This is a genomic window from Bacillus sp. AF23 (genome assembly GCF_020861455.1).
In the GTDB taxonomy this organism is placed as follows: domain Bacteria; phylum Bacillota; class Bacilli; order Bacillales; family Bacillaceae; genus Bacillus; species Bacillus halotolerans.
In genome coordinates this window covers 288358-346028 of sequence record NZ_JAJHVY010000015.1, presented here as the reverse complement: position 1 = coordinate 346028, position 57671 = coordinate 288358, and the positions used below count along the sequence as shown (strand labels likewise).

Below are 57671 nucleotides of genomic sequence, written 5' to 3'. Positions count from 1 at the left end.
AACTGCGATGGGAGGGCGGCTGCTGAAACAGTGGATTGACCGTCCGCTTATCAGAGTGAATCAAATTGAAGAGCGTCAAGAAATGGTGGAAACATTAATGTCCCATTTCTTTGAACGGGAAGATCTGCGTGAGCGTTTAAAGGAAGTCTATGATTTAGAACGCCTTGCAGGCCGTGTCGCATTCGGAAATGTCAATGCACGGGATCTCATTCAGCTGAAGGAATCATTAAAGCAAGTGCCCGGCATTAAACAGCTTGTTGCTTCACTGGCTCATAAGAAAGCGAAGGAGCGTGCGGAGCGGATTGACCCGTGCGGCGATGTTCTAGAATTACTGGAAGGAGCCCTGTACGAAAACCCTCCGATATCAGTAAAAGAAGGGAGCCTGATCAAAGACGGGTACAATCAAAAACTCGATGAATACCGCGATGCTAGCAGAAACGGCAAAGACTGGATTGCCCGCCTTGAACAGCAGGAACGTGAATATACAGGCATTCGGTCATTAAAAGTCGGCTTCAATAAAGTATTTGGCTATTATATTGAAGTGACAAAGGCGAATTTGCACCTTCTTGAAGAAGGGCGCTATGAGCGGAAACAGACGCTAACGAATGCAGAACGCTACATTACACCTGAATTAAAAGAAAAAGAAGCGCTCATTTTGGAAGCGGAAAATAACATCTGCGAGCTGGAATACGAGCTGTTCACCGAGCTGCGTGAGAAAGTGAAATTGTATATTCCGCGTTTGCAGCAGCTCGCCAAACAGATGAGTGAGCTCGATGCGCTGCAATGCTTTGCGACAATTAGTGAAAATCGTCATTACACGAAACCTGAGTTTTCTAAAGATGAAGTTGAGGTCATAGAGGGCAGACACCCGGTTGTTGAAAAAGTAATGGACAGCCAGGAATACGTGCCTAACAACTGTGTGATGGGCGATAACAGACAGATGCTGCTCATTACCGGACCGAACATGTCGGGGAAAAGCACATACATGAGACAAATCGCGCTCATCTCCATTATGGCGCAAATTGGCTGCTTTGTGCCCGCGAAAAAAGCTATGCTTCCGATTTTCGATCAAATTTTCACCCGAATCGGCGCGGCGGATGATTTGATTTCCGGACAAAGTACATTTATGGTGGAAATGCTTGAAGCCAAAAATGCGATTGTAAATGCAACCAAAAACAGCCTCATTTTGTTTGATGAAATCGGGCGGGGAACGTCCACATATGACGGCATGGCCCTTGCGCAAGCGATTATTGAATATGTTCATGACCATATTGGCGCCAAGACGCTGTTTAGTACGCACTATCATGAGCTGACGGTTCTTGAAGAAAAGCTTCCGCAGCTGAAAAATGTCCATGTTCGTGCTGAGGAATATAATGGAACGGTTGTCTTTCTTCATCAAATTAAAGAAGGGGCCGCTGACAAAAGCTACGGTATCCATGTCGCCCAGCTGGCTGAGCTGCCGGAAGATCTGATTTCGCGCGCTCAAGACATTCTAAAAGAACTTGAGCATTCAGGGAACAAACCGGAAGTGCCAGTGCAGAAACCTGAGGTACCAGTACAGAAACATGAGGTCAAAGAAGAGCCGGCACAGCTGTCCTTCTTTGACGAATCGGATAAACCGGCTGTATCACCAAAGCTTTCTAAAAAAGAAAAGCAAGTACTTGATATCTTTAAATCTCTGAATATACTTGATATGACACCGCTGGAAGCGATGAATGAAATGTACAAGCTGCAAAAGAAATTACATTAAAACGGGGTGATGAATGTGGCAAAAGTCATCCAGCTGTCAGATGAACTTTCAAATAAAATTGCGGCGGGCGAAGTTGTGGAACGGCCGGCCTCAGTCGTAAAGGAATTGGTGGAAAATGCCATCGACGCTGACAGCACAGTCATTGAAATCGACATTGAGGAAGCGGGTCTTGCATCCATTCGTGTTCTGGATAATGGAGAAGGAATGGAAAATGAAGATTGCAAGCGTGCCTTCCGTCGCCACGCAACAAGTAAAATAAAAGATGAGAATGATTTATTCAGAGTGAGAACACTTGGTTTCAGGGGAGAGGCACTGCCAAGTATTGCGTCAGTCTCCCATCTGGAGATTACGACAAGCACGGGAGAAGGAGCGGGAACGAAGCTCATGCTCCAAGGCGGAAACATTATTTCTGAATCGCGTTCCTCAAGCAGGAAGGGAACCGAAATTGTCGTTTCCAATCTGTTTTTTAATACACCGGCCCGCTTGAAATATATGAAAACCGTTCATACAGAGCTTGGGAATATTACGGATGTGGTCAACCGCATTGCGCTGGCACATCCGGAGGTATCGATCCGCCTTCGCCATCATGGAAAAAATCTTCTCCAAACGAATGGAAATGGAGATGTGCGCCATGTCCTTGCCGCGATTTACGGTACGGCTGTCGCTAAAAAAATGCTGCCGCTTCATGTCAGCTCACTGGATTTTGAAGTGAAGGGATATATCGCTCTGCCAGAGATTACACGGGCATCGAGAAATTACATGTCGTCTGTCATCAATGGCCGTTATATTAAAAATTTCCCGCTCGTCAAGGCGGTGCACGAAGGATATCACACACTTTTGCCAATCGGACGCCATCCGATCACATTTATAGAAATCACCATGGACCCGATTTTAGTCGATGTCAACGTGCACCCTTCGAAGCTTGAGGTACGGCTCAGCAAGGAAACAGAGCTGCACGACTTAATTCGTGACGGCATAAAAGATGTATTTAAACAGCAGCAGCTGATACCGAGCGCGCAGCTTCCGAAAAAGTCAGCACCTGTGATCAAAAATGAGCAGCAGATCATGACCTTTGATGATAAACCTTCTGAAAGAAAAGTGCCGGAAAAAGCGCCTATGCCTTCGTATTCACCAATGAAGCTCAGTTCAGTTGTCAAAGAACCAGTTGAGATAGAAGACGAATTGCCTTCAGAGCAGCTTGAAACTCATTCTGTGGCTGAAACAAAACAAGATATTGCAGAGCCTGCAGTTTCAGAGGAATTGCCTGAAGCATTCGAACAGGAGCCCGCTCAGGAACTTCAGCAGACATCATCTGAACGTGTGCCGATCATGTACCCGATTGGCCAGATGCATGGGACCTATATATTGGCGCAAAACGAAAACGGCTTATATATTATCGACCAGCATGCCGCCCAAGAGCGTATTAAATACGAATATTTTCGTGAAAAGGTCGGGGAGGTTGAGCCTGAGGTGCAGGATATGATTGTGCCGCTCACGTTCCATTATTCCACGAACGAGGCACTCATTATTGAACAGCATCAACAAGAGCTCGAAAGCGTAGGTGTCTTTTTAGAGTCTTTCGGCTCGAACAGTTACATCGTCCGCTGCCACCCGGCTTGGTTTCCAAAAGGAGAAGAAGCCGAGCTGATAGAAGAAATCATTCAGCAGGTGCTCGATTCGAAAAACATTGATATCAAAAAACTGCGCGAAGAAGCGGCGATTATGATGAGCTGCAAAGGTTCAATCAAAGCAAACCGCCACCTCAGAAACGACGAGATCAAAGCGCTACTGGACGATCTCCGAAGCACATCAGACCCATTTACATGCCCGCACGGCCGTCCGATTATGATTCATCATTCTACGTATGAGATGGAAAAGATGTTCAAACGGGTGATGTAGTGGATTTTGGCGAAGGGGAATATATCCTTTTCTAAATTTTAGTCATGCATTTCAAGCATTGAGATATTCTTCGGAATCGCTCAATGCTTTTTTTATTGTGTTTTTTCAGTAATATGAATTTAAACATTTGAAGTCATCTTGACTTTAGAAAATAAAAACTTACGTCAGCATAAGGAAGTCATTACATGGATTATAACGAAAGAGGAGCGTTTGGAGTATATAAAAAAAACATCCAATCATCCCAACGGAAGAACCACAGACAAAGCTGCAAGTTTTCCCGATGAACGATTGGATGTGATGACAGTCATTAGTAGACGTCACCCGTATGGAAAATAAAAACTCGACACTTCTATTATACCATACGGGGGCGTTTACGGTGAACTGTCCAAAACATATAGAAAATCTGGAACAGGTACTTAATCAAATTGAAAATGACAAAAATTACGTCATTGTGATTGACGGAAACAATAAATCATTCAAGTTAACGGAAATGCCAGAGCACGGGAAAACCATCGTGCAAACGTCAAAAGGCAATCTTTCCAGAATTGATTTTGAGATCGGATATAAAATGTGACGCAGAGGGGCCGGTCCTCTCTGCGATATGGGAGGAACAGGAATGGATAAATTGCAGGAAATTATAGTGACTTGTCATTGTGGCAATTAGCTTCTGAGGAGGAGCTGCAGCCATGTGATATAAACGCAGGGCCTTGCTACATCATCGAAAAGAGATATGTCAAAGAAATTATGATCGGCTTCATGAAAAAGTAGCAGGCAATCATCTAGGAAAACAAGCGCCAGCAGGAAATAATGGTCCATCAATTCCGGCAGGCTCAGGCTGACGATCTGAAAATGGTTGGTAAGGACGCAATTATTGCAAAAAGAGACAAGACAAATGGCTGGCTGATTGGGGCGATTGCAGTGGTTTTATTCCTTACGATTGCCGTTCTACCGGGAGTGATTGGGAGTAACTAGGCTAGGGGAAGAGGAGGCTCATAGCCTCCTCATAGTTAACTTGAATAGTAGGCGGTATAAGATCCATCAGGATAAAAAGTAACATTGTCTAAATAATATGTTGTTCCGTTTATAGTGATTGTTGGACCTGGCTCTGGATCAGAAGGTAATCCACGAACAACTAGGGTTCCTAATGCAGATACTTCCTTTGTTGTACTTTCTTCAGAATGAGTATTAGTAGGGCTTGCAGCAAAGGCAGGAGCAGCGGAAACGAGTAAAGCAAGGGACAATGCAGAACCAGTTAAAACTTTTTTCAATTTCATTTTAAACACTCCTTTTGTTTTTAGTACAACTGTATTATTACATGAAATAAAAAAATATCCAAGGGAATTTTTGTTAGTTATTTGTGAACTTAGTTTAAATATATAAATCCGCCCAGATGCCAGCTGCCCGAAATGCGGCTGCAGCATGGGCGTTGAGGAGGAATTTGTGTGATGGATTACAGGCAAGTTCATAAGCTGAAAATCTTGCCGGAATACTTCAAGTAATATCCCTTGTGGCTCTAGCGCCATCCCACTTTTTGGTTGTGCGAATAAAGTCGTACTTTTGGCGATTTTGTACGAATAAGATCGTATTCATTATCAATTATATATTTGTAATCGAGAATAGAAAACAAATAATCTAGTAGAAAATAAAATAAAGCCCATAAATATAATTGCCATTAATTTACTAATATGTTAATATTTTTATTGTGCGAAACAACAATATGGGGGGAATAAAATGGTGAAAAAGATTCTTACTTTGTTTAGCGTACTTATTTGCTTGGCGATCAGTCCGTTTGCAACGGCGAATGCATCATCATTGAACTCTGAAAAACCGACTGCGAATTCTGTAACCCCGGCTGCTTCGTGTTATGACTCTTACGATTTTGACTTTGAATTTTTCACTAAACTCACGGGAATAACCAGAGCCCTTTGTGCAGGAACCTTGAATGTTTCAGGAGAAATTTATGCTACTGGATATGAATCGGAAGACAAAACGACAGTATTAGTTGAGATTAAAAAAGATGTATTGGGCACTGACCCAGTGATCGACAGTTTTACAGTAGATGTTGCAGATGGTGAAACCACCTATTTTGATGAGGATTTAGTAGATATACCAGCAGGAAATTATTATATAGTCATGAAAAAAAAATCAGGTTCATATTGGTATTTTGAAGGGTCTGGAACAATTTCAACTTATTAAATACAAAAATATGCCCACACCTCTTCTGGTGTGGCATATTTTTGTAGAAAAGTGTTTACATCGTAAACAGTCTAGCATGTTAAAGTTGGCGGCACTGATCGAGTAAGAGCGCAGAAATTAACAGATGTACTTAACCAAGCCGGATTTTCTGCGTAGTTATTGGCGGAAGACAGCCGACCTGCAGGAACTGACCCGGAAAATATCGCAAATAGAAATAGAACTGGTAAGAGTATTCAGCTTGTACTTAGTACCGGTTTAAGAAAGGCTATGTTCAATAAATTTAATCTCTTTGACCGTTATGTATCACAAAATGAACAGTTTTATTAATTTACAGAATTAATTTCTAAATTCGCGGATGAAAATTATTAGAATAATAGATAAAATAGAAGTATGAATATAAACCTAATTAAAATTAAATAAGTCCATGACGGAAAGCCTGCGGACACTGAACTTACAGCATTAAAGCTGTTTGTTTGGTGTCCGTTTTTTATTTGAAAGGAGGGATGGCATGAAGAAGAGGAAGAAAAAGCCCAATAAAAACGCACAGGAGCGTTCTGAACGGTTTTGGCGGCAAATGATGGGTGGCAAGATAGGGCAAGATAGGCAAACATTGAAAAGAGGCAAAGGCGGGGCTTTAAGACGCAAATAAACGGGAGGGTAAAAATATGAATCAATTAACATTAAACATTCCTCAGATTGACGAAGAAGCGACTAAATTAAAAGCAGAGAAGCTGCTTGATCAATACCGGTTATATCTCTTACAGGTGCCAGATGATTTTTTGCCAAAGGTTACACCAACTTACAGCATTGTTCCGCCAAGCATTACGAATGAATTTCATTCATCGACGGAAGATGCAGCGTTAAAGCGTCTTGATTGGGAGATTCAGCGTGACAAATTCTTAAAAAGGATTCAAAAGGCTGTTAACCGGCTTTCTCAAAGAGAACGGCAGATCATCTTCATGCTCTATATGCAACTGGAAGAAATGTATGATTATGAGGTATATGCAGAAATGGGAATGAGCCAGCGCAGCTATTATCGTGTAAAGGCAAAAGCTCTCTATAGGCTGGCGTTTGCTCTAAGAGAAGAAGTCTACAAGAAAGGGGCAGCTTCTTAATGAATTTTGTTCAGCCTATACGTGATCCGGAATGCATCTTTTACATCAAGAGGTTTTTAAAAGAGCAAAACATGAGGAATTACATGCTATTCGTGACCGGTATCAATTCAGGGCTCCGCATATCAGATATTCTGCAGCTGAGAGTGAGAGACGCTAAACGGCCATACTTCAATCTCATAGAGAAGAAAACGAAAAAGAAAAAGAGAATCGATATGACGCCAGCTCTTCAAAGAGAGTTTAAGGCCTATGTCGAAGGGAAAGAGGACCATGAGTTTCTCTTTAAAAGCCGTGAAGGGATTAACAAGCCAATATTCCGGTCGATGGCATACAAGATACTCCGGGCTGCAGCTGAGTATGTTGGTTTAGATGACATTGGCACTCATACATTGAGGATGTGTAAAGCCTTACGTATATTAATTAAAGATTGAATGCGTCTAACGCAAGGCTTTAACTAAGCGCAAATAAAGTGTTGAAGGTGTTACGCTCAGATAAAATTATTATCTTAAATTCTTTTTTATATTCGTTAAGGCGCTTTCCCGTCGTGGGGAAGGCGGAAGGCGCTTTTTATATTCTCTGTAAACTGCTTCCGGTAAATCTCAGGATAGACAATTGGCGGTACGGTGGCAGTTTAGAAAGAATAAATATGTGATTAAAAGGGAATCGTTCGACAAATTTTGCGAACTGTTTCATTTCTAGTCCTCTTGTCTGATAATAAATCTAGAGGTGAAAGTTTATGAAATTTGAAGTTGTTTTTTGGTTTGATAATGAAAATTTAAGAACAGCTAAAGTAATTGCAGAATCTGAGAAAGCACTTATAAAAGAATTGCAAGAATGTGAACATTGGTATGAGTTTGAAGATGGTAAGCGTATAGCAAATGTTAATATGCGACTTGTCACGCAATTTGATGTGAAAAGAAAATAAAATAAAAAAGCATCCCTCGGGGTGCTTTTTTATTTGGGTAGCTGCGCGATGCAGGTGCACATGTGAACAGAGGAAAGGAACGTATGGGGGGATTAACTTTTGTCTATTAAAAAGTAGTTTGAAACAATCATGTAAGGTATACTCTTCTCATAATGGAGGGAGTTACATGAAATACATAATAATTACTTTGATATCTATTGGATTACTTGCTGGCTGTTCAACCAGCAATGAAACGAAAAACAATGACACTGCGAAACAGAATGAAATAAACAAGGAATCAAACACAGATGGGTTGTCTATAGATGATGCTGGTGTTACTCAAGAAGACGAGTCTACAGACACAGCACGTACAGAAGTTAACGAAACAGTAAAGGAAATTGCTGCTCCAGCGTCATACGAAGAATTAAATGTAAACGATCCACCAGTTGATAAAGTTGTGAAGATAACTGGCACAGTCGAGAGTGTAACGGATAAAGATTCGTTTATAATTTCTCAGGAAGAAGACGGTGAAAAGTGTTTGTATCTAGTGATGAATATGAGTTACTTAACATTAACTAAAGGTGATAAGGTTTCAGCTTACGGCCCTGTGCAAGAAGGTGAAGAGACACCGGTGATTACAGGCGTTCTAGTAGAAAGAGAGTAAGACATCCGATTGGGTGTCTTTTTATATTGGCAAAGGAGAGATTATGAATTGGCTACAAAATATTCGAAGGAGAATTAAAAATGACTAAACAATTCATCAAAAAGATATCATATGTATCTTCACTCGCGAATGAGGACAGAGAGTGAGGGGGCTATGAGAATATGAACCGCCTTTGGTTGCCCGATCCTGCCTCACCCGTAGCCGGGGCTGTGATGCACACTAGACACAGCAACAAGAAGAAACGAAACAATAACAAGTTTTTAGACATATTTTGATTTTTGTTTTGCATTCCAGGTTTCATTCCTCTAATTGTTTTACACTTTCTCGTTGACCATATAGGAAAGTGAGGCGACGAAAATGTCATTACAGCATAAAACCGCTTGAATCAATCACAAGCAGCTTTTTATCGGTTCATGTTTTAGGCTGATCATCAAATGCTAGTTCAGTGAACGCCATAAATGCTGATATGACAAAGAGTAATGCGTCCGGAATATAAATAGAATCCATAAAGTAATCAACTAAACAAATTGTGATGAAATTAGCGATGAAATAAAAAACAAATGTGAAAAGTGCTGTTTTTCTGATAGAAAGTGAATGAATCATGATCAAAGAAACGGCTTTTGTTAGTGGGTCTATAACCAGTCCGGCAGCAAAGCATCCCAATATAAAAAACAATAAGGTTTGATTGGAATCGTATGTGATGCCGAGAATGGCAAATAGCCCTTTCATGCCGAAGAAATAACCGCCGAAGATCACAGCAGCTGCAATTGTGATAAGGAGGGCAATGGATACAATCACTATTATTTTTGAGCTTGGTTTTAAGTCTTTAAATGGCGTGTCGTGTTCTTTCTGGCTCACGTATTACACTCCTTACATGTTAGTGATTCACAATACAGCAGAATTCATCCCGAATATACTAAAATAATAATAAAAACTGGATATGTTTCCTAGGCAAGTGCCTAATGAAAAAAGCGAAAATCCGGCAGGTATACTGAGAAAGCAGAGGCTTTTTTCATATAAGCTCCTTATCTAGATGACTTGCATAAAGTGTAACATATATTTACAAAAGTGAAAAAATCCTTTTTCTATTGAAAAAGGATTTTTTAGCGGGACTAATTTTAACTTCTGAGATTTTTTGAAGCTTTCGCTTTTTTCGGCCAGATAAAATAACTGGCGGTGATCAGGCAATCAATGCCCAGAATGACTGTCCATAGCTTTAAAACACTGCCCAGAGCTTCGGTACGGGCAGCATCATTAATAAAATAAATCATCCCGGCCAGCAGCCCGGCACCAATAAGGTAAGCGAGCACATGTCTGATCAAGCTTTTCGCATAATGTTTCGCATGATCCATTCCATAGCGCACAAGCGGTTTTGAGCCTTGCTTTGTTACATAATAACGGAATTTTTCATCCGCCCATTGGATCATTTGCTTGCCGAAAGCAATCGATACGCCGATGTACACTGCAGCAATCGCGTGTGCAGTAGTCGCAACGGCTCCGCGGTATAAGTCCGCAGACGTCATTATTAACAAAATCAGGTCAATGACAGGGGTTAAGGCAAAAAGAAACAGCCCTAATTTATCTTGTTTAAATAGATAGCGTACGACAAGGCCTAACACTATTACAACCCAAAATCCTATTTCGCAGAAGACAATCATCCAAGCGACACTGTTCAATCTGTTCCCCTCTTTCTAATACAGTTGTATTATTTAATATGATTTTACCATCTGCGTTTTTATAAAACAACTGTATTATAAAAATTGCTCTCTGATTTTTTTCTTGGTAAAATAAAGATATGCCAAAACAAATTGACCATGAAAAAAGAAGAAAACACATTGCAGAAGCGACATGGCGGGTGATTTTAGAACGAGGGATGGAGGGGGCCTCAGTCAGAAACATTGCCAAAGAAGCAGGACTGTCGTTAGGTGCGCTTCGCCATTATTTTTCAACTCAGGATGAATTGCTTGTTTTTGCAATGAAACTTGTCAAAGAAAAGGTGACAGCCCGCATTAATAAAATTGCTGCCCTTGATTTGCCGCCTAAAGAAAAAGTGTTACACATACTGCTTGAAATTGTCCCGACAAATGCTGAAACAATTAGAGAGATGGAGGTATGGATTGCTTTTACTGTTTATGCGAGACATAAAGACAATATGTTTGATGCGGGACATGATGAGATTTACAAAGCAATTCGAAATCTGATCGACTACTTGGACCAGCTTCATTTATTGCAAAAACATGCTGATAAAGAAATAGAAGGAGAGAGGCTGTACGCTTTAATCGATGGTTTGGCTTTACATGCGATGTTTGACCCTCGCCGTGTGAATAAAGAACGGATCAAACGTGTTATGATGCAGCATTTACAATCTATATGCGTTGATGAATCAGCCCAAGAGTGAATAGGTCACTGCAAAAAGTTATTCTTAATGGACAAGTCTCCAAAAAGAATAACTTTTTTTATGTGAATCAAGCCGTAACTGCAAGAATGAATTGAAGAATGGAAAAGCCGCATGCCGTTTGGTAAAGTGGGAATGGAAGAGAGAATGAAAGAACTTCATATTGATAGGAATGGTGAAAATGGTTACTTATGCGGTACATACGATCAAAACATTTCATCAAGGGTGGACTAACTATTGTTACATCATTGAAGATATTGTAAGCCGATCTGCGATAGTTGTTGATCCATCATGGGAATTGAGTAAACTAACTAATAAACTTTCTGAGCTGGAGGTTGATTTATCAGCAATTCTTTTAACGCACTCTCATTATGATCATGTAAATCTTGTTGAGCCGCTCTCGGCATTATTTCATCCTCAAGTGTATATGTCGAAAACAGAAATCGACTTTTACCAATTCAGATGCAAAAACTTAATTGCTCTTGAAGACCGTGAAACCATCAGCATAGGAATGACGAAAGCGCAATGTCTGCTTACACCTGGGCATACAGCCGGCGGGATGTGTTATTTGTTTTCAGAAAGTATATTCACAGGAGATACGATTTTTACGGAAGGATGCGGGATATGTGAAGATCATGGCAGTTCCGCAGATGATATGTTCGATAGTGTTCAGAGGATAAAATCCATCGTTTCCCCAGAAGTGCGGGTTTATCCGGGGCATTCATTTGGTCAAACACCAGGGCAAACAATAGGTGAGCTTTTAAAACATAATATTTATTTTCAGATTGATAAAAGAGAATACTTTGTGAAATTCCGCAATAGAAAAAACCAAAGAGGCATTTTTGATTTTAAATAAGTTTTTCCCGAAATCATTCTATTAGACTATTTTCTTTCTGCATCCGAAAGATTTGCCTTTTGAAAAATGATGACAAAGCACGGGTTGATTTTATTAAGTGATGAAATGAAGCTTATGTATCATCATCTTTTGGCACAAATGATATGAAGGTCTATTTTCTCATGTTTTACAGCGTGTCCTGATTCTTTATACCTTTATTGAAAAATGCAGAGAAAAAACGATGGAAAGTGTAGGAAAAATTAACTTGACGGATAATATTTACAGAGGTTACCATCAACATGAACATGCTACTATTTATCCGGGGCAATACTTATATTTTTTATAACGTAAGTCAGCAGGTAATTATATATGCGGGGAAGGGTGGCTTTAATAGAATGATCACATATGTTTTTCCGGGACAGGGTTCACAGAAACAGGGAATGGGCAGTGAGTTATTTGATGAGTTTAAAGAACTGACGGCACAAGCAGATGAGATCTTAGGGTATTCTATCAAACGCCTATGCATAGAAAATCCTTATTCAAACTTAAACAAAACGCAATTTACTCAGCCGGCCTTATATGTAGTGAACGCATTAAGCTACCTGAAAAAAATACAGGAAACAGACATAAAACCCGATTTTGTTGCCGGGCACAGCCTTGGAGAATACAATGCGCTATTTGCGGCTGAAGCCTTTGATTTTGAGACGGGGTTAAAGCTTGTCAGAAAAAGAGGCGAGCTGATGAGCATGGTAAGCAACGGCGGTATGGCGGCCGTTATGGGACTAAATGAAGAACAGGTTTCAGAGGTTTTGATAGATCATCATTTACATGCGATTGACATTGCGAATGTAAATGCTCCTTATCAAATTGTGATTTCAGGTCAAAAAGAAGATATTGACAAAGCCGCATCCATCTTTGAAGCCAAAACAGACGTTACGATGTTTCTCCCCTTAAACGTCAGCGGTGCGTTTCATTCCAGATACATGAATCATGCAAAGCAGGAGTTTGAACAGTTTCTTGACACTTTTCATTTTGCTCCTTTATCTATTCCGGTTATTTCTAATGTATATGCCAGACCGTACTCTTCTGAAGGAATTAAGCCGACACTGGCGGATCAAATCAACCATTCGGTAAAATGGACTGAAAGTATACGCTTTTTAATGGAAAAAGGTCAAATGGAGTTTGAGGAAATAGGACCGGGAAATGTGTTAACAGGATTGATCCGCCGCATTCAAACAGATGCGGAACCTATGACACGCTAACCCGATTTCTATACCAAAAGGCCTCAAATTCGGGTCTAAAGTATACGTGATGCATGATTCGATAGACACTGTTAAAACGGAAAGAATTTATATACTGTTACATAATGAGGCTGATAAAAAAAGTTCGCTCTCTAGCGGACATTTGCACTATCGCAGTCAGTTTTTATATGACGATAAACCATCGCTCTCCTTTCAAGAGAACCGCCCTTTATTTCAAAAACATCTAAGTCATAATAGAGTCGATGTTTTTGGCGATGCCAAAATGATTCACATCAAATTCAGATGCTTCCAAGATCACTTCATTAACGAGCTTCCACATCCAGAACAACAAAACGAAAGCATTTTTCCATTCATGTTATAAACCATATAACGAGGCTTTTCTCACAGGCAGGCCAGCATCATCATATTTCCGTAACTCACCTATAAATACATAAAAAAAGAAGGTTATACAAATGAATGAACCACTCGTTTTTATGTTTTCCGGACAAGGCTCTCAGTACTATCATATGGGAAAAGAATTATTCAGCGGAAACACCGTTTTTCGCCAATGTATGCTTGAAATGGATGCCATTGTCTCTCGGCGAATCGGCATATCTATAGTCAATGAAATGTATCATCCCGCTAAGCGTGTATCGGATCCGTTTGACCGTGTCCTTTATACGCACCCCGCTATTTTTATGGTTGAGTATTCTTTATATCGGGTTTTCGCAGAAAAGGGAATCCAGCCTGATTACGTGCTGGGGGCAAGTCTGGGAGAATTCGCGTCAGCTGCTGCTTCCGGTGTTTTAGACGCAAAAGAGATACTGGAATGCATACTTGAACAGGCTACCGTCATCGAAAAATACTGCGATAAAGGAAAAATGCTGGCTATACTCGACAAACCGCAACTATTACTTGATCATCCGCAGCTATTTGAAAATAGTGAATTAACCTCCATTCATTATGATTCGCACTTTGTCATTTCGGGAGAAAGTGAAAACATACAGCAGATCACTGATGTCCTGAGAGAGAACGAGATTCTCTGCCAGCCGCTGCCTGTATCCTACGGATTTCATTCTTCCCTTATTGATCCTGCAGAAGATATATATAAAGAATTTTTAAGATCAAAATCTTTTAAACACCCTAAAATTCCGTTGGTATCCTGTTTAACGGGAAGCAGCATTCGCGAGATTCATAACGATTTCTTTTGGGATACTGTAAGAAGACCAATGAGATTTCGAGAAGCTATTCAATTTTTGGAAAGTCAGCATACGTGCCATTTCATTGATTTGGGGCCTTCAGGAACCTTAGCTGCGTTTGTTAAACAATTAATCTCGGGAGATTCAGCGAATCGCTGTTATTCAATCATCACACCATTTCATCAGGAGCTGAAAAATCTGGAGATGGTTGAGCGTTTACAGAAACTAGAAAGGAAGTAAACAAGATGATTACATATGTTTTTCCGGGACAAGGCTCCCAGCAAAAAGGAATGGGACAAGGACATTTTGAGCAATATCAGCATTTGACGGACCAAGCAGATCAAATACTTGGATATTCAATCAAAAAACTCTGTACTGAAAAAGGCTATTTCGATGTCAATCATACTCAATATACTCAGCCGGCTTTATACGTGGTCAATGCACTCAGTTATTTGAAAAAGCTGGAGGAGACCGGAGAAAAACCTGATTTTGCGGCGGGGCATAGCTTAGGAGAATACAACGCGCTGTTTGCAGCAGGCGCATTTGACTTTGGGACAGGCTTAAAGCTGGTGAAAAAAAGAGGCGAGCTGATGGGACGGATTACTGGAGGCGGTATGGCTGCGGTGATCGGTTTAGATAAGGAACAAGTTGCATCCGTATTAGAAGAACATCATTTACATACGATTGATGTGGCAAATGAGAATACACCTCGGCAAATTGTGATTTCCGGGCAAAAAAAAGATATTGAAAAAGCGAGAGCTGTTTTTGAAACCATCCAGGATGTAAAGCTGTTTCACCCATTAAACGTAAGCGGAGCTTTTCATTCCAGGTATATGAATGAAGCAAAACAAGAATTTAAGCAATTTATAGAAACTTTCCATTTTTCGCCTTTGTCTTTTCCAGTTATCTCGAATGTATATGCAGAGCCTTATCAACAGGAAAGGCTGAAAGAGACCTTGTCTCAACAAATGAACAGCACGGTTAGATGGACAGACAGCATTCGTTTTCTTATGGGAAGAGGAGCAATGGAGTTTGAAGAAGTCGGTCCTGGAAAGGTGTTAACCGGCTTAATTACCCGCATAAAAAATGAAGCGGAGCCGTTAACACATCATGCTGATTCAACAGAGAAAAATGCCTCTAATGGCCAGCAAAATGAACAAGCAGAGAGTGACGCCCATTCTGCTCGAATGTCTGCTGAAATTACAGCTCATTCATTAGGAAGTGCCGAGTTTAAAAAAGACTATCAACTTACATATGCTTATCTTGCAGGAGGAATGTACCGCGGAATTGCTTCGAAAGAAATGGTTGTAAAGATGTCAAAAGCGGGGATGATGGGATTCTTTGGCACGGGCGGTTTGGATCTGAATGACGTTGAGGATGCGATTCTGTCTATTCAAGGCGAATTGGGGCAGGGACAAGCCTATGGCATTAACCTGGTGCACAATATGAAGCATATTGAATCAGAAGAAAAAATGATTGATCTTTTATTGAAACATAATGTGAGACATTTGGAAGCCTCCGCATTTCTAAGTGTCACTCCTGCTTTAGTAAGATATCGCGCCAAAGGATTGAAACGGCGTCCAAACGGTGAAGTGACATGTGCAAATCGAATGATAGCGAAAATCTCAAGGCCGGAGGTTGCTGAATCCTTTATGAGTCCTGCGCCGGAGAATATGGTAGAAAAGCTTTTAAGAGAAAACAAAATCACAACGAGTGAAGCTGAGTTATTGCGGGAGATCCCTGTGGCAGAGGATATTTGTGTGGAAGCCGACTCAGGCGGTCATACGGACGGCGGTGTCGCATACAGTTTGATGCCGGCGATGACATTATTAAGAGACGAAATGATGAAAAAGTATCGATATAACAAAAAAATACGCGTCGGTGCGGCAGGCGGGATAGGGACTCCTGAGGCGGCGATGGCTGCCTTTATGCTCGGTGCTGATTTTATCTTAACCGGCTCAATCAATCAGTGTACGGTTGAAGCGGCCACAAGTGACAGAGTGAAAGATTTATTGCAGCAAATGAATGTTCAAGATACGGCGTATGCGCCAGCGGGTGATATGTTCGAATCGGGCAGCAAAGTGCAAGTGCTGAAAAAAGGTGTGTTTTTTCCGGCGCGAGCCAGCAAGCTGCATGAACTTTACCAGCGATTTGGATCATTGAGTGAGATCGATCAAAAGACCTTAACTCAGCTAGAGGAGAAATATTTTAAACGCAGTATCGAAAAAATATATGAAGATATTAAATTACACTATCCATCGGCAGAGATTGAGAAGGCCGAACGGAATCCGAAACATAAGATGGCATTGATTTTCAGATGGTACTTTAGGTACAGCTCGCAATTGGCGATCAGCGGAAGCGAAGAGTCTAAAGTCGATTATCAAGTTCACTGCGGCCCGGCGTTAGGGGCTTTTAATCAATGGGTGAAAGGGTCGGAATTAGAGAGTTGGCGGAACCGTCATGTGGATGACATCGGGAAAATATTAATGACAGAAACCGCAAAGTTATTTAACGACAGAATTGCATTATTTTCTCAAAAGGCGCTTTAAAGTCTATTGTGCAATAATAAAAGATTGAATATTGCGAAAGAAATGGTTGAAGCTTGCATGTTTAACATTCCATTTAAAGGAGAGACAAACGTTATGAATAAACAGAAAGTCTTCGAAGTATTGATTACTAATATTTGTGAGGTTCTTCCGGAATTGGACGGACACCGTTTTGAGCCTGAAGATCGATTAGCTGATTTAGGGGCTGATTCTGTAGACAGGGCTGAAATTATAACCATGGTGCTTGAGGATTTATCATTAAAAATCCCTCGTGTCGAGCTGTCTGGTGTGAACAACATCGGCGAATTAGCTGAGGTGCTTTATGACAAAGTACAATCCGCCTGAGATTTTGGTGACCGGTGTCGGAGTAACGGCAGCGATCGGCCAAGGGAAAGAGGCTTTTGTTTCTTCGTTATTGTCTGGGAGGCATGCCTTTGAAGTGATGCAGCGCCCTGGCAGACAAAAAGACAGCCGGTTTATTGGAGCTGAAATTCCCTCGTTATCTTATCCGGACCGTCTTTCTAAGAAACTGCTAAGAAAAGCGTCATTTTCCAGCCGAACTGCTTTGGTTACTCTCTCAGAAGCCTGGGAGGAGGCGAAGTTAGACGATGCTGGTTCCGCACGTATCGGGCTGGTAGCAGGAGGATCGAACTTTCAGCAAAGAGAGACACTCCAGCTTTATGAGAATTATAGGGACCGCTCTGGTTTCATGTCGCCAGCATATGCACTGTCTTTTATGGATAGCGATCTTTGCGGTCTTTGTACAGAACAGTTTGGAATTACCGGTTTAGCTTATACGGCGGGAGGTGCTTCCGCAAGCGGCCAGCTGGCGGTGATTCAAGCAATTGAGCAAGTCCTGTCAGGAGAGGTTGATATTTGCATCGCACTGGGGGCGTTAATGGATATTTCCTATATGGAATGTGAGGCGTTCAGGGCTTTAGGCGCTATGGGAACGGATAAATATGCTGATGAGCCGGAAAACGCGTGCCGTCCCTTTGACCAGAACAGAGATGGATTTATTTATGGAGAATGCTGCGGCGCATTGGTGATAGAACGAAAAGATACAGCTGTCCGCCGGGGCGTAAAACCCTATGCAGCATTGTCTGGATGGTCAATCAAAGTAGACGGGAACCGAAACCCTGATCCTTCTTTAGAAGGGGAGATCTATGTCATACAAAAGGTATTGGAGCGAGCCGGTCTCACACCTGAAGAAATTGATTACATAAACCCTCATGGCACGGGTTCTTTCATTGGAGATGAAATTGAATTGAAGGCGCTGCATGCTTGCGGTCTTTCTCATGCTTATATAAACGCAACAAAGTCAATAACCGGGCATGGGCTCAGTGCAGCAGGCATTGTTGAGATTATTTCTGTACTGCTTCAAATGAAAGAATCACGCCTGCATCCGAGCCGGAATTTACATGATCCAATTGATCCTTCCTTGCATTGGGTGAAGGATCAATCAATTTCACACGACATAAAAAACGCGTTGAGTTTAAGCATGGGTTTTGGCGGAATGAATACCGCTGTTTGTATACAAAACATTGAAAAATGCGGAGGCGAATCATAAATGGTTTCTGCTGGAATAGAAGCGATGAATGTCTTTGGCGGAACGGCATACCTTGATGTCATGCAATTAGCCAAGTACAGACATTTAGATACTGCTAGATTTGAAAATTTATTAATGAAGGAAAAAGCGGTAGCACTGCCTTACGAAGATCCTGTGACCTTTGGAGTGAATGCGGCTAAACCGATTATTGATTCACTAAGTGACGCAGAGAAGGACAGGATTGAATTGCTGATCACCTGTTCCGAATCTGGGATCGATTTTGGAAAATCATTAAGCACCTATATCCATGAGTATTTAGGGCTCAATCGCAACTGTCGTTTGTTCGAAATAAAACAAGCCTGTTATTCAGGAACTGCCGGATTTCAAATGGCAGTGAATTTTATATTATCCCAGACGTCTCCGGGTGCCAAAGCACTGGTCATCGCCAGTGATATTTCCCGTTTTTTAATCGCTGAAGGCGGAGACGCTTTAAGTGAGGATTGGTCCTATGCCGAACCGAGTGCCGGAGCGGGAGCAGTGGCTGTTTTGATAGGCGAAAATCCCGAGGTGTTTCAAGTTGATCCCGGGGCAAACGGCTATTACGGCTACGAAGTGATGGATACGTGCCGTCCCATTCCCGACAGTGAGGCGGGAGATGCTGACCTGTCTTTAATGTCATATTTGGATTGCTGTGAACAAACGTTCTTGGAATATCAAAAACGTGTACCCGGGGCTCATTATCAAGATACGTTTCAATATCTAGCCTACCATACGCCTTTTGGCGGAATGGTGAAAGGGGCGCACCGGACGATGATGCGTAAGATGGCAAAGGCGAAAACGGCCGAGATAGAAACTGATTTTTTGAAACGGGTACAGCCGGGATTGCTCTACTGCCAAAGGGTCGGAAACATTATGGGAGCCGCATTGCTTCTGGCGTTGGCTAGCACTATTGACAAAGCGCAGCTTGACTCGCCTAAACGAATCGGCTGTTTCTCCTATGGTTCAGGCTGCTGTTCTGAATTTTACAGCGGAATTGCAACGCCTCAAGGCCAACAACGCCAGCGCTTATTTGAAATCGAGAAGCACTTGGACAATCGATATCATCTTTCAATGGATGAATATGAAACGCTGTTCAAGGGAAGCGGGATGGTCCGGTTCGGAACTCGTAATGTCAAGCTGGATCTTGAGATGATTCCGGGGATATTGCAGTTTCATCAAGAAAAGCCGAGGCTGTTTTTAGAAGAAATTTCTGAGTTTCATCGCAAGTACAGGTGGATGTCGTGACATACCAAACGATTAAGGTCCGGTTTCAAGAGTCAATTTGCTATCTAACCTTTCATCGTCCTGACGCTAATAATACGATCAATGACCAATTAATCGATGAATGTTTACAAGTGATGAATCAATGTGAGACATCTTCCGTTACGGTCATTGTTTTAGAGGGGCTCCCGGAGGTATTTTGTTTCGGAGCGGATTTTCAAGAAATATATCAGGAGATGAAAAGCGGCAGAAAACAAGCGAGTTCTCAAGAACCCCTTTATGATTTGTGGCTGAAATTGCAGACTGGTCCTTTTGTCACCATTTCACATGTGCGGGGAAAAGTAAATGCCGGAGGTCTTGGATTTGTGGCTGCCAGTGATATTGTCATTGCGGATCAAACTGCATCATTCAGTCTGTCCGAGTTGTTATTTGGTCTTTATCCAGCTTGTGTGCTGCCATTTCTGATTCGCAGGATCGGCTATCAAAAAGCACATTATATGACATTAATGACAAAACCGATTTTTGTTCAGGAAGCCATGGAATGGGGGTTGGTAGATGCCTGTGACGCTCAAAGCGAGGTCCTGCTGAGAAAGCATTTATTGCGCTTGCGGCGGTTAAATAAAAAGGCAATTGCGCGGTATAAACAGTTTATCAATTCATTGGATGACCGCCCGCGCCGTACGAAATCCATGGCTTTAACTGAAAATCAAGACATGTTTTCCGACCCTCAAAATCAAATGGGCATCATAAGGTACGTTGAAACGGGGCAGTTCCCTTGGGAGAAGAGCCCGTAAACTGTGTGAAATACATACAATCAGAAACCGTTAGGAGGACATCATGACGCATTCTGTTGTAGAGATTTTTGAAATCGAGCCCGCTATTATTCAGGTCAAGATGCATGACCGTGCTCATAAAAACGCGTTTTCGCAAGAACTCACAGACGGATTAATTCAAGCGTTCGAATTCATTCGCAATCACCAAAGCTATAAAGCAGTGATTTTAACGGGATACGACAATTATTTTGCTTCAGGCGGAACACAAGAAGGATTGCTGAGAATCCAGCAAGGAATCACCAAGTTTACTGATGATAATCTCTATTCACTGGCACTTGATTGCAGAATTCCCGTCATTGCTGCCATGCAGGGTCACGGAATTGGGGGCGGCTTTGTCATGGGGCTCTTTGCTGATTTTGTTATTCTGAGCAGGGAGAGCGTGTATACCACTAATTTTATGAAATACGGGTTTACGCCGGGTATGGGAGCTACTTTTATCGTTCCCCAAAAACTCGGGTTCAGCTTGGCGCAGGAGTTATTAATGAATGCAGGCAATTACCGGGGAGCCGATCTCGAAAAAAGAGGAATCCCCTTTAAAGTCCTCCCTCGATCTGAAGTTTTGGAGTATGCTGTGGAGCTGGCGCGTGAGCTGGCGGAAAAACCGAGAAACTCCTTAATTACACTAAAGGACCACTTGGTTGCGCCGCTTCGCGAGCAGCTTCCCAGCGTGATAGAACAGGAGCTCGTTATGCATGAGAAAACATTTCATCAAGACGAAGTCAAAACGAGAATCACAGGTTTGTATGGGAATTAATTGAAAATAAAAATGATCGTCGTGTGATACATAAAAATGTGCAGGTGAAATGGAGGCAGCTCTATGAGAAATGATGTGAATACCCGCGGATTAGCTAATCCCTCTGTCAGCTATGGGGAGCCATTACATATATCCGAAGATCAACCGGCTACAATACCCGAGGTTTTATACAAAACTGCAGCGGAGCTTGGAGAAACAAAGGGGATCATTTATCTGCAGCCGGATGGAACTGAGATTCAGCAATCTTACGGCCGTTTATGGAAGGATGCGCTGCGTATTATGAAGGGGCTCCGTCAATCTGGCCTGAGAGCAAAGGACAATGTGATCTTGCAGCTTGGTGACAATTCACAATTTATCCCTGCTTTCTGGGGCTGTGTTTCAACTGGAATTGTTCCGGCTCCTTTAGCTGTTGCCCCGACGTACACAGAGTCGAACAGCGGGACTCAAAAGCTGAAAGACGCATGGACACTTCTTGACAGGCCGCCGGTGATTACGAGTCGGGAATTGCTTCAGGAAATGATTGATTGGGCAAAAGAGCAAGAACTTGAAGGTTTTCGCGCCTTGGCTGTCGAGGATCTTTACCGTGATGAGATGGAAACCGACTGGCATCAAGCTCATCCTGAAGATTTGGCGCTTCTGCTGCTGACTTCAGGGAGTACGGGCACTCCCAAAGCAGTCATGCTCAATCACAAAAATATTTTAAGCATGGTGAAAGGCATTATTCAAATGCAAGGTTTTACAAGAGAGGATATCACGTTTAACTGGATGCCGTTTGATCATGTCGGAGGCATTGGGATGCTTCATTTGCGGGATGTCTATCTTGGCTGCCAAGAAATCAACGTCGCAAGTGAAACGATTTTGATGGAACCTCTAAAATGGCTTGATTGGATTGATCATTACCGTGCTTCTGTTACGTGGGCGCCGAATTTTGCTTTCGGACTTGTCACTGATTTTTCTGATGAAATGAAAAATCGAAACTGGGACCTGTCATCCATGCGCTATATGCTCAATGGCGGTGAAGCGATGGTCGCTAAAGTCGGGCGCAGAATGCTAGAGCTTTTAGAACCTCACGGATTGCCTGGTGACGCGATTCGCCCTGCATGGGGCATGTCTGAAACTTCATCCGGCGTGATTTTCTCTCGTGAGTTTACCCGTGCCGCAACAAGCGATGATGATGGTTTTGTGGAAATAGGCTCCCCGATTCCTGGATTCTCCATGAGGATTGTGGATGACCATAATGAATTGGTTGAGGAAGGCGAGATCGGCCGTTTTCAAGTCTCTGGCCTCTCTGTTACCAGCGGATATTATCGGCGCCCGGATTTGAATGAGAGTGTGTTTACGGAGGATGGCTGGTTTGAAACTGGCGATCTCGGTTTTTTGCGCAATGGGCGTCTAACCATTACGGGCCGTACGAAAGATGCGATTATTATTAATGGTGTCAATTACTACAGCCATGCGATTGAATCCGCAGTTGAAGAATTAGCGGAAATCGAAACTTCTTATACTGCCGCTTGTGCTGTCCGTGTGAATAACAATACAACGGATCAGCTGGCTATCTTCTTTGTTACTTCCACCCAGATGAATGATGATGAAATCGTTCAGCTTCTTAGAAACATACAGTACCATGTCATGCAGACAATCGGTGTGACTCCCGAATTTTTGCTGCCGGTGCATAAAGAAGAGATTCCGAAAACAGCTATAGGAAAGATTCAGCGCACACAGCTGAAAACGGCATTTGAAAATGGAGAGTTCGACCACTTGCTTCACAAACCGAACCGTATAAACGGTGAGGGAGAGACACAGGGAGCAGATGATGCCAAAAGAATAAGAGAAGATATACAGGAATATCTGCTCAGCTGTTTTACTGATGAGCTTCATGTTTCCCGCAATTGGATTGAGCCCAACACCAATATCCAAAGCCTCGGTATTGACTCTATTAAGATGATGAAGCTTATTCGGGCGGTCGAGAAAAAATACCGCATCAGACTCACAGCCAGAGAGTTATATAAGTATCCTGCAATCGAATCACTGGCCAACTATCTGTCAGAAAAAGAAGATTTGCGGAGCAGCCTGTCTGGTGACAAAGACAGCATTGACGCACCCCAATCAGAAGAGGCGGAAAAAAAGCAAGCAGCCTTTCAACCTCTTTCTGAAGTTCAAAAAGGTTTGTGGACATTGCAAAAAATGTCACCTGAAAATAGCGCGTATCACGTACCTCTCTGTTTTCGATTTACGTCAGCGCTTCACCTTGAAACTTTAAAGCAAGCTTTTCACCATGTGCTGAAACAGCATCCGATATTAAAGCATGTGATTCAAGAACAAGACGGAGTGCCTTGCCTCAAAAATGAGCTGGCGCTATCTCTTGATATCAAAACAGAAGACATTTCGGGTATGAAAGAGTCTGACACAACTGCTTATCTAAGAAAACAAGTAAAAGAACCGTTTGTAAAGGAAAACAGCCCGTTAATGCGCGTCCGTGTTTTTTCCAGATCAGAAGAAGAGCACTTTTTGCTTGTGGTTATTCACCATATTATTTTTGACGGGATTTCTTCTCTGACGTTTATTCGCAGTCTTTTTGACAGCTATAAGCTCCTATTAGAAGGACAGGAGCCGAAAGAGTCTGTTTCACCGGCCGTTTATCATGATTTTGCCGCTTGGGAACACAACATGCTTGCCGGTGAAGACGGCGAGAAACATCGTTCGTACTGGCGGAAACAGCTATCGGGCACATTGCCGAATCTTCAGCTGCCGGCTGTAAGCACCAGTACGTCCGTTTCAGAGTTTAAGGAAGACACATACGCTCGGCGGCTGCCCAGCAGTTTAATGAAGCGTGTCAGATCGTTTGCCAAAGAGCATTCTACAAATGTTTCAACGGTATTGCTGAGCTGCTATATGATGCTGTTAGGCCGTTATTATGATCAGAAAGAACTGATCGTCGGCATGCCTGCGATGGTGAGACCTGAAGAGCGATTTGATTCCTCTATTGGGCATTTTCTCAATATGCTGCCTATTCGAGGTGAACTGAAAGCGGGAGAAACTTTTTCTGAGTTCGTTTCGAGATTGCAATTCACAATCCTCGACGGACTGGATCATGCGGCTTATCCTTTTCCAAAAATGGTGCGGGATTTGAATATTTCTCGCCAGCAAGCAGGTTCACCTGTTTTTCAGACAGCTTTTTTCTATCAGAATTTTCTTCAAACTGGAAGTTATCAAAGTCTGTTGAGTAAATATAAGGATTCCTTTTCTGTTGATTTCGTTGAGAGTATTCATCAAGAGGGTGAATACGAATTGGTGTTTGAGCTATGGGAAGAAGAAGAGAAAATGGAGCTGAACATCAAATACAATACTGGGCTGTTTGATACCGCTTCTATTTCCGCTATGTTCGATCATTTTGTTTATTTAACAGAACAGGCTGTTGGGAGTCCTTCTCAGTCTTTAAAAGAGTATTCTTTATTAACTGACGAAGAGGAACAAATGATTCTCAGAACGTGGAACGCTACTGACAAGAATTATCCACATGCGTGTTTTCATGAGTTATTTGAGCAGCAGGCGAAAAAGACGCCTAATCGGGCGGCTGTCAGCTATAAAGGTGAAACATTGACGTATCGGGAGCTTGATGAAAAAAGCACACAGCTGGCCATATATTTGCAGGCGCATGGAGCGGGGCCGGATCGCTTGGCAGGTATCTATGTGAATCGATCGCTGGAAATGATTGTGGGTTTATTAGCGATTCTCAAGGCAGGAGGAGCATATGTACCGTTAGACCCGTCTTATCCGGCTGAGCGATTGGAATACATGCTGAAGGACAGTGAAGTCTCCATTACACTGACTACTTCCGAATTGGCCAATACTTTAAGCTGGAATGGGATTCAGACAGTTTTGTTAGATCAGGACTGGGATGAGATCACTCAAGCCGCTTTTGATCGTCGTGTTCTTTCGCGCACCGTCAAGCCGGAAAACTTGGCTTATGTCATTTATACGTCCGGCAGCACAGGGAAGCCAAAAGGTGTCATGATTCCGCATAAAGCGTTGACAAACTTTCTCGTTTCCATGGGTGAGACGCCTGGTCTTTCATCAGCGGATAGCCTGCTTGCTGTAACAACCTACTGTTTTGATATAGCTGCTTTAGAGCTATATCTCCCTTTGATAAAGGGGGCGCAGTGCCATATTTGCCAAACTGAACATACAAAAGACGTTGAAAAACTGAAGCGCGACATACAAGATATGAGACCGACAATCATGCAAGCAACCCCTGCGACATGGAAAATGCTCTTTTATTCAGGCTGGAAAAATGAAGAGGGAGTCAAGATTCTATGCGGAGGCGAAGCTTTACCTGAAAAACTAAAGCGGTATTTTCTCAATACGGGCAGTGAAGCCTGGAATATGTTCGGACCTACGGAAACAACAGTCTGGTCTGCGGTCCAGCGTGTGAATGAAGAAAGCTCTCATATCACGATAGGCCGGCCTATCGCAAATACCCGGATTTATATTACCGATTCGCAGCTTACGCCTGTTCCGGTTGGTGTCCCGGGAGAGCTTTGCATTGCGGGGGACGGAGTGGCAAAGGGCTATTACAAACAGGGTGAATTGACGAATGAAAGATTTATAGACAGCCCTTTTGAGCCTGGGTCAAAGCTTTATAGAACAGGTGACATGGCACGCTGGCTTCCGGGAGGCAGGATTGAATATATCGGCCGCATCGACAACCAGGTGAAAATACGCGGATTCCGCATTGAGCTTGGCGATATTGAAAGCCGGCTTAATGAACATCCGGCTATTCAGGAAAGCGTCATTCTTGCAGCTGAACAGGACGGAGACGAGAAGCTCGCTGCCTATTATACAGTGAAAGATGCAAATTTATCTCTATCATCAAGGGAGCTGCGGAATTATTTAAAAAACAGTTTACCAGCCTATATGGTGCCTTCTTATTTTACCCAGCTTGACCAAATGCCGTTAACACCGAACGGCAAGATAGACAGAAACACTCTGAAGAAACAAAAAGTGACAGCGAAGCAGCCAAGGCAAGGGAATGTTGCTTCTGTGAAAATACAGGAAACTATTTTATCTATTTGGCAAGATGTACTGAACGTTTATGACATTGAGCAGGAAGACGGATTTTTCGATGTGGGAGGCGATTCGCTTCTCGCTGTTACGGCGTCCGAACGCATCAAGCATGAACTATCCTGTGAGTTTACTGTAACAGACTTGTTTGAATACTCAACGATCAAAGGCATCAGTAAATATATCACTGAACAGCAAATGGCGGATACTGGTTTCTCTTTGACTTTAGCATCTGCGGAAAAGTCAGATAAGCCTATTCACATGCAAAATGTTACTGGTGATCTTCCGGATTATTATGAGGACAGTGTAGCGATTATTGGGATATCGTGTGAATTTCCAGGTGCGAAAAACCATGCTGAGTTTTGGGAGAACCTTAGAGACGGCAAGGAAAGTATTAAATTTTTCAGTACAGAAGAGCTTCGGAGTTTTGGTGTTTCAGAGGAACTGACTGAGAGCTCACGGTATGTCCCGGCTAAATCTTCGATTGAAGGGAAGGACGAGTTCGATCCAAGCTTCTTTCAAATATCACCTAAAGATGCTGAATTTATGGATCCGCAGCTGCGGATGCTCATGACTCACTCCTGGAAAGCGATAGAAGATGCAGGTTACGTGTCCAAACAGATTCCGGAAACGAGTGTTTATATGTCGGCAAGCAATAATTCATATCGCGCGCTCTTGCCAAAAGAAACAACGGAGAGCCTTGAAACGCCGGACGGTTATGTATCGTGGGTGCTTGCACAGAGCGGAACCATTCCGACGATGATTTCTCATAAGCTCGGATTGAAAGGGCCTAGCTATTTCGTTCATGCCAATTGTTCTTCTTCTTTAATCGGATTGCATTCCGCCTATCAAAGCCTGATGTCTGGTGAATCTAATTATGCTTTGGTCGGCGGAGCGACATTGCACACCGAGTCAAATATCGGCTACGTGCATCAGTCAGGTTTGAATTTTTCAAGCGATGGGCATATTAAGGCATTTGATGCCTCTGCCGACGGAATGATTGGCGGTGAGGGCGTTGCCGTTGTATTGCTGAAAAAAGCGGCGGATGCCGTAAAAGACGGTGACCATATCTATGCGTTGTTAAGAGGCATAGGTGTAAATAACGATGGAGCTGACAAAGTCGGTTTTTATGCTCCAAGTGTAAAAGGACAGGCGGACGTAATTCAAAAGGTCATGAATCAAACGAATATTCAGCCTGAATCTATCAGCTATGTGGAAGCGCACGGTACAGGTACGAAGCTTGGAGATCCAATCGAGCTGTCAGCGTTGACGGCAGTTTACAGGCAGTATACAAATAAAAAACAATTTTGCGGAATCGGATCGGTCAAATCCAATATCGGACACGCTGATACGGCCGCCGGGCTGGCAGGCTGCATTAAGGTTGTGATGAGCCTTTACCATAATGAGCTTGCTCCTAGCATCAATTATAAGGAGCCTAATCCAAATACAGACTTAGCTCATTCTCCTTTTTACGTCGTCGATCAAAAGAAAGCATTGAGTAATGAAATAAAAACGCACAGGGCTGCACTTAGTTCGTTCGGGCTTGGCGGGACAAACACTCATGCGATTTTCGAGCAATACAAAACAGTTTCTGCTGATCAGAAACAAACAGGGGCCTGCATCATTCCGATATCGGCAAAAAATAAAGAACGGCTGCATGAGTATGTACATGGCATTCTGGTTCATTTGGAAAGAAGAGGGCTTGAAAGCGGCCGTCTGGCTGATTTTGCTTATACCCTTCAGGTCGGGCGAGAAGCAATGGAATATCGGGTTGCCTTTATCGCTGATCATGTGGATGAGTTAAAACAAAGGCTGGCTGATTTTATCAATGGAAATTCATCAATAGAAGGCTGTTATCAAGGAGAGAAGCAGCAAGCCAAGGATGTTTCATGGCTGACAGAGGATGAAGACAGCGCGGACCTGATTGGGAAGTGGATCGAAAAAGGAAAAGTGAACAAGCTGGCGGAGATATGGAGTAAAGGAGCGCATATTGATTGGCTACAGCTTTACAAAGATGTGCGTCCAAACAGAATGAGTTTGCCGACATATCCTTTTGCAAAGGAAAGATACTGGGCATCACAGGATGATCAAAAACTTTCGGGAAGAATGTCCGCTAAACAGACAGGCGTCAGTGCATTGCATCCGCTGCTTCATCAAAATACGTCAGACTTTTCTGAGCAGAGATTCAGTTCAGTTTTTACAGGTGAGGAATTCTTTCTGACAGATCATGTGGTGAGAGGGAAGCCGGTGCTCCCTGGGGTTGCCTACCTTGAAATGGCGCAAATGGCTGTAAACAAGGCGGCAGGCAGCACGAACGAACAGGATGTCAGAATCAAATTGAATCACGCCGTTTGGGTTCAGCCTGTAGTGGTCGAGAGTCAGCCGGTTCGTGTGCATATCAGTCTCTTTCCAGAAGAGGATGGGAAAATCACATATGACATTTACAGTACCGGAGAAGGGTCAGACTCAGCCATACACAGTCAAGGCAGTGCGGAACTGATAACTGCAGCAGAAAAGCCGGCTTGGGATCTTGGTGAATTACAGCGCCGCTGCAGCCGGAAGGAGCTTTCGCCTCACCAATTTTACGAGGAAGGCAGAAGCAGAGGAATGTTCCATGGTCCGGCATTCCAAGGAATTCAGAAAGTGAATATCGGAAACAGAGAGGTTTTGGCACGATTGCAGCTGCCAGCATCTGTTTCTGACACACAGGAACGTTTTGTGCTGCATCCAAGTATGATGGACTCCGCTGTTCAGGCTGCCACAATCTGTATTATGCAGGAATTTACTGAGCAAAAATTGATTTTGCCGTTTGCGCTTGAAGAACTTGAAGTGATCAAAGGATGTACGTCTGCGATGTGGGCATATGCCCGGTTAAGTGACGGTGATCACGGCGGGGATATGGTGCAGAAAGCGGATATCGATTTGTTTGACGAGACTGGGGACGTATGCGTAAGGATGAAGGGATTTTCAACAAGAGTGTTGGAAGGAGAAGTTCATTCGCCAAAACCTGCAGTTACACATGAGCGGTTAATGCTCGAGCCGATTTGGAATAAGCGTGAGGTGAGCGATAAAGAGGTGACATCTTACGGAGAGCATCTCGTTGTCTTCTGTGAAACCGAACGAAAGGTCAGCGACGGCATTGCATCCCGCATGCAGAATGTGCATGTCATTACTTTGAATGAAACTGAGGGGAATATCGCTGAACGTTTTCAAAGCTATACACAGCAGGTTTTTGAACTCTTACAAAAGAAGATTCGCTCTAAAGCTAATCTGATCATTCAAGTGATTGTGCCGGGGAAAGGCGAGAAGCAACTGTTTGCGGGAATGTCCGGATTACTCAAAACAGCAGAATTGGAGTACAGCAAACTTACAGCTCAGGTCATTGAGGTCGAGAATCCGGAAGAGATCATTGGCCTTCATCAAAAGCTGATTGACGACAGTCAGAGGCCTGATGACAAACAGATCAAATATAAAGCTGGAGACCGCTTTGTCAAAGGCTGGCGTGAAATAGCGCGTCCGGCAGCTGCTGAGCTTCATATGCCATGGAAGGATAATGGCGTTTACCTTATCACAGGTGGAGCGGGGAGCTTAGGGCTTTTGTTTGCAAAAGAAATTGCCAATCGAGCCGTTCATCCGGCCATCATTCTTACGGGACGCTCAGTCTTAAATGAGCATAAGGAGCAGGAGCTTGAGGCTCTCCGGAAGTTGGGTGCAGAGGTTATCTATAAACAGGCTGATGTTGGAGATCAAAAGGCGGTCTCACGGCTCATGGATGAAATCAAAGAGACGTACGGCCATCTCAATGGAATTCTTCACGGTGCAGGCATCATAAAAGATCACTTCATTGTGCATAAAACAAATAAAGAGTTTCAAGAAGTGTTACAGCCAAAAGTGAACGGTTTGTTTTATCTGGATGAATGCAGCAAAGATTGGCAGTTGGACTTTTTCATCCTGTTTTCATCTGTGTCCGGTTGTTTAGGAAACATTGGACAAGCAGACTATGCAGCAGCCAATACATTTATGGATGCATTTGCCGCGTACAGAAACGCGCTTGCCATGTCTAAGAAGCGGAACGGCACAACCATTTCCTTCAACTGGCCGTTATGGAAAGAGGGCGGTATGCAAGTTGATGCTGAAATTGAAAAGAGTATGTTGAAAAACGCAGGGATGGTCCCGATGCAAAGTGATCACGGCATTAAAGCCCTTTATCAAGGAATCGCTTCAGAAAAACCGCAAGTCTTCGTGATGGAAGGTCAGCTTGCGAAAATGAAGCAAAAATTGCTCTCTGCCGGGTCTAAAATCAAACGGATGGATCATAAAAGCGCAGATAAACATAACAGCCAAACCCGTAAATTGGAACAGTCTTTCATCCAGATGGTCGGAGAGATTTTAAAAGTAAACACTGAAGATATTGATATCAATACAGAACTCAGCGAGTACGGATTCGATTCGGTTACGTTTACTGTATTTACAAACCGGATTAATGAAGTATACCGATTGGAGTTAGCGCCGACCATTTTCTTCGAATATGGAAGCATACGAAGCCTGGCTGAATATGTAATGTCTGAGTATCAGGATGAATGGCTGCGTCAAGATGTAGCCGTCAGCGGGACTGATGAACCATCCAACTCTTTACCTGCTGCAGACAGCCTGCAAGCTTCATTGAGTCACATGGTCAGCGTCATTTTAAAAGTGAACGTTGAAGATATCGATATCAATACAGAACTGAGTGAGTATGGCTTTGATTCAGTTTCATTCACTGTATTTACGAATCAGATTAATGAAGCATATCAATTGGAATTGACGCCGACCATTTTCTTTGAATATGGAAGGATTCAAAGTTTGGCTGACTATCTGATAGATGAATACAAGGAAGCTTTTGCTGAGGAGAACGTAATATCATCGGTTCCTGAAAAAGATGAAGAAACAGCTCCTGCGGCTCCAAGCATGACAAAGAGGAGAAAACAGCGCTTTAAACAGACTGTTATGCCAAAAGAGGAAAGAAACACAAAACAGACTGCCGATTATGAGCCGATCGCCATTGTCGGCATCAGCGGCCGATTCCCTGGAGCCAATGACATAGATGAATTCTGGAGAAATCTTGAGGAAGGCAAAGACAGTATCACGGAAGTCCCGAAAGACCGTTGGGATTGGCGGGAGCATTTTGGAAATCCTGACTCAGAAGCCAATAAGACTGACATCAAATGGGGCGGATTTATTGATGGTGTAGCAGAATTTGATCCGTTGTTTTTTGGGATATCACCCCGTGAAGCCCATTATGTAGATCCTCAACAGAGGCTGTTAATGGAATATGCATGGAAGGTGATAGAAGATGCCGGATGCTCGCCGCAGAGCCTTTCAGGTACAGGGACAGGCATCTTTATCGGCACAGGAAATACAGGATATAAAGATTTATTTAATAAAGAAAATCTGCCGATTGAAGGTCATGCCGCAACAGGCCATATGATTCCTTCGGTTGGTCCGAATAGAATGAGTTATTTCTTAAATACCAATGGTCCAAGTGAACCGGTAGAAACGGCTTGTTCAAGCTCGCTTGTTGCGATTCACCGTGCTGTGACTGCTATGCAAAGCGGCGACTGTGAGATGGCAATCGCAGGAGGCGTGAACACGATATTAACCGAGGAGGCGCACATTAGCTACAGCAAAGCTGGCATGCTGAGCAAAGACGGTAGATGTAAAACATTCTCTGCTGATGCGAATGGTTATGTCAGAGGAGAAGGTGTCGGAATGGTCATGCTGAAAAAGCTGGCAGATGCTGAGCGCGATGGGAATCATATTTACGGCGTCATTCGGGGTACGGCAGAAAATCACGGAGGAAGAGCCAATACTCTGACATCGCCTAATCCGAAAGCGCAAGCTGATTTGCTGGTGCGTGCATATCGCCGGGCAGGCATAGATCCGAGTACAGTCACATATATCGAAGCGCACGGAACGGGGACTGAATTGGGAGATCCGATAGAAATAAACGGGCTGAAAGCCGCGTTTAAAGAACTGTCTAATATGGATGAGCACATACAGCCGGAAGTTCCGGATCATCGATGCGGGATCGGCTCAGTTAAAAGCAATATCGGTCATTTGGAGCTGGCAGCGGGTATTTCAGGCCTGATTAAGGTACTGCTGCAGATGAAGCATAAAACCTTGGCCAAAAGCCTGCATTGCGATACGCTCAATCCTTACCTGCAGCTTACTGACAGTCCATTTTACATTGTTCAAGAAAAAGAGGAATGGAAAGCTGTCAAAGACCGGAACGGAAACGAAATCCCGCGCCGGGCAGGAATAAGTTCTTTTGGGATTGGCGGAGTAAACGCCCATATTGTGATTGAAGAATACATTCCAAAAGCAGGTTCCCGACATGCGCTTACTGAACATCCGAACATTATTGTGCTGTCGGCTAAAAATAAACAAAGGCTAATGGATCGGGCTGCACAATTGCTGGGTGCCATTCGTGACAAAAAGTATACAGATCAAGATCTGCACCGCATCGCCTACACGCTTCAAGTCGGGCGGGAAGAAATGGATGAACGTATGGCTTGTATTGCGGGCACAATGCAGGAGCTTGAAGAAAAACTGCAAGCGTATGTTGACAGCAAGGAAGGGGCTGAAGGGCTCTTCCGCGGACAGGCGAATCGAAACAAAGAAGCGTTGGCCCTTTTTTCTGCCGATGAGGACTTGGCGATGGCTATTGAGGCTTGGATCAGAAAAAGGAAATACGCCAAGCTCGCGGATTTATGGGTCAAAGGTGTCGCGGTCAATTGGGCTAAACTGTATGACGAGGCGGCCAAACCGCGTCTGATGAGCCTTCCTTCATACCCGTTTGCGAAGGATTACTATTGGCTTCCGGCAGAGGAACGTCTTTCAGAACCGGACAACATAGAGTTCGTTGATCAAAGTGAAAAGCGCACCTCATGTGTTTTGACAAAACAATGGAGCGCAAGTCCGATTGCCACAAAAACGCCGGGGACAAGGGCTGTTGCGATTCTCAGCAATGAAGAGACGGCAGACTTGGCAGCTGAAGTATCAAAGCATTTCCCGAAACATCTCATATTAAATGTGAGCCGGATTGACAATGAACAGTTAAGTAATGATTGGAAACAGTTTGACGGCCTTGTGGATTTAATCGGTTGCGGCGGACACGAGGAAGAACAGCTACATTGGATTAGCTGGATTCAAAGGCTGGTTGAAGACGGGCATAAAGAGGGAATCATGCTGCTTTGTGTGACGAAAGGGCTGGAATCATTCCAAAACCCTTCCGTGCAGATGACAGGAGCCTCCCGTGCTGGCTTGTATCGTATGCTTCAAAGCGAATACAGCCATTTGAGATCAAGGCATATGGATGCGGAAGACTCTGTTCATCCTCATATTCTCGCGAAGCAGATCGCTGAGGAGTTTTATTCCGATACTGAGGAGACAGAGGTTTGCTACAGAGAGGGCTCGAGGTACCAGGCATACTTAAAAGCGCATCCGGTAACCTGGAAAGGAATCGAAGAGCGACAGACCTTCCCGGAAGAACATGTGCTTCTCATTACAGGCGGGACAAGAGGAATCGGACTATTAAGCGCCCGGCATTTTGCGGAACACTATGGAGTAAAAAAGCTGGTTTTGACAGGACGTGAGCAGCTTCCTCCGCGAGAGGAATGGGCTCATGCTGAGACATTAAATACCTCTGCGGCGCAGAAAATTCAAGCGGTGCGGGAGCTGGAGGCACAAGGCATACAAGTTCAACTGCTGTCACTCTCTTTGTCTGATGAGACACAAGTACAGCAAGCTTTACATGAAATCAATCAAACAATGGGGCCAATTGGCGGAGTCATTCATTGTGCAGGAATAACGGACATGGATACCTTGGCGTTTATCCGCAAAACAGCTGATGATATGCAGCAGGTACTGGAGCCAAAGGTGTCGGGGCTTACAACCCTATATCACTATGTAAGTCATGAGCCACTACAGTTTTTTGTATTATTTTCTTCTGTTTCGGCCATTATTCCGGCACTTTCGGCTGGACAAGCTGATTATGCCATGGCTAACAGCTATATGGATTATTTTGCAGAAGCACATAAGGAAAGTGCGCCAATCTTCAGCATTCAGTGGCCGAATTGGAAAGAAACCGGTATGGGAGAAGTGACAAATCAAGCATATCGAGAAAGCGGCTTGCTGAGCATTACGAATTCAGAGGGCTTGCGTTTTCTGGATCAAATCTTATCTGGGACCCTGCAGCCGGTTGTCCTCCCTGCTATAACGAATCAGGAAAATTGGAAGCCAGACCGGCTGATGGAGCGGCGGATACGGCAAGAATCTGGATTGAAAGAAGAAGCTTTGCTAATATCACAACCTGAAAAAATTGGGAAAAACGCAGAGCCTGCTAAACATGAGCTGCTTTTAGATGAAACGCGGACATGGCTTGTTGCTTTGTTTTCTAAAGAGCTGAGAATCGAACGCGAACACCTGGAAATTGATGATCTATTTCAGGATTATGGTGTAGATTCTATTATCTTGGCACAGCTGCTCCAGCGTATTAATCGAAAGTTAGACGCAGCGCTCGATCCATCTATTCTTTATGAATATCCAACAATTCAGCGCTTTGCTGATTGGCTTGTAGGATCTTATGCCGAATCCTTGACTGCTCTGTTTGGAGACAAGATAGCGGAAAATGCGGAAGCATCTTCGGTAAATAGAACTGAGACAGTCACACCTCACCCTGCGGAGGATCCAGCTTCTGTCAGCCGAAGACAGGTGCCGGTGTCCTCGTCACCGAGTTCTTATGCAGAGGATGATATCGCCGTTGTCGGATTATCTTGCCGCTTTCCGGGGGCGGATACACTGGAATCATATTGGTCGTTATTATCTGAGGGACGCTCGTCAATCGGACCGGTTCCAGAAGAGCGCTGGGGTTATCAGTCACCGTATTATGCCGGAGTCATTGATCACATCAGCCATTTCGATCCTGATTTCTTCCTGCTCCATGAAGAGGATGTAAAGGCGATGGACCCGCAAGCATTATTGGTATTGGAAGAATGTTTGAAACTTTGGTATCACGCCGGATATACACCAGATGAAATAAAGGGTGAATCCATCGGTGTCTATCTTGGAGGCAGAAGCCAGCACAAGCCTGATGAAGAGAGTCTTCTTCATGCGAAGAATCCTATCGTGACAGTCGGCCAGAATTATGTAGCGGCAAATATTTCACAGTTTTTTGATGTTCGCGGCCCGAGTGTTGTGTTAGATACAGCATGTTCATCAGCTTTAGTCGGCATGAACATGGCTATTCAGGCCTTACACAGCGGGGATATGAAAGCTGCTGTAGTGGGCGGTGTCAGCTTGCTTGGTTCAGACGCCTCTCACCGGCTGTTTGAGCAGCGCGGCATTTTAAGTAAGCGTTCATCCTTCCATGTGTTTGATGAGCGTGCTGATGGCGTTGTTTTAGGTGAGGGTGTCGGAATGGTTCTGTTAAAAACGGTAAAACAGGCCATACAAGACGGAGATACCATTTATGCTGTGGTCAAAGCGGCCTCGGTCAATAATGACGGAAGAACCGCAGGGCCTGCAACACCTAATTTGGAGGCGCAAAAGGAAGTCATGAAGGCTGCGCTTGCCAAAAGCGGAAAACAGCCAGAGGACATCAGCTATCTTGAAGCAAACGGATCAGGTTCAATGGTAACCGATCTGCTTGAGCTTAAAGCGATACAATCCGTGTACCGTTCAGGGAACGCGAATCCCCTTTCGCTCGGATCAATCAAGCCGAATATCGGACACCCGCTTTGTGCTGAAGGAATCGCAAGTTTTATCAAGGTTGTTCTGATGATGAAAGAGCGCAGTGTTGTTCCATTTTTATCAGGTGATCAAGAGATGTCACATTTCGATAAGCAGAAAGCGAATCTCACGTTCAGCCGATCGCTGGAAAAATGGACAGAACCGCTGCCTGCTGCGGCCATTAACTGCTTTGCCGATGGGGGGACAAACGCCCATGTCATTTTAGAGGCGTGGGATGAAGATAAACAACGTGTGATTAAGCGTAGTCCAATATCGCCTCCTGAATTAAAGAAACGGGTGTTTTCGGCTGGCGCGTCAAAGCCGGAAGAGGAGACCTTAAAAATGGGCACAGCAAACATATGGGATACTTATGAAGTGGAGGTCTAACGTGAAAAATATAACGAAGCAACTCACTCTATCGTTAAAAAATCCGTTTATTTATCACCATGTGGTTTACGGACAACATGTTCTTCCGGGTTTGGCTTATATTGATATGATTTACCAGATATTCAGAGAACACGGCTATTCCTTCTCAGAGCTTCAGCTGCGGAACTTATCCATTTACCAGCCGTTGACTGCTAGACAGGATTCGGTAACTATGCTCGATATCGATTGCACGGAGAAAAATGAAGGGCATTGGCAAATATCAGTTAAAGGCTTCGAAAAACGCCGTGATAAAGAAGCGTCAGATGAAAAGCTCTATATGAAGGCTGATATGCACACCGACGTGCCGGCAGTGTTTGAAGAAACACTGGAGCTCAATCACCTCAAAGCAACTTCGGACACGATTGTCCAGCTCGATGATGTGTATGAACAGTGCAGACGTCAGGAACTTGTGCATAGCGGATATATGAAAGCGAATGGACATATTTATGAAGAGGAAGAAGGTGTGCTCCTTGATCTTTCTCTTGGCTCCGAAGCCATGCTTCATGCAGAAGGCTTTATGTTTCATCCGGCTCTCATTGATGGGAGCGGAGTGGGAGCCAACAATTTGCTTACATCCTTGCTTAAAGGGGAACAGAGGCTGTTTTTGCCTCTGTTCTATGAATCCTTTTCTGCTTCAGCCCTTTTGCAGACGCATTGCATGACAAGAATTAAGCGTTCATCTGTCCGTCAGGAAAAAGAGCTTATTTATGTAACGCTTGAATTTTTTAATGCTTCGGGAGAAAAGGTGGCTGAACTGAAAAACTTCACAAGTAAATTAGTGCGTGAAGCAGAGCTTATTCATGGAGGCCGCAAGGATTTGCCTCAAAGCCAGGAGGCGAGAAAAGATACAGCCGAATTTTCACAGGCTGCAGAAGGAATCAAAGAGGTGTCATCGTCAGCCGAGAGTACGGGGACATACGAGGCAGCTGAACAATTCGTCAGCCAATTAATCGCAGACAAAATCAATAAGCCGGTCGAACAGATTGAAAAGCAGGTCGGCTATTATCAAATGGGCCTGAATTCTTCCGGGTTGCTTGAAGTGGTAGAAACCATCAGTGACAAAATTGGTGAGAGCCTTTCACCGACGCTCCTGTTTGAGCATACCACGATTGCGGAGCTGTCAGCGTTTCTTGCCCAGGAGTACGGTGAGCATTTTACCGCCTCTCATTCTATTGATCAGAATGAACAAAAGCGTGCCGCTTTTCGCGCAATCGATCGCGGTACTGCTGAAAGCCGGAAGAGACGTGTACATGAGGATTCAGCACGAACTGCACCTCTGAAGGCAGCGGAGGGAGACATTGCGATTATCGGCATGGCGGGCCGGTACCCGAAGGCAAACAATATTCATGACTTTTGGAACAATCTGAAAGAGGGAATGGATTGCATTAGCGAGATTCCCGAGTCGCGCTGGGATGTGAGGCGCTTTGAAGGAATCACCTCCCCTTCAGGCAAAAGCATTTCTAAGTGGGGCGGATTTATTGATGATCCTGATTGTTTTGATCCCCAATTTTTCAGAATCACGCCTAGAGAAGCGGAGACAATGGATCCTCAGGAGCGGCTGTTTTTAGAAACATGCTGGGAAACGATTGAGGATGCTGGCTACACGCCGAAGACGTTGGCCACACCTAGAGGACGGAACAAAAGACAGCATGTAGGTGTTTTTGCCGGCGTCATGCACAAGGACTATACATTAGTCGGTGCTGAAGCAGCATCGAAGGAAAATGTGTTCCCTCTCTCTCTCAACTACGCGCAAATTGCCAACAGAGTGTCCTATTTTTGCAATTTCCACGGTCCGAGTATGGCGGTTGATACGGTATGTTCCTCATCTTTAACTGCCGTACATCTGGCGTTGGAAAGCCTTCGCCACGGAGAGTGCGAGGTCGCATTAGCCGGCGGTGTTAACCTTTCTCTGCACCCAAATAAGTATATGACGTACGGTGTTTGGGATATGTTTTCCACTGACGGGCACTGCCGCACGTTTGGCAAGGATGGGGACGGCTATGTGCCGGCAGAAGGAATTGGTGCGGTCTTATTAAAGCCTTTGCGCCAGGCCGAGAAAGATGGAGATCGGATTTATGCAGTAATTAAAGGAAGTGCAGTCAACCATGTAGGAACTGTAAGCGGGATTTCTGTGCCAAGTCCTGTTTCACAAGCTGATCTGATTGAGACATGCTTGGAGAAAACAGGGATTGACCCGCGGACTGTCAGTTATGTGGAAGCGCACGGAACCGGTACGTCTTTAGGAGATCCGATCGAATTACAGGGTCTGGTAAAAGCGTTCCGCCAATATACAGAGGATCGTCAGTTCTGTTCAATCGGTTCTGTCAAGTCAAATATCGGGCATGCGGAATCCGCCGCAGGTATCAGCGGTTTAAGCAAAGTCGCCCTTCAGCTTCACCATCAAACCCTCGTGCCTTCTTTGCATTCAGAAGAGCTGAACCCGTACGTTGACTTTGAAAAGTCGCCATTTTATGTGCAGCATAAAACCGAAACTTGGAAGCAGCCTGTTATCAATGAGAATGGTGAGGGAATCATCTATCCGCGCCGGGCAAGCATCAGTTCGTTCGGTGCAACGGGTTCTAATGCCCATATGATTTTAGAAGAATACATTCCTGAAGCAGCGGAGCAGACTGTGTCTGTACCTGACACCACACCGGTGATTCTTCCGCTTTCTGCCCGGAATCAAGAACGTCTTCATGTGTATGCGGAACGTCTCCTCGATTTTCTTCATGAGGGTCTTGAAATCAGAGATGTGGCTTATACATTGCAGATTGGCCGTGAGCCGATGGAAGAGCGGGTTGCTTTTTTGGCAGGCGGGATTCAAGAATTGAGAGGTCAATTAGAAGCATATCTAAAAGGACAGGAAACCATTGAGCATTGCTGGAAGGGCCGAATGACAAAAGAAACCGGTGATATTTCAATTTCCGCGGAAATAGTACATAAATGGCTGGAACAAGAAAATCTAAACCTGATCGCTGAAAAATGGGCCGGCGGATCTGCGGTTGATTGGAAGCTCTTATACGGGGAAAACAAACCTAAGCGGGTCAGCTTGCCGACATACCCTTTCGCAAAAGTGCGGTATTGGGTGCCGGAGAAAAAGACAGAGACTGACTTGCCAAAACAGAATTTGACCCAAGGCCATGCCATTCATCCTCTCTTGCACGAAAATGTGTCTGACATGTCGGGCGTGCGTTTTCGTTCAGAGTTCACAGGGCGTGAATTTTTCTTAAAGGATCATGTCATTAAAGGTCAGCACATTTTACCCGGTGCAGCCTTGTTAGAAATGGTTCGGGCAGCTGCAGAAAAGGCGGCTGCGAACCAGATGCATGCAGATATTCGTCTTCAGGACATCGTTTGGATTCGCCCTGTTGCCGTCACAGATCTGCAATCAGACATATACATTCACCTTTATCCGGAAGACAATGGTGATATTTTGTTCGAAATCTGCAGGGAGAGTGACAGTGCGGGGGAGGAACCGGTGATATACGGCCAAGGAAGCGTTGTGCTTTGCCAGACTGAAGAAGCTCCTAAACTGAATATTGAAGAGGTGAAAGCAAGCTGCAGTAGACGCATTCTGCCGCCTGCTGTATGCTATGACGCTTATGCGGAAATGGGAATTGAGTACGGTGACGGCCACAGAGCGATTGATACTATATATGTCGGGGCAAACGAAGCTCTAGCTAAATTGAGTTTGCCGTCTGTCGTTTCACATACCCAAGATCATTATGTTTTGCATCCGAGCATGATTGATGCGGCATTTCAAGCTTCTATCGGTCTGAGGCTTGGAACAGAGGATGCCAGTTTGACAGAAAGCAAAGCAATGCTGCCTTTCGCATTGCAGGATGTCCAAATTTTCAAAGATTGTGAGCCTTCGATGTGGGCCCGCGTGAAATACAGCGAGGACAGTACCGCTGCGGATCGTATTCAGAAGCTTGACATCGATTTGTGTAATGAAGCGGGCCAGGTATGCGTGCGAATGAAAGGTTATTCTGCCAGAACTCTAGAAAACGAGACAGATTTAGCAACTGGCATACTTTTATTCGAGCATATATGGGAAGAAGCAGCTGTTTCAGAGAAAAATGAGTTAATGGAATATCAGAGGCATAAAGTTATTGTTTGTGATATGGCAGAAAGGCAAATCGAAAGAATCCGGAACAAGTTTGACTGTACGGTATTGGAAAAAAGCGGGCAAGCAGTTCATGAGCGGTTTAAAGCGTATGCTTTACAGTTATTCGAAGACATTCAACAGCTGCTAAACTCAAAACCTGGCGGGAATGTGCTCGTTCAAGTCGCTGTTCCTGCATTGGATGAACCGCAGCTGCTAAACGGCTTAGCGGGACTTCTCAAAACGGCCCAGCTGGAAAACCCAGCATTCAATGGCCAGCTGATTGAATTTGATTCAGGGATATCTGCAACCGATCTGGCTGAAAAATTAGCAGAATGCAGGCAATATCCTCATGATAACCATATCCGATATTGGCAAGGAAAACGGTATGTAAGCAAATGGAAAGAGGCGGCAGCTGATCAACCCGGCACCGACATGCCATGGAAGGATAAAGGGGTTTATCTGATTACAGGCGGTGCAGGGGGGCTTGGTTTCCTATTTGCAAACGAAATTGCAAACAAAACGCGTGAGGCTGTCATGATTCTCACAGGCAGGTCTCCGCTCAATGAAAGAAAGCAGTCACAGCTTCAGAAGTTACAGGAAATGGGCGCGCGTGTTGTTTATAGACAAACCGATATGACTGAAAAAGAAGCTGTTTATGCTTTAACGAAAGAGATTCAAGAGGAATATGGCGGCTTAAATGGCATCATTCATAGCGCAGGCATTATAAAAGATAATTTCATTATTAAGAAAAAGAAAGACGAGATTCAAGATGTGCTCGCTCCAAAGGTCACCGGCCTGATTCATCTTGACGAAGCAACGAAAGATATCCCGCTCGACTTTTTTATCCTTTTTTCTTCAAATGCCGGGACAGTGGGAAGTGCAGGACAGTCGGATTACGCAATGGCAAATGCTTTTATGAATACATTCAGCGAGTACCGGAATGTCCAAGCAGCACATCACAAGCGCTACGGGAAAACCCTTTCCATGAGCTGGCCGCTGTGGAAAGACGGGGGCATGCATGTTGATGCTGAAACCGAAAGGATGCTGACGAGAGATACGGGTATGGTCGCCATGGAAACAGATGACGGAATTCAGGCATTATACCATGGGTGGGCCTCAGGAAAATCGCAGCTGATGGTGGCTGCAGGCGCGGTAAGCAAAATCCATTCATTTTTGGATCAAACAGGAAATGGGCAATCTCCAAATGGAAAATACAAAAGTGAAATTCAGCATGCTGAAAATGCGAGTTCCGTGATGGGAGCCGACGAAGAGATGCTGAGAGAAAAAGCAGAGGATTATTTCAAGAGTGTGCTTTCCTCAGTTACAAAGCTGCCTGTCAGCCAGATTGACGCCGAAGCTCCAATGGAGGATTACGGAATCGATTCAATTATGATCATGCATGTTACCGGACAATTAGAAAAAGTATTCGGTTCATTGTCTAAAACCTTGTTCTTTGAATACCTCAATATTCGGTCATTATCACAGTATTTTACTGAATCACATAGAGAAAAGCTGTTACACATCTTGGGGATTGAATCAGAAACATCTTCTTCAATAGAGGAAAATAGAAAGCCAGATTCTGAGACCGAAGAGAAAAAAGAAATTCCGGTTCGCCGCAGAAAGCCCGGATTCGTCCCCATGCAAAGAAACGGGCAAAAGCAGTCTGCTGAAAAAGAAACGGAAGAGATTGCGATTATCGGAATCTCCGGACGCTATCCGCAAGCAGACAACATCCATGAACTGTGGAAAAACTTGAGGGACGGACACGACTGTATTACCGAGATTCCTGAAGACCGCTGGGACCACAGTCTCTATTACGATAAAGATAAGGACAAACCAGAAAAAACGTACAGCAAGTGGGGAGGCTTTATTAAGGATGTAGATAAGTTTGACCCGCAATTTTTTCATATCTCTCCTCGTGAAGCAAAATTAATGGATCCGCAGGAGCGTTTATTTTTGCAATGTGTTTACGAAACGATGGAGGATGCCGGATATACAAGAGAGCACCTCGGCCGTAAACAGGATGCTGAGCTTGGCGGAAACGTAGGCGTTTACGTCGGTGTCATGTACGAAGAATATCAGCTGTACGGAGCGCAAGAACAAGCGCGTGGCCGGTCTCTGGCTTTACCGGGAAATCCGTCCTCTGTAGCAAACCGGGTATCCTATTATTTCGATTTCCATGGACCGAGTATGGCTCTGGATACGATGTGCTCTTCTTCATTGACCGCTATACATTTGGCTTGCCAAAGCTTGCAGCGCGGTGAATGTGAGGCAGCTTTCGCAGGGGGAGTCAATGTTTCAATCCACCCCAATAAATATTTGATGCTTGGACAGAACAAATTTATGTCAAGCAAAGGCAGGTGTGAAAGCTTTGGACAGGGAGGAGACGGCTATGTGCCGGGAGAAGGCGTTGGAGCTGTACTCCTTAAGCCATTGTCCAAAGCGATTGAAGATGGCGATCACATTTATGGAGTCATTAAGGGCACAGCCATTAACCACGGAGGAAAAACAAACGGATACTCAGTCCCTAATCCGAAAGCCCAGGCAGAGGTCATTAAAAAGGCGGTTACAGAGGCGCAAATTGACCCGCGGGCTATCAGTTATATCGAAGCGCATGGCACAGGCACTTCACTCGGAGATCCTATTGAAATAACAGGACTGGCTAAAGTGTTCTCAGAACATACGAAAGACAAACAATTTTGTGCCATAGGCTCAGCCAAATCAAATATCGGGCACTGTGAGAGTGCAGCGGGCATTGCGGGATTAACAAAGGTATTGCTTCAAATGAAATACAGACAGCTGGCGCCCTCCCTTCATTCAAAAGTGCTGAATCCGAATATTGACTTCTTCAATTCTCCATTCAAAGTCCAGCAAGAGCTTGAAGAATGGAAGAAGCCGATCATTGAAGTAAATGGAAAAGAAATTGAATATCCACGAATCGCAGGCCTCTCATCATTTGGCGCCGGAGGGGGTAACGCCCATATTCTAATAGAAGAATATGCTTCGAAATCTGAGCCAGAGCATTCTTCAGCGGGACAGACGGCTGTTATTGTGCTCTCAGCAAAAAATGAAGAGAGACTTCAAACACGGGCGGAACGATTGCTGGATGCTCTCCGTGAGGGGCGTTATTCTGAAGCCGATCTGCCTCGTATCGCATATACGCTTCAGGTCGGACGGGAAGCAATGAATGAGCGTTTGGCGTTTGTGGCTGAAAATATGCAGGAGCTTAAAGAAAAGCTGAATGATTTTATATCTGGAAAAGAACACATTGATCACTTATATCGGGGACAAGTGAAGCGAAATAAAGAAACCATAGCAGTTTTTGCGGCTGATGAAGATATGGCGAAGACAATTGAAGCATGGGTTCGCAAAGGAAAATTCGCAAAGCTTTTAGACCTCTGGGTCAAAGGGTTAAATATCGATTGGAACATGCTTTATCAAAATGGTAAGCCGCGCCGTATCAGCTTGCCTGCCTATCCTTTTGCAAGAGACCGTTATTGGATAGAAGAAACTGTGGTGAAGACAGTTGAAAAAAGACCGGTGAAGCCGGCTGTTACACCACAGTCAGTCATCCAAGCGCCATTTATTCCGGAAAAAGTCAGCGATAAGCCTGCCAATATTTCGTTACAGCCTTTGATGGCAAGCAGTCAGGAAACACCGCAAAGTACATCTGTTCTGCTGCAGCCGGTTAGAAAGCAGCAAACCATAACTGCTGAAGTCTTATGTGATGAATTGTCGGCAAGCTTAGCAGACGTGTTATATATGGATCAAAATGAAATCGACCCGGACGAGGCATTCATTGATATCGGCATGGACTCCATTACCGGTCTTGAATGGATAAAATCAATCAATAAGAAATTTGGTACATCGCTTCTTGTGACCAAGGTTTATGATTATCCGACAATCCGTGATTTTGCCGCTTTCTTAAAAGATGAAGTAAGCACACAAGCTGATGGAGAAAATGCAGAAAACCATCAGCAAAAATCAGAGGAGACGTATACACCGATACAACGGGAATCCACCTCATCTAAACCGGATAATATTTCGTTGCAGCCTTTAGGCTATCATGAGCTGGAGCAGCAGAAACCAGTTGAAGACATTCAATATGCAGCTGCGGAAATTTCTGCTTCCAGTCAATATGCTGGAACAATTGAAACACTGAATGATGAATTAAAGGAAAGCATTGCTGAAGTGTTATGCATGGATTCCCAAGAGGTCGATATCGATGACACCTTTATCGATATCGGAATGGACTCCATTACAGGACTAGAATGGATAAAAGCAATCAATAAGCAATATGGCACATCATTTTCAGTTACCAAAGTTTATGATTATCCAACAATTCGTCAGTTTGCAAATATGTTAAAAGCCGAGCTTGTCAATCATAGTAATAGAAGTAAAGAAATAGCGGATGAGCTTTTCCAAGAGAATAAACAGCCTGAAGCACCAGCTAAAGCGAAACCCGCGGAGCGTTCGATTCAGCCCGTTCGGCTGCCAGCGATGAAAGCGCCTGAACAGAAACCAGACCGATCTCATCAAGGTTACCGAGACGATGCGATAGCCATAGTCGGGATGGCAGGCAGATACCCCGGTGCCAAGGATGTAAGAGAATATTGGGATCATCTGGTCAATGCAAGAAATGCGATCCGTGACATTCCGAAATCACGGTGGGATGTAGACAAATACTATGACCCGGCACTGAATCAAAAGGGGAAAGTCTACTGCAAATCACTGGGGATGCTGGATGATATTGAACATTTTGATCCGCTGTTTTTTAATATTCCGCCGTCAGAAGCTGAACTGATAGACCCGCAGCATCGAATCTTTTTGCAGGAAGGCTATAAAGCATTCGAGGATGCCGGATATAATGCGCAAACGTTAAGCAATAAAAAGTGCGGTGTTTATCTTGGCATTATGAGCAATGAATACGGAGTGATGCTGAATCGGAATCAGGCAAGAGCAAGCGCCACCGGAAACAGCTTTGCGATAGCGGCAGCGCGTATTCCGTATTATCTCAATTTAAAAGGGCCGGCGATTCCGATCGATACGGCATGCTCATCCTCACTAGTCGGTACACATTTAGCGCGTCAAGCATTAGTAAACAAAGAAATTGATATGGCGCTGGTGGGAGGAGTCACCTTATACCTGACACCGGAATCTTACATCAGTATGTGTGAAGCCGGCATGCTGTCTCCTGATGGACAATGCAAAGCATTTGATAATGGCGCAAATGGTTTTGTTCCCGGAGAAGGGGCAGGAGCGCTCGTTTTGAAACGGCTGAAAGATGCAGAAGCGGATCGTGATCACATCTATGGTGTTATTATCGGTTCGGGCATTAATCAGGACGGGAAAACAAACGGAATTACGGCACCGAGCGTGAAAAGCCAAATGGATCTGGAACGGGATATATATGAGACATATGGCATACATCCTGAAAGCATTAGCTATGTTGAAATGCACGGCACCGGAACAAAACAAGGAGATCCAATAGAATTAGAGGCGCTGTCAACCGTATTTAAAGAGAAAACAGACAAAAAGCAATTTTGTGCGATCGGTTCAGTGAAAAGCAACATTGGCCATACATCAGCGGCAGCGGGTGTTGCCGGGGTTCAAAAAGTGCTGATGTGCATGAAACATAAAACGCTGGTGCCTACATTGAACTTCTCTGAACCTAATGAGCATTTTCAATTTGAAGAATCGCCTTTGTATGTAAACACTGAGCTTAAGCATTGGGAAACGGCTGATAGAAAACCGCGGCGGGCCTGTGTGAGTTCTTTTGGATATAGCGGAACGAACGCCCACATCGTGATTGAAGAATATCAGTCTGATAGAAACAAGGATCCATTGCCAGATTGCCATCATTCAAAGTTATTTGTGCTCTCAGCGAAAAAGAGGCAGCAATTGAAGGCTTATGCCCAATCGATGAGAGACTTCGCAGATTCTAATAAAGATATCAATCTGGATGATATGGCATATACCCTTCAGACTGGCCGGGAACCAATGGACTACCGAATGGCATTTTTGGCTGATTCGAGAGAAATGCTTATCAAAACGCTTGAAGACTATATTGCAGATATTCCGAATACAGAAATGTATGACGCGCATGTCAAAACGAAGAAAAGTGAAATGAAAGTGTTTGAAACAGATAATGACGCCAAAGCCCTGCTGGAAACGTGGATTGAGAAAAAAAGGCTGGAGAAGCTGGCGGAATTATGGGTAAAAGGATTGCGAATAAACTGGAACGAGCTTTATGGCGATCACATGCCTCGACGAATCAGTCTGCCTGCTTATCCGTTTGCAGAAGAGTACTATTGGCTGCCTAATGAAGATGCTGCAGAAAAAGACAGCCGTTCGGCATTGGCTACACGGCCTACGAAACAGAGCTTGTTACAAAAACAGTGGCAGTATTGCCCGATTACATCAGCAGAACGTAGGAGCCGAACGGTTGCCATATTGGCAAACGCAGAAACAAGGTCATTGGCTGGAGAGCTTTCCCAGTATTTCTCGAGCTATCGCATTATTGACAGCCAAGAGCTTGAGCATCTGTCAGACGCCGACTGGGAAAATGTCGGCGGAGCAGTGGATTTGATCGGATGCGGAATGAGCCATGAGCAATCGCTAAACTGGATCAGTTGGCTGCAAAAACTGATTGAGTTTGGCCGTAAACACAAGCAAGAATTGACTGTCTTGTGTGTGACGAAGGGGCTCGAGTCTTACGAAAATAAAGCTGTTAATCTGTCCGGTGCATCCCGGGCCGGTCTATACCGAATGCTCCAAAGTGAATACAGTCACCTTACATCAAGACATATGGACACAGACCATGTAACAGCCGAAAAAGAGCTGGCCAGACAGATTGCAGATGAATTTAATGCTGACAGCACAGACACCGAAGTCTGTTATCGAGACGGACGGCGTTATCGCGCATATTTGGACGAGCGAACAGCAGATGCTGTTAATCAAAAAGAATTATCGTTTCCGTCAGACCAGGTGTTGCTGATTACAGGGGGGACAAGAGGGCTTGGATTGGTGTGTGCGCGTCATTTTGTGCAAACATACGGGGTGAAACGATTGGTTCTCACCGGCCGTGAAGTCATGCCCCCGCGTGAACAGTGGGAGTTTCTTAAAGCGAAAAACACGCCGCTTGCTCAGAAATTGAAAGCCATCCAAGAGTTGGAAGCAATGGGCGCTCAAGTACAAGTACTGTCTCTTCAGCTATCCGATCCGCTTGCTGTCAAACAAAGCATCGAGACGATTCAGCAAACGATGGGAGCGATTGGCGGAGTGATTCATTGTGCCGGGGCAGTGAATAAACATAACCCGGCATTTATAAGAAAATCAGCAGAAGAAATTCAAGCCGTGCTGGAGCCGAAAGTCGGAGGGCTTCAAACCTTATTTGACCTGCTCAAAGATGAGCCGCTGCAATTCTTTGTTTTATTTTCATCTGTATCAGCGACCGTCCCTGTGCTTGCGGCCGGACAAGCTGATTATGCAATGGCGAATGCATTTATGGATTATTTTGCAGAATCACATAAAGATAAATATCCGATCGTCAGCATTCAGTGGCCAAATTGGAAGGAGACCGGCTTAGGCGAGGTTCGAAGCAAAGCTTTAGAACAGACCGGACTGTTAGGCTTGAATAACGAGGAGGGATTGCAGCTTCTGGATCAGATTCTTTCTGAAAAACAACAAGCTGTTGTCCTGCCCGCGATTCACCATACAGATGTATGGCAGCCGGGTAAGCTCATGCAGCACTCACTGACGGATAAGGCTTTCCAACGTGCTGAGACAAGAGAATCAGACAGCGCTCAAAGCTTGTTCCATGGAACAGTAGAATGGCTTGTGACTATTTTTTCTGACGAGCTGAAGATAGGCGCCGAAGACCTTGAAACTGATGAGCCTTTTCAAGAATACGGAGTAGATTCGATTATTTTAGCGCAGCTATTACAGCAGATTAATCAAAAGTTAAAAGGAGATATCGATCCATCTATTTTATTTGAATACCCCACAATAGAATCTTTTGCAAAGTGGCTGATTTCTGAATATAAATCTGCCTTACCAGATGCTGTACATTCAGCTACCTCAAAAGGACACGTGCCTGATGCGGCATCATTGCCGCCCGATCAGGCTTCCGCGGCGAAACAGCAAATGCAAAAGGCAAGCGACATAAAACCGGCGCTTCATGCAGAAGACATCGCGATCGTTGGCCTGACATGCCGATTTCCCGGAGCGGAAACGCTGGAGGCATACTGGGATTTAATACGTGACGGTCGATCAGAGATCAAACCTGTGCCGCCTGCACGCTTTGGCAATTCCAGCTCGTATTATGCCGGGGTAATTGAGAATCTGAACCGATTTGATCCTGATTTCTTCCTGATGTCCGATGATGATGTCAGAGCAATGGACCCGCAGGCTTTGGCAGTATTGGAAGAAAGTCTGAAGCTGATGTATCACGCCGGGTACACCGAAAAGGAAATGAAAGGCATGCGGGCTGGTGTCTATATAGGAGGTCGCAGTCAGCACAAGCCTGATCAATACAGTCTTTCAAAAGCGAGAAATCCGATTGTTGCTGGAGGACAAAACTATTTAGCCGCTAATATTTCACAATTTTTTGATTTACGAGGACCGAGTATTGTTTTGGATACAGCTTGTTCCTCTGCATTGGTCGGCATGAATATGGCCATTCAGGCTTTACGAAGCGGAGATATCGAGGCAGCGGTTGTCGGCGGTGTCAGTTTGCTCGATACAGATGCACATCGAATGTTTCAGGAACGCGGACTTTTAAGTGACAAGCCGTCTTTCCATGTATTTGACAAGCGAGCAGAAGGCGTCGTTTTAGGAGAAGGCGTGGGAATGGTTTTAGTCAAAACGGTCAGCCAAGCACTTGAAGACGGAGATTCCATTTATGCTGTCATTAAAGCCGCAGCTGTAAACAATGACGGAAGAACGGCAGGCCCGTCCGCGCCGAATCTTGAGGCGCAAAAGGACGTGATGCTGTCGGCGCTTGAGAAAAGCGGCAAAAAGCCTGAAGAAATCAGTTATCTCGAAGCAAATGGATCTGGTTCAGTTGTGACGGACTTGCTTGAGCTTAAGGCGATTCAAGCGATTTACCGTTCCCGCTGCAATGCTCCATTAGGATTGGGGTCGGTTAAACCTAACATCGGCCACCCTTTATGCGCGGAAGGGATAGCAAGCCTGATTAAGGTCGCTTTGATGCTGAAACATAGACAATTGGTTCCGTTCCTGTCAGGTGATGAGAAAATGACGCATTTTAATATTGAGGAAACGGATTTGTACTTTTGTAAAACACAAGCCGAGTGGAAAGAGAAAACGCCGGCTGCAGCGATTAATTGTTTTGCCGATGGAGGAACGAATGCCCACTTGATTATAGAAGCCTGGGATGACTCGGCTGATCGGCCGATCAGAAGAAAGCCTTTGCCGCTGCCGGCACTGCATCGGCGGCCCGTTTTAACAGAGAATCGAGCCCTATCAGCTCAAACTGAGCGGGGACAAGGGTTTTCAGACAAGAGTGCTCCTAAAGAAATGTTTTGGAAAACTTTCAAATAAGAGAGGAGTGGGAACATGATAACTGAACAACTGCGCATCTCATTAAATAATCCTATCATGTGCAATCACAAGGTATATGGACAAGCGTTATTACCCGGCCTTGCTTATATAGATCTGATTTATCAAGTATTCCAAGAACATGGTTACGCTTATCAAGAGCTAGAACTGAAAAATCTGACCATTTTTTATCCTCTGATCGCGGAAGCATCGTATGACATTGCCCTGACAATCCAAGTGTCTGAAAGCAAAAAAGGGACATGGTCCATCTTAATTGAAGGGCAAAAACAGCATGGAGAGTCGTTATCAGGTCATAGACGATATGCTTCGGCCGAGATGCATCATAAAGCACCAGCTGCTTTCACGGAAAAGATTGACCTTCATCAATGGAAAAAAGCGGCCGGCCGAATTCTGAATTTGGACGACATCTATGATCAATGCCGCCGTCAAGAATTAGTGCATACAGGCATGATGATAGCAGAAGGACAGGTATATGAAACAAAAGAGGCCGCTTTGATTGATGTATCTGTCGGACAAGAAGCATTGCTTCATTCTGAGGCTTTTATGTTTCATCCGACGCTCATCGACGGCAGCGGTTTAGGGTCAAGCGGCTTGCTCTCAAGTGTAAATAAAAACGAACAGACTGTGTATCTGCCTTTGTTTTTCGAATCCTTTACAGCTTCGGAGCCATTACAAAAAGAATGTGCGGCGCGCATTCAAGCTTCCTCCGTGCGCCAGAAAAACGAGCTTACTTATATGACCATTGAATATTTTAATTCTTCTGGACAAAAAGTAGCCGAACTCAAAAACTTCGCAAGCAAGTCTGTCCGGGATGCGAAGGCCTTTCAGTCTGAAAAAGAAATCGATCAGCTCCAGGAAGAGAGTGTGGTAAAAGAAACTTCTGTCTCTCATGACGCTGGCCGGAAATACAATGCGTTTGAAAGGTTACTGCGTCAGTTGCTGGCTGAACAGCTTGAAAAACCGGCAGAACAAATGGATATTCACGCCGGGTACTATGAGCTTGGGTTAGATTCGCCATCCTTGCTTGAAATTGTTCAGGCGATAGGATCTCATGTTGGAGAAGATCTCTCTCCCACTTTGCTGTTTGAATATACAACGATTGCAGAATTATCAGCGCATTTGGCTGAAAACTATTTGTTTGGAGAGGCGGACGATGCTGTCCGCCAGCCTCCTGCATCACTGCCGGAGTCTTTAGATGCTCTTTCTTCCCCGCCAAAAAAAGCGGAGGACATTGCGATCATTGGGATGGCAGGCCGTTATCCTAAGGCGAAAAACATACAAGAATTTTGGGAAAATCTTAAGGCTGGAACAGATTGCATCAGTGAAATTCCGAAATCACGGTGGGAATGGAAGGAATTCGATGAACTGACAACACCTTCAGGAAAGCCTTTTTCAAAATGGGGCGGGTTCATTGAGGATGCCGATTGCTTTGATCCGCAATTCTTCAGAATTTCTCCCAGAGAAGCAGAAACCATGGATCCTCAAGAACGCTTGTTTTTAGAGACATGCTGGGAAGCCATTGAAGATGCAGGCTATACGCCTGAGACAATTGCTGCACAGCGAGGCGCTAATAAAAGACGGCATGTCGGCGTCTTTGCCGGTGTCATGCATAAGGACTATTCTCTTATAGGTGCTGAAGCTTTATCCGAACAAAATCCCTTTCCTTTGTCCCTGAACTATGCGCAAATCGCCAATAGAGTGTCTTACTACTGTAATTTCCATGGACCAAGCATGGCAGTGGACACGGTCTGCTCATCTTCTTTGACTGCCATTCACTTGGCAATAGAAAGCATCCGGAATGGGGAATGTGAGGCTGCGATAGCAGGGGGTGTCAATTTATCTCTGCACCCGGCTAAATATATCAGCTATGGCAGTGTGGGGATGCACTCGAGTGACGGCTATTGTCATACATTCGGCGAAGGCGGTGACGGATACGTTTCTGGAGAAGGGGTTGGAACGGTATTATTAAAGCCTCTGCGAAAAGCTGAACAGGATGGTGACCGGATCTATGCCGTCATCAAAGGAAGTGCCATTAATCATGTAGGCAAAGTCAGCGGTATTACGGTTCCGAGCCCTATAGCGCAAGCCGATGTTATAGAAACCTGCTTAGAAAAAACAGGAATCGATCCGCGTACGGTCGGCTATGTGGAAGCGCATGGCACCGGCACCTCTTTAGGAGATCCAATTGAAATTCAAGGATTGGTGAAGGCTTTCAGCCGAAATACGCAGGATCAGCAATTTTGTTCGATCGGTTCTGTGAAATCAAATATTGGCCATGCTGAATCTGCAGCCGGCATCAGCGGGTTAACGAAGACCGTTCTGCAGCTGTATTATAAAACGCTGGTCCCATCCCTACACTCAGAAGAGCTGAATCCTTATTTGGAGCTGGATCAATCACCGTTTTTTGTTCAGCGCGAAGCAAAGAAATGGGAGCAGCTGGCATTGACAGAAAACGGAATGGAGATTAAGTATCCCCGCCGTGCCGGTGTAAGTTCGTTTGGAGCGTCAGGGTCCAATGCGCATATCATTTTGGAAGAATACATCCCGAAAGAGGACGCCTCAGCCTCTGTTTCGGTGAAATATGAAGAGGCAATTATTCCCTTGTCGGCGAGAAATATAGACAGGCTGCAAGCATACGCCGGCAAACTCATTGAGTTTCTTCACGAGGACATTAATCTTTTTGAGCTTGCTTATACACTGCAGGCAGGACGGGTGGAAATGGAGGAGCGGGCAGCCTTCATCGTGAAAGACATAAAGGATCTAATTCATCAACTTCAAGCATTTGTAAAAGGTGAAGAAGCCGATCGCTGCTGGACCGGACAGGCCAAAGAGGGCCAAGGGTTTACCGGGGCAAAAGCGGGGGATTTGGAGAACATCGCGGAATCTTGGGTTCAAGGAAAACAGGTCAACTGGGATGAACTCTACGGCGCTCGCAAGCCGCTTAAAGTAAGTGTTCCAACCTACCCGTTTGCAAAAGAACGCTACTGGATACCGGCACCTGAGACGAAAATCAGCGGCAGAACAACGAATTCTGCATTACATCCGCTGCTGCATAGGAATACGTCAGACTTTTCTGAGCAGCGCTTTAGCTCTAGCTTCACAGGCAAGGAATTTTTTCTATCAGATCATGTTGTGCAGGGACAGAAAATCCTGCCGGGTGTTGCCTATTTAGAAATGGCAAGGGAAGCAGCGGAAAAAGCAGCGGGTGATCTGGGAGAGGGACAAAGAATTGTGTCGCTCAGAGACATCGTCTGGATTCGTCCTATCGCGATTGAAAGTGAACCAAAAGAGATACATATTGGCCTTTATCCTGAGGAGAGCGGAGAGATCAGCTATGAGATTTACAGCAAAGATGAAAACCAGATGATACACAGCCAAGGGACTGCAATCCTAGGGGCTGAACCGGACATTCCTGTTTTAGATATTAAAGCGCTGCAGGCGGAATGCAGTCTGGACACAGTGACATCAGAGCAATGCTATGCGGCGTTTCGGAAGATAGGGCTTGACTATGGAGAGGGCTATCAAGGGATTAAAAAAGTGCTTATCGGACACGAACAATTGCTTGCAAAAATCTCCTTACCCGCTTTTTTGGAAGACGGTAAGAAGCAATTCATGCTCCATCCGAGTTTGATGGATTCCGCTTTCCATGCATCGATTGGTTTTATCGTTAGCTCAGTCAATACGGATGCTCAAGTCCATAAGCTGTCTCTGCCGTTTGCAATGCAGGAACTTAACATTCTTGCCTCTTGCCCTTCTGAAATCTGGTCTTATATTAGATTCAGTTCAGACAGTAAGGCAGAGGACAAAATCAGAAAGTATGATATTGATCTATGCGATGAAGATGGGAATGTCTGTGTGCAAATGAAGGGGGCCTCCATTAGAGCGCTGGAAGGAGAACCTCAATCTCCGGAAGCAATAGCAGCGGGGTCTTCATCGATAGGACATACAATGATGGTTCCTGTCTGGGAACCAGTGTCTCCAAATGCGGAGAGCGGTGTCTCGGCTGCCGGTGGACAAGCCGTTTTATTAGGAGGTACTGAGCACGAACAAAAGTTAATGAAACAATACTATCCTCATGCAGTGGTTTTGGATATCCAGCCGGCAGATCACATGGAAACGATAGCAAACAAGCTGCAAGCGTGCGGCAGCATTGACCATGTACTGTGGATTGCCCCGCTACACTCAGAGCAAATGTTTATTGAAGAACAGGAAGCAAACGTTCTTCACGTATTTAAGCTTGTGAAAGCACTTCTTCAATTAGGCTATGGCAGGGAAAAGCTGGAATGGTCAATTATCACCATCCAAGCGCAGCCGATTACTCAGCATGAAGCTGTCAATCCTGCTCATGCTAGCATTCATGGACTCATTGGCACAATGGCTAAGGAATATCCGCATTGGAAGATCCGGCAGATTGACCTTGAAGAAGGCTGCACTTGGCCAATCAAACAGATGTTTACACTCCCTGCAGACCGTCTTGGGCACGCGTGGGTCTATCGGAATCACCAATGGCATCAGCAGCAATTGATTCCATATCAGCAATCCCCGTCGAATGATACGTTATATCGAACCGGCGGAGTGTATGTGGTTATTGGAGGAGCTGGGTACATCGGAGAGGCGTGGAGTGAGTATATGATCCGCCGCTATCAGGCGCAGATCGTTTGGATTGGACGCAGTCAAATCAATGATGCCATCCAGGCAAAATTAAACCGTCTCTCGGCACTTGGACCTGCGCCTTACTATATTGCAGCCGATGCTGCGGATATGCATTCATTGCAGCAGGCTTATGAACAAGTGAAAAAACGCCATCCTCATATTCATGGGATCGTTCATTCTGCAATGGTTTTATTTGAACAAAGCCTGGAAAATATGACGCTCGAAGAATTCAGAACTGGATTGGCGGCAAAGGTGGATGTAAGTGTTCATATGGCCCAAGTATTTCAGCAGGAGGATTTGGATTTTGTTCTATTTTTCTCTTCGCTTGTGTCCCATATCAAAAATGTGAAGCAAAGCCATTATGCCTCTGGCTGTGCATTCGCAGATGCATTTGCTTATTGGCTGTCCCGAAGCTGGAGTTGTCCCGTTAACGTCATGAATTGGGGATATTGGGGGAACAGTGAAGCGGCCGAAGATGAAAATTATGTGCAGCTCATGAATCAAATTGGCTTAGGCTTAATTGAACCTGAGGAAGGGATGAAAGCGTTAGAAGCCCTGCTTTCAGGGCCTGTCACCCAAACGGCTTTCATTCATACGACTAAACCTGTTGCAGTCGAAGGCATGAATCAGAAGGAATTCATCACCCTTTACCCGCAGCAGCCTTCGATAGACGCCGAAAGCCTGAAGAGACGCCTGCCGGAAACTCGGAAAATAAAAAGAGTAACACACGAGGAGCTGGACGCTCTCCTTTACAGACTTCTATTAGCGCAGCTGCAGACGGCCGGGCTGTTTGATGGTCATACATTATCGGTTGAACGTCTTCAACGAAACAACAATACTCGTGAGTTTTATGAAAAGTGGCTCCGGCAAAGCAGCGAATTCCTTCTGCAGCAAGACTACCTTAAAAAAGATGGAGATTCTTTGGTGAGGAAGGACAAGGCAGAGGATATAGACATGCTTTGGAATGAATGGGATGCAAAGAAATCAGAATGGCTCCAAGACAGCAACACAAAAGCGATGGTTGTATTAGCTGAGGCCATGCTGAAAGCATTACCGGATATCCTGACAGGGAAGGTGCCTGCGACGGATATCATGTTCCCTCATTCGTCAATGGAATTGGTGGAAGGTATTTATAAGCATAACCAAGTTGCAGACTACTTCAATAAAGTGCTCGCTGATACGTTAACAGCTTACGTAGATGAACGGCTGAAACAGGACCCTAAAACCTCCATTCGCATTATGGAGATAGGCGCAGGCACTGGCGGCACGAGCGCCGGAATCTTTCAAAAACTGAAAACCTATCAAAATCATATAGGAGAATATTGTTATACAGATCTTTCAAAGGCGTTTTTGCTGCATGCAGAAAAAGAGTATGGGGCGGAAAATCCTTACCTGACATATCAGCTATTTGACGTAGAAAAACCGATCGATCAGCAGGAAATCGAGGCAGGCGGCTATGACGTTGTAATTGCCGCTAATGTCCTTCACGCGACAAAAAATATTCGCCAAACGCTGCGGCATGCAAAAGCTGTGATGAAGCACAACGGATTGCTTTTACTAAATGAAATGGCGGGAAACAGCTTGTTTCCGCACATCACCTTCGGACTGTTGGAAGGCTGGTGGCTGTATGAAGATCCTGCGCTGCGAATTCCCGGCTGTCCTGGTCTATATCCAAACAAATGGAAAGAGGCCTTAGAAAGCGAAGGCTTTGAATCCGTGTTCTTCCCGGCAGAAGCAGCACATGACCTCAGTCACCAGATCATAGCAGCCTCAAGCAACGGAGTGGTGCGCCGTATGGCTATGGACATGGCGTCTCCTGCAGAAAAGAATTTTTCACCAATGAGGAAGGAGCCGGCATCTGTCCAAAACGTAGCTTCAGAGATAGGCAGACCATCAAATGATGCCGTCTTGATAGAAAAAAGCACCGAGTATATGAAAAAACGAATTGGACAAACATTGAAAATCCCTGCAAGTAACATCGATTCATCTGAACAGCTTGAAAAGTACGGCATCGATTCTATTGTCGTTGTTCAGCTCACGAATACATTACGTAAGGAACTGGACCATGTGAGCAGCACTTTATTTTTTGAGTATCAGACAATAGACGCGTTAGTGGAGCACTTAATCAAAACGAAAAAAGAAGCACTTATGAGACTGACAGGCCTTGACCATCAAGTGCAAAATGACAAGCCGGTAGCAATCAATAACAAATCTTCACAGGAGGCTGGGCAGGTGCCTGACACAACCCGGCGCTATCGTAAGCTTGGCGGCCGCAGCCGCGAGAAAGAAGCACCATCACTGGCACAAGCACCGGTCAGCCGTGATGTTGCGATTATCGGCATATCCGGGCGTTATCCTCAGGCGGAGACAGCAGAAGAATTTTGGAACAATCTAAAAGAAGGAAGAAATTGTATAGAGGAAATCCCGAAAGACCGCTGGGATTGGAAAGCATATTACGATAAAGAAAAAGGAAAAGAAGGCTCTATTTATACAAAGTGGGGCGGATTTATCAAAGGTATGGATACTTTTGATCCTTTATTCTTTCAAATTTCTCCGCTAGAAGCAGAAAGAATGGACCCTCAGGAGCGATTATTTCTGCAAACCGCCTATGCGAGTATTGAAGATGCGGGATACACACCAGACTCGCTCTGCTCAAGCAGAAAAGTCGGCGTCTTTGCCGGCGTAATGAACAAAAATTATCCTACTGGCTACGGTTATTGGTCCATTGCCAACAGGGTATCCTATTTGCTGAATTTCCAAGGCCCGAGCCTTGCTGTTGACACAGCATGTTCGTCTTCTCTGACAGCGATCCATTTGGCGTTAGAAAGCATTTACAGCGGATCAAGTGAGTGCGCCATTGCCGGCGGCGTCAATTTAGTTGTCGACCCTGTTCACTATCAGAACTTATCTGTCATGAACATGCTCTCTGAAACTGA

At 44.5% G+C, this 57671-nt stretch carries 26 protein-coding genes and 1 pseudogene (2 of these 27 only partly in view); 24 read left to right on the top strand and 3 right to left on the bottom strand.

Annotated features, from left to right (window positions below; all coding sequences use genetic code 11):
- The 4 genes from mutS to LNN34_RS06975 form a co-directional block, all read left to right on the top strand.
- Window positions 1–1750, top strand: the 3' portion of a protein-coding gene (gene mutS / locus LNN34_RS06990; RefSeq protein WP_059292757.1) for a DNA mismatch repair protein MutS. The gene continues 848 nt to the left of window position 1, outside the view; 1750 of the gene's 2598 nt are visible here — the last part of the coding sequence; its start codon lies off the left edge, out of view; it ends in the stop codon at window positions 1748–1750.
- 15 nt (window positions 1751–1765) lie between these two features.
- Window positions 1766–3649, top strand: coding sequence for a DNA mismatch repair endonuclease MutL (gene mutL, locus LNN34_RS06985; RefSeq protein ID WP_044155831.1), 1884 nt, complete (start codon window positions 1766–1768; stop codon window positions 3647–3649).
- A 376-nt stretch (window positions 3650–4025) separates the two neighbouring features.
- Window positions 4026–4223, top strand: coding sequence for an XtrA/YqaO family protein (locus tag LNN34_RS06980; RefSeq protein WP_003220282.1), 198 nt, complete (start codon window positions 4026–4028; stop codon window positions 4221–4223).
- A gap of 233 nt (window positions 4224–4456) precedes the next feature.
- Window positions 4457–4621 (top strand): hypothetical protein, encoded by a 165-nt coding sequence (locus LNN34_RS06975; RefSeq protein WP_229043073.1) that lies wholly within the window; start codon window positions 4457–4459, stop codon window positions 4619–4621.
- Window positions 4622–4656: 35 nt separating this feature from the next.
- Here LNN34_RS06975 and LNN34_RS06970 read toward each other — a convergent pair whose 3' ends face one another.
- The gene (locus LNN34_RS06970; protein WP_059292755.1) at window positions 4657–4923 is read right to left on the bottom strand and encodes a hypothetical protein; all 267 of its coding nucleotides are present in this window, start codon (window positions 4921–4923) and stop codon (window positions 4657–4659) included.
- 457 nt (window positions 4924–5380) lie between these two features.
- Here LNN34_RS06970 and LNN34_RS06965 point away from each other — a divergent pair, with 457 nt between their 5' ends.
- The 7 genes and pseudogenes from LNN34_RS06965 (at window position 5381) to LNN34_RS06940 (ending at window position 8525) form a co-directional block, all read left to right on the top strand.
- A complete protein-coding gene (locus tag LNN34_RS06965; RefSeq protein WP_229043038.1) occupies window positions 5381–5845 on the top strand; it encodes a hypothetical protein in 465 nt (154 codons plus the stop codon).
- Between the two features lie 159 nt (window positions 5846–6004).
- Window positions 6005–6172 carry a poly-gamma-glutamate hydrolase family protein gene (locus tag LNN34_RS22080; protein ID WP_416378567.1) on the top strand — a complete coding sequence of 56 codons (168 nt, stop codon included), beginning with the start codon at window positions 6005–6007 and terminating at the stop codon, window positions 6170–6172.
- Window positions 6173–6353: 181 nt separating this feature from the next.
- Window positions 6354–6494, top strand: coding sequence for a hypothetical protein (locus tag LNN34_RS06960; RefSeq protein ID WP_229043037.1), 141 nt, complete (start codon window positions 6354–6356; stop codon window positions 6492–6494).
- 16 nt (window positions 6495–6510) lie between these two features.
- Window positions 6511–6960: an ArpU family phage packaging/lysis transcriptional regulator gene (locus LNN34_RS06955; RefSeq protein ID WP_229043036.1), complete on the top strand. Its 450-nt coding sequence runs from the start codon at window positions 6511–6513 to the stop codon at window positions 6958–6960.
- A pseudogene (locus LNN34_RS06950) lies at window positions 6960–7352 on the top strand (tyrosine-type recombinase/integrase); the annotation flags it as partial. The gene LNN34_RS06955 and the pseudogene LNN34_RS06950, both read left to right, overlap by 1 nt.
- 341 nt (window positions 7353–7693) lie before the next feature.
- Window positions 7694–7882: a hypothetical protein gene (locus tag LNN34_RS06945; RefSeq protein ID WP_024121464.1), complete on the top strand. Its 189-nt coding sequence runs from the start codon at window positions 7694–7696 to the stop codon at window positions 7880–7882.
- A gap of 166 nt (window positions 7883–8048) precedes the next feature.
- On the top strand, window positions 8049–8525 hold the full coding sequence (locus tag LNN34_RS06940; protein WP_229043035.1) for a hypothetical protein: 477 nt from the start codon (window positions 8049–8051) through the stop codon (window positions 8523–8525).
- A gap of 411 nt (window positions 8526–8936) precedes the next feature.
- On the opposite strand, the gene LNN34_RS06935 is transcribed toward LNN34_RS06940, so the two are convergent.
- Window positions 8937–9383 (bottom strand): YrvL family regulatory protein, encoded by a 447-nt coding sequence (locus LNN34_RS06935; RefSeq protein ID WP_059292750.1) that lies wholly within the window; start codon window positions 9381–9383, stop codon window positions 8937–8939.
- A gap of 260 nt (window positions 9384–9643) precedes the next feature.
- A complete protein-coding gene (locus LNN34_RS06930; RefSeq protein ID WP_229043034.1) occupies window positions 9644–10201 on the bottom strand; it encodes a hypothetical protein in 558 nt (185 codons plus the stop codon).
- Window positions 10202–10320: 119 nt separating this feature from the next.
- Here LNN34_RS06930 and LNN34_RS06925 point away from each other — a divergent pair, with 119 nt between their 5' ends.
- The 13 genes from LNN34_RS06925 to LNN34_RS06865 form a co-directional block, all read left to right on the top strand.
- Window positions 10321–10923: a TetR/AcrR family transcriptional regulator gene (locus LNN34_RS06925; protein WP_229043033.1), complete on the top strand. Its 603-nt coding sequence runs from the start codon at window positions 10321–10323 to the stop codon at window positions 10921–10923.
- A 178-nt stretch (window positions 10924–11101) separates the two neighbouring features.
- On the top strand, window positions 11102–11776 hold the full coding sequence (locus LNN34_RS06920) for an MBL fold metallo-hydrolase (RefSeq protein ID WP_185847953.1): 675 nt from the start codon (window positions 11102–11104) through the stop codon (window positions 11774–11776).
- A gap of 374 nt (window positions 11777–12150) precedes the next feature.
- The gene (gene fabD / locus LNN34_RS06915) at window positions 12151–13017 is read left to right on the top strand and encodes an ACP S-malonyltransferase (RefSeq protein ID WP_229043032.1); all 867 of its coding nucleotides are present in this window, start codon (window positions 12151–12153) and stop codon (window positions 13015–13017) included.
- A 452-nt stretch (window positions 13018–13469) separates the two neighbouring features.
- A complete protein-coding gene (locus LNN34_RS06910) occupies window positions 13470–14435 on the top strand; it encodes an acyltransferase domain-containing protein (protein WP_199397643.1) in 966 nt (321 codons plus the stop codon).
- Window positions 14436–14440: 5 nt separating this feature from the next.
- Window positions 14441–16744: an ACP S-malonyltransferase gene (gene fabD / locus LNN34_RS06905; RefSeq protein WP_229043031.1), complete on the top strand. Its 2304-nt coding sequence runs from the start codon at window positions 14441–14443 to the stop codon at window positions 16742–16744.
- Window positions 16745–16837: 93 nt separating this feature from the next.
- Window positions 16838–17086 carry an acyl carrier protein gene (locus LNN34_RS06900; RefSeq protein ID WP_024121473.1) on the top strand — a complete coding sequence of 83 codons (249 nt, stop codon included), beginning with the start codon at window positions 16838–16840 and terminating at the stop codon, window positions 17084–17086.
- Entirely contained in the window at window positions 17064–18311 is a 1248-nt protein-coding gene (locus LNN34_RS06895) for a beta-ketoacyl synthase N-terminal-like domain-containing protein (RefSeq protein WP_229043030.1), read from the top strand. Before LNN34_RS06900 ends, LNN34_RS06895 begins: the two co-directional genes overlap by 23 nt.
- Complete coding sequence (locus tag LNN34_RS06890) at window positions 18312–19574, top strand: hydroxymethylglutaryl-CoA synthase family protein (RefSeq protein WP_059292744.1); 1263 nt, start codon at window positions 18312–18314, stop codon at window positions 19572–19574.
- Window positions 19562–20344, top strand: coding sequence for an enoyl-CoA hydratase/isomerase (locus LNN34_RS06885; protein ID WP_229043029.1), 783 nt, complete (start codon window positions 19562–19564; stop codon window positions 20342–20344). Before LNN34_RS06890 ends, LNN34_RS06885 begins: the two co-directional genes overlap by 13 nt.
- Before the next feature lie 43 nt (window positions 20345–20387).
- Complete coding sequence (locus LNN34_RS06880; RefSeq protein ID WP_229043028.1) at window positions 20388–21137, top strand: polyketide synthase; 750 nt, start codon at window positions 20388–20390, stop codon at window positions 21135–21137.
- 63 nt (window positions 21138–21200) lie between these two features.
- A complete protein-coding gene (locus LNN34_RS06875; protein WP_229043027.1) occupies window positions 21201–36353 on the top strand; it encodes a non-ribosomal peptide synthetase in 15153 nt (5050 codons plus the stop codon).
- Complete coding sequence (locus tag LNN34_RS06870) at window positions 36337–50064, top strand: type I polyketide synthase (RefSeq protein WP_229043026.1); 13728 nt, start codon at window positions 36337–36339, stop codon at window positions 50062–50064. The genes LNN34_RS06875 and LNN34_RS06870 overlap by 17 nt, the downstream gene beginning before the upstream one ends.
- Before the next feature lie 15 nt (window positions 50065–50079).
- Window positions 50080–57671, top strand: partial view of an SDR family NAD(P)-dependent oxidoreductase gene (locus tag LNN34_RS06865; RefSeq protein WP_229043025.1) — the 5' portion only. 5212 nt of this gene lie beyond the right edge of the window; the window shows 7592 of its 12804 coding nt (coding positions 1–7592); it begins with the start codon at window positions 50080–50082; its stop codon lies off the right edge, out of view.

Coding starts and splice junctions, on each gene's coding strand:
- fabD (WP_229043032.1), top strand. CDS start 12,151: ATGATCACATATGTTTTTCCGGGACAGGGTTCACAGAAACAGGGAATG.
- LNN34_RS06875 (WP_229043027.1), top strand. CDS start 21,201: ATGAGAAATGATGTGAATACCCGCGGATTAGCTAATCCCTCTGTCAGC.
- LNN34_RS06900 (WP_024121473.1), top strand. CDS start 16,838: ATGAATAAACAGAAAGTCTTCGAAGTATTGATTACTAATATTTGTGAG.
- LNN34_RS06880 (WP_229043028.1), top strand. CDS start 20,388: ATGACGCATTCTGTTGTAGAGATTTTTGAAATCGAGCCCGCTATTATT.
- LNN34_RS06965 (WP_229043038.1), top strand. CDS start 5,381: ATGGTGAAAAAGATTCTTACTTTGTTTAGCGTACTTATTTGCTTGGCG.
- LNN34_RS06960 (WP_229043037.1), top strand. CDS start 6,354: ATGAAGAAGAGGAAGAAAAAGCCCAATAAAAACGCACAGGAGCGTTCT.
- LNN34_RS06910 (WP_199397643.1), top strand. CDS start 13,470: ATGAATGAACCACTCGTTTTTATGTTTTCCGGACAAGGCTCTCAGTAC.
- LNN34_RS06925 (WP_229043033.1), top strand. CDS start 10,321: ATGCCAAAACAAATTGACCATGAAAAAAGAAGAAAACACATTGCAGAA.
- LNN34_RS06975 (WP_229043073.1), top strand. CDS start 4,457: ATGGTCCATCAATTCCGGCAGGCTCAGGCTGACGATCTGAAAATGGTT.
- LNN34_RS06940 (WP_229043035.1), top strand. CDS start 8,049: ATGAAATACATAATAATTACTTTGATATCTATTGGATTACTTGCTGGC.
- LNN34_RS06955 (WP_229043036.1), top strand. CDS start 6,511: ATGAATCAATTAACATTAAACATTCCTCAGATTGACGAAGAAGCGACT.
- LNN34_RS06870 (WP_229043026.1), top strand. CDS start 36,337: ATGAAGTGGAGGTCTAACGTGAAAAATATAACGAAGCAACTCACTCTA.
- LNN34_RS06970 (WP_059292755.1), bottom strand. CDS start 4,923: ATGAAATTGAAAAAAGTTTTAACTGGTTCTGCATTGTCCCTTGCTTTA.
- LNN34_RS06920 (WP_185847953.1), top strand. CDS start 11,102: ATGGTTACTTATGCGGTACATACGATCAAAACATTTCATCAAGGGTGG.
- fabD (WP_229043031.1), top strand. CDS start 14,441: ATGATTACATATGTTTTTCCGGGACAAGGCTCCCAGCAAAAAGGAATG.
- LNN34_RS06890 (WP_059292744.1), top strand. CDS start 18,312: ATGGTTTCTGCTGGAATAGAAGCGATGAATGTCTTTGGCGGAACGGCA.
- LNN34_RS06895 (WP_229043030.1), top strand. CDS start 17,064: ATGACAAAGTACAATCCGCCTGAGATTTTGGTGACCGGTGTCGGAGTA.
- LNN34_RS06945 (WP_024121464.1), top strand. CDS start 7,694: ATGAAATTTGAAGTTGTTTTTTGGTTTGATAATGAAAATTTAAGAACA.